40 protein-coding genes are annotated in these 40973 nt (G+C 70.5%); 18 read left to right on the forward strand and 22 right to left on the reverse strand.

The window, feature by feature from the left end:
* Positions 1-67: 67 nt before the first annotated feature.
* The 6 genes from ACI3KX_RS14850 to ACI3KX_RS14875 form a co-directional block, all read right to left on the reverse strand.
* A complete protein-coding gene (locus ACI3KX_RS14850) occupies positions 68-1150 on the reverse strand; it encodes a Gfo/Idh/MocA family protein (RefSeq protein WP_404910224.1) in 1083 nt (360 codons plus the stop codon).
* Complete coding sequence (locus ACI3KX_RS14855; RefSeq protein ID WP_349428604.1) at positions 1147-1920, reverse strand: ThuA domain-containing protein; 774 nt, start codon at positions 1918-1920, stop codon at positions 1147-1149. The genes ACI3KX_RS14850 and ACI3KX_RS14855 overlap by 4 nt, the downstream gene beginning before the upstream one ends.
* Entirely contained in the window at positions 1917-4235 is a 2319-nt protein-coding gene (locus ACI3KX_RS14860) for a beta-glucosidase (RefSeq protein WP_404910225.1), read from the reverse strand. The genes ACI3KX_RS14855 and ACI3KX_RS14860 overlap by 4 nt, the downstream gene beginning before the upstream one ends.
* Positions 4235-5143: a carbohydrate ABC transporter permease gene (locus ACI3KX_RS14865; RefSeq protein WP_404910226.1), complete on the reverse strand. Its 909-nt coding sequence runs from the start codon at positions 5141-5143 to the stop codon at positions 4235-4237. Before ACI3KX_RS14865 ends, ACI3KX_RS14860 begins: the two co-directional genes overlap by 1 nt.
* Positions 5143-6111 carry a carbohydrate ABC transporter permease gene (locus ACI3KX_RS14870; RefSeq protein WP_404910227.1) on the reverse strand — a complete coding sequence of 323 codons (969 nt, stop codon included), beginning with the start codon at positions 6109-6111 and terminating at the stop codon, positions 5143-5145. The genes ACI3KX_RS14865 and ACI3KX_RS14870 overlap by 1 nt, the downstream gene beginning before the upstream one ends.
* 63 nt (positions 6112-6174) lie before the next feature.
* Positions 6175-7449 (reverse strand): ABC transporter substrate-binding protein, encoded by a 1275-nt coding sequence (locus ACI3KX_RS14875; RefSeq protein ID WP_404910228.1) that lies wholly within the window; start codon positions 7447-7449, stop codon positions 6175-6177.
* 267 nt (positions 7450-7716) lie between these two features.
* Here ACI3KX_RS14875 and ACI3KX_RS14880 point away from each other — a divergent pair, with 267 nt between their 5' ends.
* From ACI3KX_RS14880 to ACI3KX_RS14895, 4 genes are all read left to right on the forward strand, one after another.
* Positions 7717-8718 (forward strand): LacI family DNA-binding transcriptional regulator, encoded by a 1002-nt coding sequence (locus ACI3KX_RS14880; RefSeq protein ID WP_404910229.1) that lies wholly within the window; start codon positions 7717-7719, stop codon positions 8716-8718.
* Between the two features lie 99 nt (positions 8719-8817).
* Positions 8818-10158 carry an aspartate--tRNA(Asn) ligase gene (gene aspS, locus ACI3KX_RS14885; protein WP_404910230.1) on the forward strand — a complete coding sequence of 447 codons (1341 nt, stop codon included), beginning with the start codon at positions 8818-8820 and terminating at the stop codon, positions 10156-10158.
* Between the two features lie 149 nt (positions 10159-10307).
* Positions 10308-11390 carry a ScyD/ScyE family protein gene (locus tag ACI3KX_RS14890; RefSeq protein ID WP_404910231.1) on the forward strand — a complete coding sequence of 361 codons (1083 nt, stop codon included), beginning with the start codon at positions 10308-10310 and terminating at the stop codon, positions 11388-11390.
* Positions 11391-11552: 162 nt separating this feature from the next.
* Positions 11553-12326 carry a tyrosine-protein phosphatase gene (locus ACI3KX_RS14895; RefSeq protein WP_404910232.1) on the forward strand — a complete coding sequence of 258 codons (774 nt, stop codon included), beginning with the start codon at positions 11553-11555 and terminating at the stop codon, positions 12324-12326.
* Between the two features lie 78 nt (positions 12327-12404).
* Here ACI3KX_RS14895 and ACI3KX_RS14900 read toward each other — a convergent pair whose 3' ends face one another.
* The 5 genes from ACI3KX_RS14900 to ACI3KX_RS14920 form a co-directional block, all read right to left on the reverse strand.
* Positions 12405-12656: a glutaredoxin family protein gene (locus ACI3KX_RS14900; RefSeq protein ID WP_363354304.1), complete on the reverse strand. Its 252-nt coding sequence runs from the start codon at positions 12654-12656 to the stop codon at positions 12405-12407.
* Positions 12657-12669: 13 nt separating this feature from the next.
* On the reverse strand, positions 12670-12963 hold the full coding sequence (locus ACI3KX_RS14905) for a rhodanese-like domain-containing protein (RefSeq protein ID WP_404910233.1): 294 nt from the start codon (positions 12961-12963) through the stop codon (positions 12670-12672).
* Between the two features lie 88 nt (positions 12964-13051).
* Positions 13052-13150, reverse strand: coding sequence for a 30S ribosomal protein bS22 (locus ACI3KX_RS14910; protein ID WP_003792170.1), 99 nt, complete (start codon positions 13148-13150; stop codon positions 13052-13054).
* An 83-nt stretch (positions 13151-13233) separates the two neighbouring features.
* Positions 13234-13425: a helix-turn-helix domain-containing protein gene (locus ACI3KX_RS14915; protein WP_404910234.1), complete on the reverse strand. Its 192-nt coding sequence runs from the start codon at positions 13423-13425 to the stop codon at positions 13234-13236.
* Positions 13426-13534: 109 nt separating this feature from the next.
* Positions 13535-14464, reverse strand: coding sequence for a TetR/AcrR family transcriptional regulator (locus ACI3KX_RS14920; protein WP_349428615.1), 930 nt, complete (start codon positions 14462-14464; stop codon positions 13535-13537).
* A gap of 105 nt (positions 14465-14569) precedes the next feature.
* Here ACI3KX_RS14920 and ACI3KX_RS14925 point away from each other — a divergent pair, with 105 nt between their 5' ends.
* Both ACI3KX_RS14925 and ACI3KX_RS14930 read left to right on the forward strand, forming a co-directional pair.
* Complete coding sequence (locus ACI3KX_RS14925; RefSeq protein ID WP_349428616.1) at positions 14570-15502, forward strand: ATP-binding cassette domain-containing protein; 933 nt, start codon at positions 14570-14572, stop codon at positions 15500-15502.
* Complete coding sequence (locus ACI3KX_RS14930; protein ID WP_404910235.1) at positions 15499-16305, forward strand: ABC transporter permease; 807 nt, start codon at positions 15499-15501, stop codon at positions 16303-16305. Before ACI3KX_RS14925 ends, ACI3KX_RS14930 begins: the two co-directional genes overlap by 4 nt.
* Positions 16306-16465: 160 nt before the next feature.
* On the opposite strand, the gene ACI3KX_RS14935 is transcribed toward ACI3KX_RS14930, so the two are convergent.
* The gene (locus ACI3KX_RS14935) at positions 16466-16876 is read right to left on the reverse strand and encodes a metalloregulator ArsR/SmtB family transcription factor (RefSeq protein WP_349428618.1); all 411 of its coding nucleotides are present in this window, start codon (positions 16874-16876) and stop codon (positions 16466-16468) included.
* 65 nt (positions 16877-16941) lie between these two features.
* On the opposite strand from ACI3KX_RS14935, the gene ACI3KX_RS14940 reads away from it, so the two are divergent.
* The 3 genes from ACI3KX_RS14940 to ACI3KX_RS14950 are packed head-to-tail and all read left to right on the forward strand — an operon-like array spanning position 16942 to position 19483.
* Positions 16942-18381 carry a TrkH family potassium uptake protein gene (locus tag ACI3KX_RS14940; RefSeq protein WP_404910236.1) on the forward strand — a complete coding sequence of 480 codons (1440 nt, stop codon included), beginning with the start codon at positions 16942-16944 and terminating at the stop codon, positions 18379-18381.
* 4 nt (positions 18382-18385) lie between these two features.
* Positions 18386-19045: a potassium channel family protein gene (locus ACI3KX_RS14945; RefSeq protein ID WP_404910237.1), complete on the forward strand. Its 660-nt coding sequence runs from the start codon at positions 18386-18388 to the stop codon at positions 19043-19045.
* 45 nt (positions 19046-19090) lie between these two features.
* Positions 19091-19483 (forward strand): YybH family protein, encoded by a 393-nt coding sequence (locus ACI3KX_RS14950; RefSeq protein ID WP_404910238.1) that lies wholly within the window; start codon positions 19091-19093, stop codon positions 19481-19483.
* A 49-nt stretch (positions 19484-19532) separates the two neighbouring features.
* Here ACI3KX_RS14950 and proC read toward each other — a convergent pair whose 3' ends face one another.
* On the reverse strand, positions 19533-20375 hold the full coding sequence (gene proC, locus ACI3KX_RS14955) for a pyrroline-5-carboxylate reductase (protein ID WP_404910239.1): 843 nt from the start codon (positions 20373-20375) through the stop codon (positions 19533-19535).
* Between the two features lie 82 nt (positions 20376-20457).
* On the opposite strand from proC, the gene ACI3KX_RS14960 reads away from it, so the two are divergent.
* The 5 genes from ACI3KX_RS14960 to ACI3KX_RS14980 all read left to right on the forward strand — a co-directional run bounded on the left by ACI3KX_RS14960 (position 20458) and on the right by ACI3KX_RS14980 (position 24843).
* Positions 20458-20850, forward strand: a complete 393-nt coding sequence (locus ACI3KX_RS14960; protein ID WP_363355736.1) for a metalloregulator ArsR/SmtB family transcription factor — start codon at positions 20458-20460, stop codon at positions 20848-20850.
* Position 20851: 1 nt separating this feature from the next.
* On the forward strand, positions 20852-21526 hold the full coding sequence (locus ACI3KX_RS14965; protein WP_404910240.1) for an SRPBCC domain-containing protein: 675 nt from the start codon (positions 20852-20854) through the stop codon (positions 21524-21526).
* 158 nt (positions 21527-21684) lie between these two features.
* Positions 21685-22797, forward strand: coding sequence for an alpha/beta fold hydrolase (locus ACI3KX_RS14970; RefSeq protein WP_363354318.1), 1113 nt, complete (start codon positions 21685-21687; stop codon positions 22795-22797).
* A gap of 60 nt (positions 22798-22857) precedes the next feature.
* On the forward strand, positions 22858-23829 hold the full coding sequence (locus ACI3KX_RS14975) for a cation diffusion facilitator family transporter (RefSeq protein ID WP_349428624.1): 972 nt from the start codon (positions 22858-22860) through the stop codon (positions 23827-23829).
* Positions 23830-23919: 90 nt separating this feature from the next.
* Positions 23920-24843 carry an LLM class F420-dependent oxidoreductase gene (locus ACI3KX_RS14980; protein ID WP_404910250.1) on the forward strand — a complete coding sequence of 308 codons (924 nt, stop codon included), beginning with the start codon at positions 23920-23922 and terminating at the stop codon, positions 24841-24843.
* 165 nt (positions 24844-25008) lie between these two features.
* On the opposite strand, the gene ACI3KX_RS14985 is transcribed toward ACI3KX_RS14980, so the two are convergent.
* A complete protein-coding gene (locus ACI3KX_RS14985; RefSeq protein ID WP_404910241.1) occupies positions 25009-25719 on the reverse strand; it encodes a DUF2306 domain-containing protein in 711 nt (236 codons plus the stop codon).
* 109 nt (positions 25720-25828) lie between these two features.
* Entirely contained in the window at positions 25829-26260 is a 432-nt protein-coding gene (locus tag ACI3KX_RS14990) for a nucleoside deaminase (RefSeq protein ID WP_404910251.1), read from the reverse strand.
* A 99-nt stretch (positions 26261-26359) separates the two neighbouring features.
* Here ACI3KX_RS14990 and upp point away from each other — a divergent pair, with 99 nt between their 5' ends.
* Positions 26360-26992: a uracil phosphoribosyltransferase gene (upp, locus tag ACI3KX_RS14995; protein ID WP_349428626.1), complete on the forward strand. Its 633-nt coding sequence runs from the start codon at positions 26360-26362 to the stop codon at positions 26990-26992.
* A gap of 17 nt (positions 26993-27009) precedes the next feature.
* Here upp and ACI3KX_RS15000 read toward each other — a convergent pair whose 3' ends face one another.
* From ACI3KX_RS15000 to ACI3KX_RS15015, 4 genes are all read right to left on the reverse strand, one after another.
* Positions 27010-28305, reverse strand: a complete 1296-nt coding sequence (locus tag ACI3KX_RS15000) for a type III PLP-dependent enzyme (protein ID WP_404910242.1) — start codon at positions 28303-28305, stop codon at positions 27010-27012.
* The gene (locus tag ACI3KX_RS15005) at positions 28302-28865 is read right to left on the reverse strand and encodes a hypothetical protein (RefSeq protein ID WP_404910243.1); all 564 of its coding nucleotides are present in this window, start codon (positions 28863-28865) and stop codon (positions 28302-28304) included. The genes ACI3KX_RS15000 and ACI3KX_RS15005 overlap by 4 nt, the downstream gene beginning before the upstream one ends.
* 270 nt (positions 28866-29135) lie before the next feature.
* Positions 29136-29456 carry a DUF3467 domain-containing protein gene (locus ACI3KX_RS15010; RefSeq protein WP_308869475.1) on the reverse strand — a complete coding sequence of 107 codons (321 nt, stop codon included), beginning with the start codon at positions 29454-29456 and terminating at the stop codon, positions 29136-29138.
* Between the two features lie 91 nt (positions 29457-29547).
* Positions 29548-33306, reverse strand: a complete 3759-nt coding sequence (locus tag ACI3KX_RS15015; RefSeq protein WP_404910244.1) for an AAA domain-containing protein — start codon at positions 33304-33306, stop codon at positions 29548-29550.
* A gap of 156 nt (positions 33307-33462) precedes the next feature.
* Between ACI3KX_RS15015 and ACI3KX_RS15020 the strand changes: the two genes are divergently transcribed.
* Positions 33463-35541, forward strand: a complete 2079-nt coding sequence (locus ACI3KX_RS15020) for an NAD(+) synthase (protein WP_404910245.1) — start codon at positions 33463-33465, stop codon at positions 35539-35541.
* Positions 35542-35587: 46 nt separating this feature from the next.
* On the opposite strand, the gene ACI3KX_RS15025 is transcribed toward ACI3KX_RS15020, so the two are convergent.
* Entirely contained in the window at positions 35588-36166 is a 579-nt protein-coding gene (locus ACI3KX_RS15025) for a hypothetical protein (protein WP_404910246.1), read from the reverse strand.
* A gap of 267 nt (positions 36167-36433) precedes the next feature.
* Here ACI3KX_RS15025 and ACI3KX_RS15030 point away from each other — a divergent pair, with 267 nt between their 5' ends.
* Positions 36434-37918: a lipase maturation factor family protein gene (locus tag ACI3KX_RS15030; RefSeq protein WP_404910247.1), complete on the forward strand. Its 1485-nt coding sequence runs from the start codon at positions 36434-36436 to the stop codon at positions 37916-37918.
* A gap of 159 nt (positions 37919-38077) precedes the next feature.
* Here ACI3KX_RS15030 and ACI3KX_RS15035 read toward each other — a convergent pair whose 3' ends face one another.
* A complete protein-coding gene (locus ACI3KX_RS15035; protein ID WP_404910248.1) occupies positions 38078-39616 on the reverse strand; it encodes an MFS transporter in 1539 nt (512 codons plus the stop codon).
* A 98-nt stretch (positions 39617-39714) separates the two neighbouring features.
* Here ACI3KX_RS15035 and ACI3KX_RS15040 point away from each other — a divergent pair, with 98 nt between their 5' ends.
* Positions 39715-40272 (forward strand): nucleoside phosphorylase, encoded by a 558-nt coding sequence (locus ACI3KX_RS15040; RefSeq protein ID WP_363354338.1) that lies wholly within the window; start codon positions 39715-39717, stop codon positions 40270-40272.
* A 21-nt stretch (positions 40273-40293) separates the two neighbouring features.
* Here the strand turns inward: ACI3KX_RS15040 and ACI3KX_RS15045 are convergent.
* A partial coding sequence (locus ACI3KX_RS15045; protein WP_404910249.1) for an SbcC/MukB-like Walker B domain-containing protein occupies positions 40294-40973 on the reverse strand: 680 nt, incomplete at its 5' end.

The raw sequence follows: 40973 nt of genomic DNA on the forward strand, positions 1-40973 counted from the left end.
CCGCCGTGGTGCCCCTGCAGGCGGCCGACTGGGGGTCACGGCGGCGGCGCGCACCGCCGAGCCGACGTCACCGCGGCGGGGCACCGCCCCACGACGCCACGAGGTCGGCGGTGTCGTCGTCACCGCTGCTGCGCGCCTCGGCCACGCACGCCGCCGCTGCCCGCGCGAACACCTCGTCGAGGAGCACCGGGGCGCCGGACCGCGCCGACGCGACGGCTGCCTCCACCATCGCAAGGCTCCAGATGTTCGCGCGGATCTCACCCGACGGCAGCGGCCCGCCGTCCAGCGCCTGCAGGAACTCGGCGAGGGCGGCATCGAGCCCTTCCGCCTGCTCGACAGGCTGCAGCGTCTGCGGGGCGTCGTGGGCGTCCTGCGCACGGACCGCCTGCTCGCCGTCCCACTCGACCGAGCCGCCGGCCGCGCTCGCGCGCCAGGCGCCGTTCCACGACGTGGTGAGGCCGTCGGCGCACCAGCTTCCGGAGTACGCGAACCTCGCCCCATCGGTGAAGCGGAAGACCGCCTGGGCAGCGGCACCCCCGCGATACCAGCTCCACGGCGGCGAGAACTCCTCGCAGTAGACGGACGCCGGCTCACTGCCGAGGACGTATCGCGCCTGATCGAACGTGTGGATCGCCATGTCGATGAGCAGCGGCGAGTCCATCTCATCGCGGAAGCCGCCGAAACGCGGGTTCTGGAAGAACGCGGCGTCGAGCTGGCCCGCGCCGCCGTACGCCGCCACGGCGTCGCGGAACGCGCGCAGACCCGCCAGGTGTCGCCGCGACTGGCTGGTCGCGAGGAGGACTCCCTGCTGTTCGCTCACGGCGGCGAGGGCGAGGGCGTCCGCGACCGTCGGGGTCACCGGCTTCTCGCTGAGCACCGGCACACCGGCGCGCAGCGCCGCTTCACTGACCGCCCGGTGGGCCTCGGGGATCGTGACGTTGAGCAGCATGCTCGGCGGCTCCACGGCGGCGAACGCCTCGGCGACCGTGGCGACGCACGGGACGTCCCAGCCCCGCTCGCGCGCCGCCGCCTGCGCGGCGGCGACCGAGACGTCCACCAACGCGCTCACGCGCAGATCAGGGCGTCGCTCGATCACGTCCATCCAGGCGCGGCCCATCCCTCCCGCACCGACGAGGACGACCTCTCTCATGTCAGCACCTCGCCGTTCCACTCGCGAGGCGTGTCGAACTCGCCCGTGCGGTGCATCGTCAGGTGCGGAAGGTCCCGCGGCCGGTCCTGGAACGCCCATCCGGCCGCGTTGGCGAGGACCCGCTGGATCTCCGGCTGGTGGTAGACGGGGTAATCCTGATCGCCCGGAGAGAAGTAGAAGATGCGCCCGCGTCCGCGGGAGAAGGTCATCCCGGACCGGAACACTTCTCCCCCGCTGAAGCTGGAGACGAACACGAGCTCGTCGGGGGCGGGCACGTCGAAGAACTCGCCGTACATCTCCTGGGCGGGAATGACGATCGGATGCGGCACGCCGGCGGCGATCGGATGGTTCGGCGATACCGTCCACACCAGTTCGCGGTCATCCCCCTGCCGCCATCGGAGGCTGCACGTCGTCCCCATCAGACGGATGAAGATCTTGGAGAAGTGCCCGGAGTGGAGCACCACCAGCCCCATGCCGCCGAGGACGGCGCGATGAACCCGCTCCACCACGGCGTCGTCGACGGCGTCGTGTCGAACGTGCCCCCACCAGAAGAGCACATCGGTCTGCTCCAGGCGCTCGGCGCTCAGGCCGTGCTCCGGATCGTCGAGCGTCGCCGTATCGACGACGCTGTCGGGGCCGAGGAGCGAGCGCAGTCCGGCGGCGATCGTCTCGTGCATGCTGTCTGGGTACAGGCGGCGTGGCACCTCATCGTGCTTCTCATGGTGGTTCTCGCCCCACACCAGGACCCGGATGCCCCGCGTCTGCGTCATGCTGTCTCCTTCGCTTCGGTCGCGTCTACATCCCATGCCGTCCGGCCGGCCCGCGCCAGCAGGACGCGCCGGGGCCCCGCCAGGCGCACGCGTGTCTCGATCGGACGCTCCGCCGCCGAAGGGCCGGCCGAGAGTACCGCGACGCCGGGCTCGACGGCGAGCCTGTTGTCAGTGCCCGTCGCCGCGAGCCGGGCGGCCTCGAGGGTGAACCGCACGGTGCGTCGCGCGCCGGCGGGGACCGGGATGCGCGCGAAGCCCACCAGCTGGACATCCGGGCGGACGATCGGACCGGAGGGGAAGGACGCATACAGCTGCACGACCTCGATGGCATCCGCACCGTCGTTGCGCACGACAACCGCCACCTCCGCGGCGCCGCCGGTCGGCAGCACTGCCGGCGTCTCGATGCTCTCGTAGACGATCCGGCCAGGCGTCATCCCGAAGCCGAACGGGAACAGCGGCGTGGGGTCGGCGACGGTGATGCCGCGGTTGTGGCGACCGAGAGGCGGCTGCAAGTACGTGCCGGTCGCCTCGGGAGAACGCGGGATCTGGACGGGGAGCCGCCCGCTGGGCGCGATGCGGCCGGAGAGCACGCCGGCGACGGCCGCCGCACCGTCCGCACCCGGGAAGAATGCCTGCACGATCGCTCCCGCCTCGGTGTAATCGCCGAGCGCGTACGGGCGCCCCGAGACGACGACGAGCACTGTCGGCGTCCCGGTCGCCAGCACCGCACGGACCAGGTCGTCCTGGCGGCCCGGCAGCCGCAGGTGGGGCGCGTCGCACCCCTCGCCGGATGTCCCGGCCCCGAACAGGCCGGCGACATCGCCGACGACGAGTACGGCGACGTCGCTGTCGCGGGCGAGCGCGACCGCTTCGTCGATCCGCACCTCCTCGTCGCCGACGATCTCGCAGCCACGCTCGGAGCGGACCCGGGCGTGGCCCCACTCAGCGCGCACGGCGTCCTCGATCGTCGGGATGTCGATGCCCGGGGCGTGGCCGGGGTACTTGGTGAGCACGTGATTGGGGAACGCGTAGCAGCCGAGCAGACTGCGGTACTCCGTCGCGGCGGGGCCGATCAGCGCGATCCGTCGCGCTTCGGCGAGCGGCAGCATCCCATTGTCCCTCAGCAGGATGATCGACTCCTCGGCGAGCGCCGCAGAGATGGCGCGGTTGCGCGGGGTGTCCAGCAGCACATCCTCCGCTCCGTCGGGCACGACGGGCCCGCGATCGAGCAGGCCGGCTTCGATCTTGTGGCGGAGGTGACGCACCGCTGCGCGGTCGATGTCGCTCTCGTCCACGACACCCTCGCGCACGAGGCGCGGCAGTGCGGCGTACGCGACGGTCGAGGGCAGTTCCACGTCGACGCCGGCGCGGAGCGCGAGAGCACCGGCCGCGGGGCCGTCCGCGGCGACCCGGTGCATCGACACGAGGAAGGGCACGGCCCAGTAGTCGGCGACGACGGTCCCGTCGAAACCCCACTCGGTGCGCAGCACACCGTCGAGCAGCTGCCGGTTCGCGGTGCTCGGGATACCGTCGACATCGGTGTACGAGGTCATCACGCTGCGCGCACCGCCCTGGCGCAGCGCCGTCTCGAACGGCGGCAGCACGGTGTCGGCGAACTCCCGCGGTCCCATGCTCACCGGTCCGTGATTGCGCGCGGCCCGCGACGCCGCGTATCCGGCGAAGTGCTTCAGGGTGGCGACGACGCCCGCGCCCTCCAGACCGGCGACGTACGCCGCACCCAGCTGCCCGACCACGTAGGGGTCTTCGCCCAGGGTCTCCTCGACCCGACCCCACCGGTAGTCGCGCACGACGTCCAGGACGGGGGCGAGGCCTTGATGCACGCCGATCGCGCGCATGTCGTCGCCGATCGCCCGGGCCATGTCGCGCACGAGCTCCTCGTCGAATGTCGCCGCCCACGCCAGTGGCGTCGGGAAGGCCGTGGCTCCGAACGCCGCGAGGCCAGTGAGGCACTCCTCGTGGACGAGGGCCGGGATGCCGAGCCGCTGGTTCGCCACGACGCGATACTGCAGCTCGCGCAGTCGTGTGACGCCCTCGCGCACGCTCACCGGCGCGGTGCCGAACACGCGCGTGAGCTGACCGAGCCCGTGGGCGAAGGGATCGGTGCCCTCGGTCGCTAGACCGCCCTCCAGGGTCGGGGCGAAGTCGTCGGCGGCATCCGTCAGCCAGACGGAACCGAGTTGGGCGACCTTCTCCTCGAGGGTCAGTTCGTCGACGAGTGCCTGCGCGCGCTCACGCGCGCTCAGCGTCGTGTCCCGCCATCGACCCTGATCGATGACGTCGGCGTGCGCGCTCATCAGCCCTTGAACGCCCCATCCATGATGCCGGCGACCATTCGCCGGCCGACGAAGAAGAAGACGATGAGCAGCGGCAGCGTCGCCATGAAGGAGCCGCCCATCGTCAGCGCCAGGTCGATGGTGCGGTTGGCCTGCAGCTGCTTCAGTGCGATCTGCACCGTGAACAGCTCCGGCGATTTGAGCACGATGAACGGCCACATGAAGTCGTTCCACACCGCGGTGAAGGTGATGAGGCCCAGCACGAACGCGGCCGGCCGCACCACGGGGAAGCCGATGCGCCAGAAGATCTGCCAGCTGTTCGCCCCGTCGATCCGCGCCGCCTGCATGAGTTCGTCGCTCAGCGTCGTGGCCATGTGCTGACGCATCCAGAAGATGCCGAACGCGCTGGCGAGCCCGGGGACGATGATCGCCTGCAGAGTGTCGACCCAGTCGAGCCACGAGATGATCAGGTACTGCGGAATGACGCTGAGCTGCGCCGGCACCGTCATCGTCAGCAGCACGATCAGGAACAGCGCGTTGCGGCCGGGGAAGTGCATCTTCGCGAACGCGAATCCGGCGAGCGCGCAGAGCAGCGAGGCGATCACCGCGATGGCCAGCGACACGATCACGCTGTTCAGCAGCGACTGGAAGAACGGGACCGTCTCGAACACCTTGGCGGCGATCTCGAAGAAGTTGAATCCCGGGTACAGCCGCGGCGGGATCGAGGTGACCGCGGAGGCTCCCACCGATGCGATCACGAACATGTAGTACAGCGGGAAGACGCTGATGACGACCGCGACGATGAGCATGGCGTACACGGGCCAGGGCACGCGGCCCAGGCGTCCGCCGCGACGCGACGGTGTCTTCTCGGGCTGCGCGAGCGCCTCTTCCGGCGTCTGCGGAATGGCCTGGTCGATGACATTGGACATCAGCGTGCCCTCCGGGTGCGGGTGGTCAGGAAGAAGTTGATGAGCGAGACCACGACGACGATCACGAACAGTGCGACGCCGATGGCGGAGCCGTAGCCGAACTCGAACTGTCCGAAGCCCTGCTCGTAAAGGAAGAGGGCGAGCGTCTGACACTGCCGCCCGCCGCCGCAGGTGAGACCCGACTCGGGGGCGACCAGCAGCGGTTCGGTGAAGATCTGCAGCCCGCCGATGGTCGACATGATGACCGTGAAGATGATGATCGGGCGCAGCGACGGGATCGTCAGGTGGATGAACTGCTGCCAGTTCGATGCCCCGTCCACCGAGGCCGCCTCGTACATCTCCCGCGGCAGCGCCTGGAGACCGGCGAGGTACAGGAGGGTGTTGTAGCCGAACCACCGCCACATCACCATCGACGAGATCACGATCCACGAGCCGACCTGCGAGGCGAGGAAGTTGACTTCGCCGATCCCGAACCACCCGAGCACCCAGTTGATCAGCCCGAAGTTCTTGTCGAAGATCTGCGCGAACACCAGCGCCGTCGCGGCGACCGAGGTGATGTAGGGCACCAGCAGCGCCATGCGGAAGAAGTTCGCGAACTTCAGCATCGCGTGGTTCAGCAGGTGCGCGAGGCCGAGCGCCAGGAGCAGCTGCGGAATCGTCGAGATGAGGAAGATGCCGAAGGTGTTGACGAACGCGTTCCAGAACCGGGGGTCCTGGACGAGCCGCTCGAAGTTCGCCAGCCCGACGAACGTCTGCTCGCCGATCGGGTTCCAGTCGAAGAGCGCGACATAGAACGTGAAGAGCAGCGGGAAGAGGCCGAAGATCGCGAACAGCACGAAGAACGGCGCGATGTAGACGTAGGGCGCGATCCGCTCCGCGAGCGGGTGCCGGATCTTCCGGGAGGGTGGCCGGTCTCCCCGGCGGATCTTCTGGACGGGGATGGCGGTGGCGGTGGCGGTGGCGGTCATCTTCCTGCCTCGGTCGGGGCGGTGGCCCGGCCCATGGCCGGGCCACCGCTGGTCGGGTGGGGCTCAGCCCCCGATGGCGGCCTTCGCGCTGGCCACGCCGGTCTCCCAGGCGTCGGCCGGGTCGACGTTGCCGGCCTGCATGTCGACGAGCGCGTTGAGCAGGGCTCCGCCGATCGCGCTGGTGTCGGGGCCGTTGTAGAACGAGTTGAACTGCAGCACGGACTCGCTGATGGTGGCGCCGATGGCCGAGTCGCCGAAGAACGGGTCCGTGTAGCCCTTCACCTCGTCGCTCTCGAGCGCCGCCTCAGCCGCAGGGAAGGTTCCGGTCTGCGCGAAGTGCTCCGTCTGACCTTCCGGCGACAGCATCGTCTCGATGTACTGCCACGCCGCCGCCTTGTTGTCGGCGCGGGCGGGGATGGCGATGACGCTGCCGCCCCAGTTGCCGCCGATACCCGGGATGGACGCGATCCGCCAGTCGCCTTCCGTGTCGGGGGCGTCGTTCTTGAGCCCGGAGAGGATCCATGAGGGCGCCGTGGTCACCGCGAAGGCGCCGTTGGCCTTGCCCGGTGCCCAGCCCGACGACCATGCCGGGATGTTGGCGCTGATGCCGGCGTCGTACGCGCGCACGGCGACGTCGAACGCCTCCTCGACCTGTGGGTTGGTGTCGAAGATGAGCTCGCCGTCCGGGGAGTAGTACTTCTCCGTGACCTGGTTGACGGTGGAGAAGAACACCGACGTCTCGACGTTGTCTACGAACGGCTGGCCCGTGGCAGCCGTGTACTGCTCGCCCATGGCGATGAAGTCGTCCCACGACGACCACATCTGCGCGACCTCTGCCGGATCCGTCGGCAGGCCGGCCGCTTCGAAGAGATCGGCACGGTAGGCGAAGCTCAGGCCGCCCACATCGGTGGGGATGCCGATCAGCGAGCCGTCATCGGCGGTGGCGGCGTCGACCGCCCAGTCCAGGTAGTCGTCGCCGACATCGTCGCCGCCGAGCGTGCGCAGGTCGACGAAGTTGCCCGGGTTCTCCACGAACTTGGGCAGATCGTCGTTCTGGATCATCACGAGGTCGGGGACGCGGCCACCGGCGAGGGCCGCGGTCAGCGCGGTGGCGGTCTCGGTCGTGCTGCCGACCTCCGACAGCTTCACCTTGGCGTCGGGCATCTCCTCGAGGTAGCGATCGACCGAGTCCTTCTGGCCGATGCCGGTGAACGACCAGAACTCGAATTCGGCGTCGGGATCGTCGGAGCCGGAGCCCGATCCTCCCGAGCATCCGGACAGCACCAGCGCGAGTGCACCGACTGCTGCGATGGGCAGGGCCAGTTTGCGACGATTCACAACAGCTCCTCTTCTTCGGGGACATGTGGCTGCGGGAGGTTTGGCTCCGGTGCTGAGAGATCGATCTCTCAGCGATGGCCACAGTAGCCGCCCTACCGGGCCGGCGGCAACCCTGGAACGAATTCCCAGTGGCGCCCTGGTCGCACTCAGCCTCCATATCGGGCTGGTATCCGCGCGTCCGACCCGCGGAACGGCCCCCACCCATGCAATGATGGAGACGGCGAGAGAACGATCTTCTCCGTCATGCCCACGCTCACGGGGGGAGCCATGGTCAGACCCACCATCGTCGACGTCGCGCAGGCCGCCGGGGTCTCCCGCGCGACGGCCGCCCGCGTGCTCGCCGGCGCGACGAATGTGGACACCGCGATGGCGGCGGCCGTCGAGCGCGAGGCCCGGCGTCTGGGCTACGAGACGAACTTCGCCGCGCGAGTGCTGCGGGGCGGACGCGCCGGGGCGATCGGCCTCGTGATCGCCTTCGACGAGCTCGGAAGCCTGAGCGGCACCTTCTTCACGGCCGTGCTGAAGGGCGCGGCCAAGGGACTGTCGGCGGGCGAGGTGCAGCCCGTCCTCCTGCCCGCCGACCATGAGGACCTCGACCGGATTCCCCGCTTCCTGCGCTCCGGCGCCCTCGACGGGGCGATCGTGATCCTGCAGCACGAGATCACGCACCTGGTCGAGCGGCTCGCCGACTCCCCCGTGCCCATCGCGTGGGTGGGTCGCCCTCACGCCGACATCGGCCCGGATCCGATCGTCATCGATTCCGACAACTACGGCGGCGGCGTGCTGGCAGCGCGCGCTCTCGTCGAGGCGGGCCGCCGCTCGATCGGCATCATCACAGGCCCCCTCGATCTGGAGCAGGCACGCGAGCGCACGCGCGGATGGACCGACGAGCTCGCGCGGCACGGCCTGACGCCCGGGCCCATCGTGCATGGCGATTTCACGCTCGACAGCGGCACGGCCGCCATGGCGCGGCTGCTGCAGCGGGCACCCGATCTCGATGGGATCTTCGCCTCATCCGACCTGATGGCCGCCGGTGCCATCCGGGTGCTCCAGGCCGCGGGACGCCGCGTGCCGACCGACGTCTCGGTGGTCGGATTCGACGACGTCCTCATCGCGAGCACATCCGATCCGCCGCTGACCACCGTGCGCCAGCCGCTCGAGGAGATGGGGCGGGCTGCGGCCGACACGCTGATCGCCACCATCCGGGGCCTGCCCGCAGAGAAGGTCCAGGTGCTGCCGACGTCGATCGTGCGCCGGGAGTCGCTCTGAGCGTGATGCTCACCCGCACCACTGTGCATCTGCCACGCCGTCGATGCTTCGGACGGCACCGACAGGCGGGGTGCGCAGCCCCACGTACACTTGTCCCTCGTGACTGAACGCGTTCTCGTCAACCAGCTCAAGGGCCTCGCCGACGGCCCCGTCTCCGTCTCCGGATGGGTCGAGACCGTCCGCGACCAGAAGAAGGTGCAGTTCGTCATCCTTCGCGACGAGACCGGGGCGGTGCAGCTGGTCAATCCGGCGACCCGGCCCGCCGAGGACGGTTCGGCACAGGATGCCGGTGCACTGGCCCTCACTGACCTCATCTCGAACCTCGCCACGGGCACCTTCCTGACGGTCACGGGTGAGCTCAAGCACGACGAGCGCGTCAAGCTCGGCGGCGTCGAGATCAAGATCGGCGCGCTGGACGTCGCTGCCGCCGCCCTCCCCGAGACGCCCATCGCCGCCGACAGCGGCATGGACAAGCGCATGGACTGGCGATTCCTCGACCTCCGCCAGCGGCGCAACAACCTCATCTTCCGGGTGCAGACCACGCTCGAGCACGCTTTCCGCTCGTACTGGATCGAGCGCGACTACATCGAGGTGCACTCGCCGAAGCTGATGGCCTCGGCATCCGAGTCGAACGCGGAGCTGTTCTCGCTGGAGTACTTCGGCGACCAGACCGCCTACCTCGCGCAGTCGCCGCAGTTCTTCAAGCAGATGGCGCAGGTCGCCGGCTTCGGCAAGATCTTCGAGATCGCCCCCGCGTTCCGCGCCGACCCCTCGTTCACCTCGCGCCATGCGACCGAGTTCACGTCGATCGACGCCGAGATCAGCTGGATCGACTCGCACGAAGACGTCGCCCGCATGCAGGAGGAGCTTCTGCAGACGGCGTTCCAGGTGGTCAAGGACAAGCACGGCGCCGAGATCGAGGAGCTGTTCGGCCTCGAGGTGCAGGTGCCCGCCATCCCATTCCCGCGCATCCCGCTCGCCGAGGCGCGCGAGATCGTGAAGAGCCGGGGCTACGAGATCCCCCGCACCGACGGCGACCTCGACCCCGAGGGCGAGCGCCAGATCTCGGCGTACGTCGAGGAGACCTACGGCCACCAGTTCGTCTTCATCACCGACTACCACCCCGAGATCCGCGCGTTCTACCACATGCGCGACGAGGAGACCGGGCTCACCAAATCGTACGACCTGCTCTTCAAGGGCGTCGAGATCACCACGGGCGCGCAGCGCGAGCACCGTGTCGATGTGCTGATCGAGCAGGCGAAGGAGAAGGGTCTCGAGCCCGAGCACCTCGACTTCTACTTCGACTTCTTCCGCTACGGCGCCCCGCCCCACGGCGGGTTCGGCATGGGTCTTGCCCGCGTCATGATGCTGCTGCTCGGCGAGTCGTCGATCCGCGAGGTCACGTACCTGTTCCGCGGCCCGACGCGCCTCGCCCCGTAACAGATTTGGGGATCCCTTCGGGGATTTCCCCCTTGTGGCAGGCCTCCCAGCCGAGGATGCTGTGCGCGGTGACGGCTCATCGTCACCTCGCCGATCCATCTGCTGGGAGTCCTTGCATGCTTATTTCGAGTTCTCGACAGAAGCGAGCCGTGCTCGCCCTCGTCACCGCCACGGCGGCCGCCATCGCGGTCGTCTCCGCCGGGGCGCCCGCCGTCGCGGCCGGTCAGTCGTCGGTGGTCGCCACCGGCCTCGACAACCCCCGGCAGCTGTCCATCGGCGCCGGGGGCACCGTCTACGTCGCCGAGGCCGGCACGGGCGGAGACGGTGCCTGCCTTCCTAATCCGGAGGATCCGGAAGCGACGGTGTGCCTCGGCGACACGGGCGCTGTCACCGAGATCCGGCGAGGCACTCAGACGCGCGTCGTCACCGGCCTCCCGTCGCTCGCCGGGGCCGACGGCTCCGCTGCGTCGGGTCCCTCCGCAGTGAGCGTCCGCGGCAGCAACATCTCGGTGCTCATGGGCCTCGGCGGCAACCTCGAGACGCGCGCACTGCTCGGACCCGCCGGAGCTGAGCTCGGCACGATGCTCACCGGTCGCATCGGACAGGACCTGACCGTCGCCGAGGACGTCACCGCCTACGAAGCCGCCGTGAATCCCGACGGCGGGCTGGTCGACTCCAATCCCAACGGCTTCACCGACGTGAACAGCAAGCGCTGGACGATCGCCGACGCGGGCGCGAACGCGATCGTGACGATGGGCGGGAACCTCCCCGACCAGACGGTCGCCGTCCTCCCGCCGGCGATGGGAGTCCCGCCGTGGGGCGGCGACCCGATTCCCGCCGAATCGGTTCCGACGAACGTCGTCACCGGCCCCGACGGCGCGTACTACGTGTCGGAGCTTCTCGGCTTCCCCTTCCCCGTCGGCGAGTCCCGGATCTGGCGCGTCGTCCCCGGTCAGGCGCCGACCATCTACGCGACGGGCCTGAGCAACGTCACGAGCCTTGCGTGGCAGCACCAGACCCTCTACGCCGTGCAGCTGAGCGACAGCAGCTTCCTCGAGGGGAACCCGATCGGCTCGCTCCGCCAGGTGGTGCCGGGGTCGGAGCAGCACCCGGCGGTGCTGGACGGCCTGTTCGCCCCGTACGGCGTGGCGATCCACGGCACGACGGCGTATGTCAGCACCGGCTCCATCGCGGCCGGCGCCGGCGAGGTGCTGGCGGTCGACCTGCGCTGAGGTCCCCTTACAGCTGAGGACCAGCGCCCGGTTCGGGACCCCGTCTCGGGCCGGGCGCCGCGCGTGCGCAGCAGACGGCTGCCCGTGCACGATGGAACGCGCGCTCACGCGCCCTTCGCCCGATGCGGATGACTCCGTCGCGGCGCGGCTAGGGTGAAGCTCATGGGGATCGAGGGACTGCTCAACTTCCGCGACACGGGCGGGATGCCTCTGACCTCAGGCGGTGTCAGCCGCAGCGGCGTGCTCTACCGGTCGGCTGCTCTCAACGCGCTCACCGACGACGGGCTCGCGCAGCTCGCAGACTCGGCGGTCGGGGTGATCGCCGACTTCCGAACACCGATGGAGCAGCAGATGGCGCCCGACCGACTGCCCGTGTCGCGCTCCTTCCGGGTCGAATCGCTGGCCCTCCTGGAGGGCGCGCTCCCCCAGCCCGGCGTCGGCCACGAGGCGACGGCGACGCCGGAGTCGTTCGCGACCGTGCTGGCTCAGCTTCCCACGCTCGGCGAGCTGTACCTGTCGATGCTCGCCCAGGGCGCCGAGACGTTCGCGGGACTCGCGCGCCTCGTCGGCGCATCCACCGACGACGAGCCGACCGCGGTGCTCGTGCACTGCACCGCGGGCAAGGACCGCACCGGAGTCGCGGTCGCGCTCATGCTCGATGCCGCGGGCGCAGAGCGGGACGCCATCGTCGCCGACTACGCGTCCTCTCAGGCGAACCTGGCCGGACCGTGGGCCGAAAGCATGCTCGGCACCATCACCGCCATGGGCGTGCCAATCACCGACTCCCTGCGCACTCTGGTGACGGCGACTCCTCCCGCAGCGATCGAACAGGCGCTGACGTGGGTCGACGGCGAGGGCGGCGCCGCCGCTTACCTCCAGTCGGGTGGCCTCTCCGACGCGGAGCTCGACACGCTCCGCGCGCGGCTGACCGCGTGACCGCTCTCGTCGAGTATGCCGAGCGGGTTCGGATGACGCCGTGGGCGTCGCGCGGGGCGCCGGAGCGGAGAATCGAGATCAGCGCGCGGTGCTGAGCGCGGCACGCAGGCGGTCGGGCGACACACGCCAGTGGCCGTGCAGCTCTCCGTCGATGAGCACCACCGGGATCTTCTCCCACCACTGCGCGTAGAGCGCGGGGTCTTCGGCGATCGAGAGCTCCTCGACGTCGACGGCGTCCTCGGGCAGCTCGGCCACGACCGTCTCGACGACCTCGCGGGCGACGTCGCACAGGTGGCAGTCCGGCTTGCCGATGAGGGTGATCGTGGTCACGCGGGCTCTGCCGTCACGCCTCGACCGGGTAGCCGGCGGCGATCCACTCGTTTGTGCCGCCGTCGACGTTGGTGGCGTCGTAGCCACGCGCCTCGAGGGCCTCGACAACGCGGCCCGAACGGCCTCCGATCGCGCAGATGACGTCGAACGCGCCGTCGGGCAGTTCGTCGAGCCGGCCGCCGATCGCGGACATCGGGATGTTGACCGCCCCGGGCACGTGCCCGGCGGCGAACTCGTCGACCTCGCGCACGTCGATGAGCGGGGTGTCGGCGCGCTCACGCCGCTGCTGAACGGTGATGGACTTCATGTCGGCCTCTCGGGTCGCGGACTCCGCCGGGCGGAGCAGGCATACACGAAGCGCCCGTCCGAAGACAGGCGCTTGGTGCGGATGCCGCTTACTTCTTGTTGCGGCGCTGGTGGCGAGTCTTGCGAAGCAGCTTGCGGTGCTTCTTCTTCGCCATGCGCTTGCGGCGCTTCTTGATGACAGAACCCACGGAAAACCTCACTATGTCGGGGTCTGGGCGCGGCGTGTGCGGCGCCCGGGAACGGGCAGTTACGGAAAATGCCTCGGATCAGTCTAGCCGACGTCGGCGATCGGCCGTTGCAGGGCCGCGGTGACGGCGGACTCGGGGACCCGGTAGCTGCGTCCGAAGCGGACAGCGGGCAGCTCGCCGGAGTGCACCAGGCGGTACACCGTCATCTTCGACACGCGCATGAGCTCGGCGACCTCGGCGACCGTGAGGAAGCGCACATCGGACAGTTCAGCCATGTCGATTCCTTCCCCAGGAGTGCTGCACACACTCTAGAACGCGCGGGACCGGCGTGTAAACACGGTGCCTGTGTGAACGGCTGTGACTTCTGTGGCGGATGAGGCCGGTTCACGCATCGGCGCGCTGGCGCGCCTTGCGGTCGTGCGCTTCGCGCGCGGCCAGACGTTCGAGCTTGCGCGCGTCGCGCAGCGCCTTCTCGGCCTGCCGCACCGCCTTCTGCGCCTCGCGGAACTTCTTGTCGTCGGCGATGTCGGCATCGTCGAGCGTGACCCACTGCTTGCGCTCGCCCCGCCGGCCTTCGGCTGCGGCGGCGATGTAGGCGGCGACCCCGTCGAGGCCGCGCTCCAGCGCGAAGGAGAACGGGTCCGAGTCGTCCAGGAACGCACCCGCCTCGATCGCGGCCCGCAGTGAGGGGTACGCCTCGGCGGTGATGAGCGCCCGGAACATCGCATCCTCGTTGCGGGCGATCGTGTCGCTGCCGACACCCTGCTCGCGTTCCACGCGCGCATACCCGGCGAGCACCGTGCCCGCCCAGTGCGCCGTGCCCGTGACCAGGAGCATCACGGCCAACCGCTCCTCGTAGGTCAGCGGCGTCTCGTCGAGCGCGCTGATCCCGGCATCCATCCACGCTGCGCTGTTGGGAGTGGCCGGAACGCCCGAGATCGGGATGTCGAGGACCCAGGGGTGCCGCAGGTAATGCTGCAGCTGCTCGCCGAACAGCGCCTCCAGGCGCTCACGCCAGCCGCCCGCCTCCCGCGTCGCCTCCGAAGGCGACCCGGTGGCCTCCTCCTGCATGAGCAGCACGAGGTCTTCCTTCGCGGTGACGTACCGGTACAGCGACATGGGCGTGAACCCGAGTTTCGCCGCGACCGCCGCCATCGACACGGCGCCCAGGCCCTCGGCATCCGCGATCTCCATCGCCGCCTCGACGATGCGCTCGACGCTCATCTCGCGCTTGGGACCCCGCTGCGGACTGGCGGCGACGCCCCATGCGAGGGCGATGCCCCGCGGAAGCTCGGGCTCGACGGCGTCGGTCATCCCGTCAGTCTAAGACTGTTTATGAGGTAAACAGTGTGTTACCGTCATAAACAGTTAATGCTGTACACAGTTTCGCCCATACACAGATCTCTGAGAGGAAGTCCCATGCCCGACCGCACCGCTCCGCCGGTCATCGTCGTCGAGGGCCTGCGAAAGACGTTCGGCCGCCAGCACGTGCTCGACGGTCTCGACCTCCACGTCGCCCGTGGCGAGGTCTTCGCGCTCCTGGGCCCGAACGGCGCCGGCAAGACCACGACCATCAACATCCTCACGACGCTCGTCCACCCCGACGCCGGCACCGCCACGGTCGCGGGCGTCGATGTGGCGCGTGCTCCCGAGCAGGTCAAGCGCCGCATCAGCCTGACCGGCCAGGCCGCCGCCGTGGACGACGTCCTCACCGGCACCGAGAACGTCGTCATGATGGGCCGCCTGTCGGGGCTCTCCCGGCGCTCGGCCCGCAGACGCGCCGCGGAGCTGCTCGAGCGCTTCGGACTGACGGATGCCGCATCCCGCCGCGTCGGCACCTACTCGGGGGGCATGCGCCGACGGCTCGACCTGGCGCTCAGCTTCGTCGTCACGCCCGAGGTGCTGTTCCTCGACGAGCCGACGACGGGGCTCGACACTCGCAGCCGCCGTGAACTGTGGGACGTCATCCGCTCGCTCGCCGACGCGGGGACCACGGTCTTCCTCACCACGCAGTATCTCGAGGAGGCAGACCAGCTGGCCGACCGCATCGCCGTGCTCGACGGCGGCCGCGTGGTCGCCACCGGAACCGCCGCGCAGCTGAAGTCCCGCATCGGCGGCGACACGGTCGAGCTGCACGACGCGCACGGCGAGCTCGTCCGCGAAGTCGCCACCGACGGCTCGGTGACCGGTCTGCGCCGGGCGCTCGACGTGCTCGACGAGTCGGGCGCCGAGGGCGTCGTCACGCTGCGGCGACCGAGCCTCGACGACGTGTTCCTCGCACTCACCACCCCCGACGGCCGCGGCGAGCGCGCCGACGCCCGCCGGGCCGACACCATGAAGGAGATCGCATGACCACCGTGACCGCCTCGCCGACCCTCCCCGCGCTGCGTCCGCGGGTGACCGGCCTCACCGCCGAGGGTGTCTTCGTCGGGCGCAGCCTTCTACACTCGCTGCGCGACGGCGAATCGCTGCTGATGGCGATCCTGCTGCCGGTGATGCTCATGCTGATGTTCACGTGGGTCTTCGGCGGGGCGATCGACCCCACCGGCGACTACGTCAACTACGTCGTGCCGGGCGTGATACTCACGTGCGCCGGCTTCGGCGCCGCCTCCACCGCCGTTTACGTCGCAGGCGATATGAAGGCCGGCATCATCGACCGGTTCCGGACGATGCCCGTGCGCGCGAGCGCCGTGCTCACCGGACACGTCGTGGCGAGTCTGCTGCGCAACCTGTTCGCGACAGCGATCGTGATCGGCGTCGCACTGCTCGTGGGGTTCCGTCCGACGGCGGGCTTGTGGGGCTGGCTCGGCGCGGTCGCGGTGATCGCGCTCTGGATCCTCGCGATCACGTACCTGTTCGCGGCGATCGGGCTCGCCTCCGGCAGCCCCGAGGGCGCCAACGGCTACGGGTTCATCATCCTGTTCCTGCCGTATCTCTCGAGCGCGTACGTGCCGGTCGACACGATGCCCGAGTGGCTCCAGGGCGTCGCGGAGTACCAGCCGGTGACTCCGATCATCGAGACGATCCGCGGCCTCCTGATGGGAGCGCCCGTCGACGACACCGTCGGGTGGGCGATCGCCTGGTGCCTCGGGATCCTCGTCGTCTCGTTCGTCTGGGGTGCCTGGCTGTTCCGCCGCAAGGCCGGGCGCCGGTAGAGCCCGTCCCGCTGCGCGGGGTCATCCTCCCCCGGGTCCGGTCGTTGAGCGAGCTTGCGAGTCGAAACGCAGATGACGAAACGCCCGAGCAGACGACAGAGGTCGACTCGGCGCGTTTCGTCTCGTCGCTGCGCTCCTCGCTCAACGACCGGACGACGACTCAGCGGCCGGGGAGGCGCTTGAAGGCGTTCTCGAGAGCGTGCTTGGCCGAGGCGGCGGCTCGTCCGACGACTTCGGCCGCATGGGCGGCCGAGTCGGGCAGCGCCACGGCCACCCCTTCGCCGGCCTCGCCGCCGTCGCCGTCGAGGAACGGCACGAGCCAGTCGTCGACCTCGTCCAGCGGTGCGGCCGAGAGGCTGTAGTAGCGATGCTGCCCCTCCTCGCGCACCGAGACCAGGTGCGCCTCGCGCAGCACCTTGAGGTGCTTCGAGACCGTCGGCTGGCTGGCGCCGAGCTCTGTGACGATGTGCGACACGCTGGTGCCGCGCTCTCCGGCGGATGATCGATCGAGCAGCAGTCGCAGGATGTCGCGACGTGTTCCGTCCGCGATCACGTCGAAGATGTCCGCCATGTGCTCAGATTAGTCGGGAGCCCCGCGGAGTACCATGACTGGGGTCTTGGAGAAGGGGGCGACGCATGACGACGGACCCGGCCGGGTCGCTCGTGCGGCGCATCCCGTCGATGCTGCGACGGCTGTGGGATCAGCTGCGCAATCTGACCACCACCTCGCCCGCGCGATTCGCGGTGCTGGTGTTCGTGTCGCTGATCCTGGTCTTCACGGCGCTGCTGTCTCTGCCCGCCGCGTCCGCGGACGGCCGCCGGCTGCCGCTCGCCGACGCGGTGTTCACCGCGGTCTCGACCATCTGCGTCACCGGCCTGTCCACGGTCGACATCGCATCCACGTTCTCGCCACTGGGCAAGGTCATCATCTTCATCGGCGTGAACATCGGCGGGATGGGCGTCCTCACCCTGGCGTCGATCCTCGGCCTCGTGATCTCGAAGCGCCTCGGGCTGCGGGCGAAGCTCATCGCCGCGAGCGACACCAATCCCATGCGCGCCCACGCCGGACCCGTCAACGAGAGCCAGACGGTCCGCCTCGGCGAGGTCGGCCAGCTGCTGCGCACGGTCGCACTCTCGACCCTCCTCATCGAGGCGCTCGTCGCGATCGCCCTGTATCCGTCGCTCCTGCTCGCCGGCATCCGGCCGCTGGAGGCCCTCTGGGAGGCCCCGTTCTACGCGGCGATGGCGTTCACCAACACGGGCTTCACGCCCAATCCGGGCGGACTGGAGCCGTTCGCCGACGACTACTTCCTGCTGACGGTGCTGATGGTCGGCGTGTTCCTCGGCAGCATCGGCTTCCCCGTAATCTACGCCCTGTGGAAGCACGTGTGGGACGTCCGCCGCTGGCCGCTGCACACGAAGCTCACGATGATCACCACGGTGCTCTTGTTCTTCGCCGGCGCGGCGGCCTTCCTCGCGCTCGAGTACAACAACCCGAAGACCTTCGGGTCGATGGATGCCTGGGACACCACGTTCCAGGCATTCTTCCTGTCGGCGATGACCAGGTCCGGCGGCTTCGCCGTCGTCGACATCGGCGAGCTCCACGGCTCGTCACTCATCGTCGGCTGCATGCTCATGTTCGTCGGCGGCGGCTCGGCTTCGACGGCGGGCGGCATCAAGGTGACGACGCTCGCCGTGCTCGCACTGGCCGTGTTCTCCGAGGCCAAGGGTCGCCCGTCGGTTCAGGCGTTCGGCCGGCGCATCCCGAGCGACGTGCAGCGCGTCGCCCTCTCCGTGGTCGCGTGGGGGGCGACGATCGTCGCACTCTCCACGATCGTGATCTCCCAGATCTCGCAGGAGCAGGTGTCGGACGTCCTGTTCGACGTCATCTCGGCCTTCGGGACCGTGGGCCTCTCCACCGGCCTGACGGCCGAGCTGTCGGATCCGGCCGTCTATGTGATGGCCCTGACGATCTTCATGGGCCGCATTGGTACAGTGACTCTCGCCGCGGCCGTGGCCGCGACATCCCGTTCGCAGCTCTACTCGCTGCCCGTGGAAAGGCCCATCGTTGGTTGAGCGGATGAGGGGCGACGCGCCCGTTCTCGTGATCGGACTGGGGCGCTTCGGCGCCGCGTGCGCGGGTGAGCTCGATCGGCTCGATCGCGAGGTGCTCGCGATCGACGACAGTCTCGATCTCGTGCAGAAGTGGTCGGAGCGCGTCACGCACACGGTGCAGGCCGACGCCCGCAACATCGACGCGCTCAAGCAGATCGGTGCGCAGGACTTCCAGGTCGCCGTCGTCGCCGTCGGCTCGTCGATCGAGGCGTCGGTGCTCATCACCGCGAACCTGGTCGACCTCAAGGTGCCGCAGATCTGGGCGAAGGCGGTTTCGCAGTCGCACGGCAAGATCCTCGCCCGCGTCGGGGCGAACCACGTCATCTACCCCGAGCGCGAGGCCGGTGAGCGCGTCGCCCATCTGGTCAGCGGCCGCATGCTCGACTTCATCCGCTTCGACGACGACTTCGCCCTCGCCAAGCTGTACCCGCCGAAGTTCATCCGCGGCGTCGGCCTCAACGAGTCCGGCGTGCGCACCAAGTACAACGTCACCGTGGTGGGCGTGAAGAGCCCGGGCAAGCCCTTCCGCTACGCCGAGGCGAACACCGTGGTCACCAACCACGACCTGATCATCGTCTCGGGCACCAACTCCGACATCGAGCGCTTCGCCTCGCTCGAGCGCTGACGCGGCCCTCTGTCGGATGTCCCCGCCCCGCGGCATACTCGCGGCATGACAGAGCGGAACACGACGGATGCCGCCGCCCGGCGATGGGTCGACGCGTACGAGAACGCATGGAAGACGAATGAGCCCGCCGACATCCGGGGCCTCTTCACCGACGATGCCGTGTACTTCACCCAGCCCTGGGGTGAACCGTGGGCCGGGGCCGACGCCATCGTCGCCGGCTGGCTCGAGGCGCGCGACGAGCCCGGCACGTACGAGTTCGAGTGGGAGATCGCGGGCGTCGACGGCGACCGCGTGTTCGTGGACGGCCGCACGGTCTACGCCCCTGACGACGAGCTGCCCGACGGCCGCGTCTACCGCAACCTGTGGGTGATCGACCTCGACGAGGAAGGGCGGGCCCGCGCGTTCACCGAGTGGTACATGAAGCAGCCTCGAGACTGACCCGCCGCGGATCGCGTGCCCGCCGCGGATCGCGTGCCCGCGTGCACGCTCAACCGCCCTGGGCGAGCTCCTTCGCGCGCGCGAGCGCCGCGTCCGTCGCCCGGGCGAACACCTCGTCGAGCTTCGCGTCCTGCAGCACGGCGACGGCCCGCTCCGTGGTGCCCTTCGGGCTCGTGACGCGTCGGCGGAGCGCCGCCGGGTCGTCTTCGGAGGCCTCGAGCAGCGCGGCGGCGCCGATGAACGTCTGCTCCGCCAGCAGCTGCGACTCCGCCGGCGAGAAACCCTTGCCGACGGCGGCCTTGGTGAACTCCTCCACGAGGAGGAAGAAGTAGGCGGGACCCGAACCCGAGATCGTCGACAGCGCGTCGATCTGCGCCTCGGGCACCTCGACGACGGCGCCGACGGTCTCGAAGAGCCGCCGGACCGTGGCGACCGCATCGGCGTCTGCCTGCGACCCTGCCGCGAGCCCGGTGACGCCGCGCCCCACGAGGGCGGGCGTGTTCGGCATCGAGCGCAGCACTGCGACGCCGCCGAGGAGCTGCTCGAACGTCGCGATCGTGACCCCCGCGGCGAGGCTCACGACGATGGCGCCGGGCCGCAGCGACGGGGCGATCTCCCGCAGCAGATCGGGGACCATCGGGGGCTTCACTCCCACGAGCACGACGTCGGCGGCGGCTGCGGCATCCGTGTTCGCGGTCGGGTTCGCCTCCAGCGCGACGCTGGTCACGCCGTCGAGCCCGTCGAGCTCGGCGGCCTTCGCGCGCGAACGGTTCGTGGTCGTCACTCCCCCGCCGGCGAGGCCGGAGCGAGAGAGGCCGCGCGCGATCGCGCCGCCCATCGAGCCGGCGCCGAGGATCGCGATGGGCGGAAGGGCGGTGAGGTCAGCAGGCATGGCGTCATCCTACGAGCGCTGAGCACAGCGCTCTCGGACTTAACACTTGACTTATATAAGCGCACGAGCAAGTATGGACATCGTGCACGCACTCGACATCCTCGGCGATCCGGTTCGCCGGCGCATCCTCGAACTCCTGGCGGAGGGCGAGCGCAGCGCCGGCGAGATCGGCGAGGACGTGCAGCGCGAGTTCGGCATCTCGCAGCCCGCCGTCTCGCAGCACCTGCGCGTGCTGCGGGAGTCGGGATTCGCGACGGTGCGTCCCGACGGCGTGCGGAGGCTGTACGCCATCGCTCCCGAGCCGCTCGAGAACGCCGCCGCGTGGTTCGACCCGTTCCGGCGCTTCTGGCAGCCGCACCTCGACGCCCTCGGCACCGAGCTCGCCCGAGGACGCCGCCAGCGCCGGCTCGCCGCCGAGCAGGAACCGGATGCCGCGAGCGACGAATCCGACACGACCGACCCCCAGGAGGAATGACATGGTCGACGTACAGAACCAGCTCGACGCGGTGACCCGCGAGATCGCGAGCGCAGAGATCGACGGCTACCCGGCGCGCGTCCAGACGCTCGCGCAGACGTATCCGTCCCCCATCGACGATGTGTGGGACGCCGTCACCAGCGCGGCGCGGATCGCGCGATGGTTCCAGCCGATCACGGGCGATCTCCGGCTCGGCGGCCGGTATCAGATCGAGGGCAACGCCGGCGGCGAGATCCAGGAGTGCGCGCCTCCTGCGGACGGCTCGGCCCGTTTCACGGCGACCTGGGAGTACGGCGGCGGCGTGACCTGGCTCACCGTGCGGTTGACGGCCGAGGGCGACGCCGAGACAAGGTTCGAACTCGAGCACGTCGCCCGCACCGACGATGTGCCCGCGGAGTTCTGGGACGTCTACGGCCCCGGTGCGACGGGCGTCGGCTGGGACGGCGGCCTGCTGGGCCTCGGCCTGCACCTGAGCGCAGGCGACGGCCCCTCGCCCGGAGAAGCCGAGGCATGGGCGTTCACCGACGAGGGCAGGGCGTTCTACCGCGGCGCCGCAGACGCCTGGGGAGCCGCTCACGCAGCCGACGGCGCCGACCCCGCGGTCGCCGCACGGGCCGCCGACAACACGTACGCGTTCTACACCGGGGAGCCGACCACCGCCGCAGCCGAGGAGTGAGCGCCGAGCGTCATCCGTACGCCGGGAGGCGGACGGATGCCGCCGCCGCTGCCTCCGCCGTCCGCGACGCGAGAGTCCGTTCACGGCGTCTCGGGCCGGTCTATCCTCGGAAGTGCGGGGACGCAGGAGCCCCCCGCACGACGTGGGAGGCTTCCGACATGACGCTCTTCGACGGCATCACCGCGCGCAGCGTGGAGACGCCCGGACTCACCGTCAACGTGCTCGAGCGCGAGGGCGACGATCCCGCCACGCCGCCGGAGCGCACCGTGGTGCTGATCCACGGCAACCTCTCGTCGGCACTGTTCTGGCAGGAGCTGATGCTCGATCTCCCCACCGACCTGCGGGTGATCGCGATCGACCTGCGGGGGTTCGGCGGCACGGAGCACGCGCCGATCGACGCGACGCGCGGGGTGCGCGACTTCAGCGACGATGTGGCCGCGACGCTGAGTGCGCTCGGCATCCCTACCGCCCATCTCGTCGGCTGGTCCATGGGCGCCGGCGTCATCATGCAGTACGCGCTCGAGCACCCCGTGCTGAGCCTCACCCTGGAAGCTCCGATCTCGCCATACGGCTTCGGAGGAACCCGTCGCGATGGGACGCGTCTCACCGACGACGACGCGGGCTGCGGTGGAGGGACGGTGAACCCCGACTTCGTGCAGCGCCTGATCGACCACGACACGACGGACGACGCAGCGACCTCGCCGCGCAGCGTCTTCCGATCCGGCTTCGTCGCGGCGGGGTACGAGAGCCCACATGAGGACGTGTGGGTCGATTCGATGCTCACGACGTCGACCGCCACAGGCAACTACCCGGGCGATTCCGTGACGAGCCCCAGCTGGCCGGGCTTCGCCGCGGGCGGTATCGGCGTGGTCAACACGATGACGCCGGGGCATTTCGATGTGTCGGCCATCGTCGACATGCCTGTGAAGCCGGCGATCCTGTGGATCCACGGCGTGCTCGACCCGATCATCTCGGACGCCTCGCTCTACGACTACAACAACCTCGGCAAGCTCGGCATCGTGCCGGACTGGCCCGGCGACGAGGTCGCTCCGCCGCAGCCGATGGTCTCGCAGACGCGCGACGTGCTCACGCGGTACGCGGATGCCGGCGGCCAGGTGACCGAGCGAAATCTCGAGGGCGTCGGCCACACGCCCCACCTCGAGCAGCTGGCGGAGTTCCGTCACGCACTGCTCGAGATCATCGGCTACGTCGGACACCGTCACGATCCCGCGCCCCCGACCGAGGCCATCATCCTGCGCTCGTCCGACTGACCGCGCCGGACGCGCGTCCGGCGCGCGAGCCGCGGGCCCGGCATCCGTAGACTCGTCGGCATGAGTGCTTCCGGCGGCGGCAAGGCGATCCTCGCGGCGTTCCTGGCGAACATGGGCATCGCCCTGGCGAAGTTCATCGCCTGGTTCCTTTCGGGCTCGGCCTCGATGCTCGCCGAGGCGATCCACTCGGTCGCCGACTCGGGCAACCAGCTGCTGCTGATGCTCGGCGGGCGCAAGGCCAAGAAGATGGCCGACCGCGATCACCCCTTCGGCTACGGACGCGAGCGATACGTCTACGCGTTCGTCGTGTCGATCATCCTGTTCTCGGTCGGCGGTCTGTTCGCGATCTACGAGGGCGTCGAGAAGCTCACCCACCCGCACGGGCTGGACGAGCAGTGGTGGTGGCTGCCCATCGTCGTGCTGGTCGTCGCGATCGGCCTCGAGTCGTTCTCGCTGCGCACCGCCGTCCGCGAGAGCAACCACGTGCGCGGCCGCGGTCAGTCGTGGGTGTCGTTCGTCCGCCACGCGAAGGCGCCGGAGCTCCCCGTCGTCCTGCTCGAAGACGTCGGCGCGCTCATCGGGCTGGTGTTCGCGCTCTTCGGCGTCGGCCTCACCGTGATCACCGGCAACCCGGTCTTCGACGCCCTCGGCACGCTCATGATCGGCACGCTGCTCATCGTGATCGCGATCGTCCTCGGCATCGAGACGAAGAGCCTGCTCGTCGGCGAGGGCGCCACGGAGGCCGATCACCAGCGCATCGTCGCCGCCATCACCGCCGGACCCGAGGTCGAGAAGCTCATCCACCTCAAGACGCTCTACCTCGGCCCCGACGAGCTCCTCGTCGCCGCGAAGATCGGGTTCGCCGCCGACGCGCCGCTCGCGCACGTCGCCGCCGACATCGACCGCGTCGAGGTGCGTGTGCGCGCCGCCGTGCCCGCGGCGCGGGTGATCTACGTGGAGCCCGACATCTATCGCCCCGGCGAGGACCCCGCGCCGCCGACATCCGAGTTCGTCATCAAGTCGGCCGACTGAGTCTCCGGCGCTCCTTCAGCCTCAGCCCCCAGAGGTCGTCGGACCGCGTCGACCTGACGTGCGACCGCGAGACACACACAGGGAACGATCATCGAATACTGCATCTTCACCGAGCCCCACCTCGGTGCCACCTACGACGACGAGCTCGCCTACGCCCAGACCGCCGAGCGCCTCGGCTTCACCGGATACTTCCGGTCGGACCACTACCTGAGCGGGATGGGCGACGGCCTGCCGGGACCGACCGACGCCTGGACGACGCTGGCGGGGCTGTCCCGCGAGACGTCCCGGATCCGCATCGGCACCCTGGTCTCCCCCGTCACTTTCCGTCACCCCGGCTCACTGGCGATCCAGGTCGCCCAGGTCGACGCGATGTCGGGCGGACGCGTCGAGCTCGGACTCGGAGCCGGGTGGTTCGAGCGCGAGCACCGGGCCTACGGCATCCCGTTCCCGGCCAAGCGGTTCGACCTCCTCGAGGAGCAGCTCGAGATCGTGACCGGCCTGTGGGCCACGCGCGACGGCGAGACCTACAGCTTCAGCGGGACGAACTACCAGCTGGTCGAAGCACCCGGTCTGCCGAAACCGCTGCAGCAGTCCGTCCCCGTGATCATCGGCGGCGGCGGTCCGCGGCGCACCCCCGACCTCGTCGCCCGCTTCGCACGCGAGTACAACATCGGCTTCCCGGAAGACCACCAGATCCAGGAGCGCATCGACAACCTGCGCGCCGCCTGCGACCGGATCGGCCGCGACCCTGCGACCGTGCGGCTCTCGATCGCGATGTCGACCTTCGCCGGGCGCGACGATGCCGAGGTCGCCCGCCGCGCCGGGCGGATCGGAAAGACGGTCGCCGACGTGCGGGACGGCACGAACATCGTGGGCGACGCCGCCGAGATCGGCGAGCGCATCGCGTTCTACCGGTCGTTCGGCATCGAGCGTGTGTACTTCCAGCTGCTGGATCTGCAGGACGTCTCGCACGTCGAGTATCTGGGCGAGATACTGCCCGATCTGCCCCGCTGACCCTCTGCGCCTCACCAACGACGTCACGCGCGCTCCGCCGCCGTGCTGAATCGGTTCACTTGCGCTGTTCGTACACGCGAACCGCCTTTTCACGTACGTATAGCGCAAGTGAACGAGATGGATCGGCGACGGATGCCAGCGGCCCGGGCGGGGCACTTCGCAGCCTCAGACGGGCAGGCGGTACGACGGCAGCCCACGGCGGCGGATGAGCCACTCCGCGACGAGGAGATTCGGAAGCCAGGCGATGAACGGCACTGCGGCGTAGGCGTTCTCGAAGTCGGGCGTCTGCCCGAACAGCAGCGGGGCGAACACCAGCAGCGGCAGCCAGATCCGCAGCGTCACGGCAGAGTACGTCAGGGCGTAGTTGCGGATCATCCACGCCCGGTGAGTGGGCACATCGCCGCGCCGGATCGCGCGGTACGCCCGCCACCCGGTGACGAGCCACAGCACGGCCAGCGTGGTGAAGCCGAAGAACCCGACGAAGCCGGCGCTGCTCGTCGGGGCGATCACGAGACCGCCGAGACTGCCGACGGCGACGCCGACGAGGTAGACGCGCCCGATCCACCGGTGCACGCGTGGCGCACGGGCACGCAGACCGCGCCAGAACTGCAGCGCCCCCAGTGCGAGCGCCGTCGCGCCGCCGGCGATGTGCACGTAGAGCGCCGCCTGGATGAGCGGCGGCTTCCCGACGTAGTCCGCGGCGAGCCCGGGGCTCTCGGCGAGCGCCTCGAGCGAGGCGGTGAAGTACGGCACAGCGGCATAGGCGACGATCGCGATCGCTGTCAGCAGGACGAACGTCCAGCCGATCCGGGAACGGATGCCGCCCGGCCGCGCGATGGCGGTACCGGTGCGGACGGGTTCGATGAGGCGGGTCACGTGCGTCACGCTAGGCCCGGGCGGGAGAGCCGCAGCAGGGTGCTGTCCCCCCGATCCACGGGGGCTGACCCCCCAGTTCTCTGATGCGCGGAAGGGTCCCGAGGACGACTCAGCGGCGCACGTCGAAGAAGGCCCGCAGGAGAGCGGATGCCGCATCCTCGCGCACCCCGGCGACGACCTCGGCACGATACGGCAGACGCCGGTCGCGGACGACGTCGTACACCGAGCCCGCGGCGCCGGCCTTCGCGTCCCACGCGCCGAAGACCAGTCGCGAGATGCGCGACTGCAGCACGGCGCCCGCGCACATCACGCAGGGCTCCAGGGTGACCACGAGCGTGCAGCCCTCGAGGTTCCACGAGCCGCGCGCCGCAGCCGCCGCGCGCAGCGCCACCACCTCGGCGTGCGCGGTCGGATCGTGGTCGAGCTCGCGGAGATTGCGGCCCTCGGCGATCACTCTGCCCTCGGTATCCGTCACCACCGCGCCGACGGGCACGTCACCCGCTTCGCCTGCCGCGGCGGCGAGCGCGAGCGCGCGATCCATCGCTGCGAGGTCGGCGGAAGCGGGCTGCACAGCACGAGCGTAGCCGTCCGCATCGAACCGGCCCCGGGTTCGAGGGCGGCGACGCACTAACCTGTCTCTATGCGCCTGCACGTCGCCGACCACCCGCTCATCACCCACAAGCTCACGGTGCTGCGCGACCAGCGCACCTCGTCCCCCGTGTTCCGTCAGCTCACCGAGGAGCTCGTCACCCTCCTCGCGTACGAGGCGACGCGTAACGTCCGCGTGGCGCCCATCGAGATCCAGACGCCCGTCACCACGACGACCGGCGTCCGCATCGACGAGCCGCGACCCCTCGTCGTGCCCATCCTGCGCGCCGGCCTCGGCATGCTCGAGGGCATGGTCAAGCTCATCCCGACCGCCGAGGTGGGCTTCCTCGGCATGGTCCGCGACCACGAGACCCTCGAGCCGTCGACCTACGCCGAGCGACTGCCCGACGACCTGAGCGACCGCCAGTGCTTCGTGCTCGATCCCATGCTGGCGACCGGCGGCTCGCTCGGCGCCGCGATCGAGTTCCTGTTCCAGCGCGGCGCGCAGGACGTGACGGCGATCTGCATCCTCGGGGCTCCCGAGGGCGTCGCCGCCATCGAGAAGCAGGTCGAAGGACGCGACGTCACCCTCGTGCTCGGCGCGCTCGACGAGCGCCTCAACGAGAAGGGCTACATCGTGCCCGGACTCGGCGACGCCGGCGATCGGCTGTACGGCACGGTCTGAGCCGCGAGTCCGTCGCGTCAGACGATCGGCACGCGGCGGAGGTCGGCGGTCTCGCCGGCCTCGACTCTCGGCGCACCCCTGCCCATCACGGCCACCGGAGTGAAGGGGCGGCCGTTGAAGCGCGTCGCCGTCACGGTGGTGTACGCCCCCATGGTGGGGCTCACGAGCAGATCACCGACGCGCAGCTCGGGCAGCAGGACCTCTCGTGCGATGACGTCCGAAGAGTCGCAGGTGGGTCCGGCCAGCGTCGCCCAGCGGTGGTCACCGGCGCTCGCGCCGGCGGAGAGCCGGCCGCTCCAGGGGTCGGTCGCCGTGAGGTCGCGTGCGGCGAACACCAGCGGATGCACGTCCTCCGTCAGCACGTTCGAGTACGACCCGTACACGCCGTCGTCCAGGTAGTACCACCGCCCGTCGCCGCGCTCGGCGATGCCGACGACGCTCGTCACGAGGGTCATCGCATCGGCGACCATCACGCGGCCGGGCTCCGCGATGATGTCGAGTCGGCGTGCGTACGGGGCGAGCACCGGTCGCAGCTGCGCCGCGATGTCGTCGATCGCTGCCGACTCGGAGTCGTACGAGGCCGGGAACCCACCGCCGATGTCGAGCGTGTCGAACTGCACGTTGCAGCGCCGCTCCAGGATGCCCATGAGCTCGATCGTGTCGGCAGCGGCGGACGCGAACCGAGCGGGATCGTCGAGCTGGCTGCCGACGTGATAGCTGAAGCCGGCGACCGTGACCCCGGCGGCGAGGGCGCTCTCGACGAGATGGGCGGCCTCGAACGGTCCGACGCCGAACTTGCTGGACAGGTCGCTCTTGGCATGCGGGCTGCGGTACGCCAGCCGCACGAGCAGCCGTGTGTCCGCCGGCGCGCCCCGGAACTTGCCGATCTCGACCTCGTTGTCGACCACGAACGTGCGCACCCCCGCGGCCAGGGCGCAGGCGATCTCGGCGGGCTTCTTGATCGGATGCGTGTGGATCATCCGCGAGGCGTCGATGCCGCGGCGCGTGAGCATCGCGAGCTCCTCGCCGGTGGCGATGTCGAATCCGCAGCCCGCGTCGTCGAGCACGTCGAGCACTGCGTCATGCGCGAGCGCCTTGACCGCGTAGTGGAAGCCGACGAACGGGAGCGCGGCGCGAAGTCGGCGATACTGCGTGCGGACGCGCTGCGGATCCAGCAGCAGCAGCGGGGTCCCGTGCAGGGCGATGGCGGCCCGCGCCGCCACCGACGACATCACGGCGGATGCCTCCGCGCGCCGCCGGTCGGCGAAGGCGGGAGCCGTCCGCGGCTCCCGGCGCAGCGCGTCGAGGTTCATGTCGCCGCCCCTTCCGTGCGCCGATTCCGGCCCCCGTCGCGCAGTCCGGTGCGGGCGGTGACGGTGAACGCGCCCGCGGCGACCGCATAGAAGACGATGTCGGCGGCGACCTTGCCGGCCAGCATGCCCCACAGCGGATCGGGGAAGAGCCAGACGCCCAGCAGGAGTGCCGCCGGTCGCACGAGCAGGGTGTCGAGCACCTCGGCCGCGCCGAACTCGGCGATCAGGAGCACGCCGGTCTTGCCGAGGGCCTTGCGGCGCGTCCCGGTGACCGGCACGAGCTCGAGGTAGATCGTGGCCGCGAGCACCGCATAGAAGCCGGCGATCTCGCCCAGAAGGGCGGCCAAGGCGATGACCGGGGCCGCATCGGTCCACTGCGTGGCGAGCAGGCCCGCGATCGCCATCACCGCCGTGCCTGTGATCTCGGCGGGCAGGTAGCGGACGATCCAGAACAGGAGCCCGCGACGGGGCTGCGGCGCGCCGGCTGCCGTTGCCGGATCGGTCGCCGTGCGCGCAGGTGCGATCGCCGCCGTCGCGGCCGGCCGGTCGATCGTGGTCATGGCGTCCCCCTCCGTCTGACAGAGGAGGAAGCGTCGGCGATGATACGGGCCGGGCGGTCGCGAGGGCGCCGCACGTGGAGACGGCGCGACACCCGCCCCTCGCCGAACGGATGTCGCGCCTGCACGCCTTCTGGCGCCTGGCAAGGCTACGTGGGGTCGGATTCAGACCCCAAAGGGGTTGACATGCCGCGTGCTGCGGACTACTCGCGCCCGAGACCGCCGCCGACCCGGGCCCGGGCCCGGGCCCGGAATCGGACTCGGACTCGGACCTCAGTCTCCCAGCGGCGGGTCCTGCGGATTGCGGCGTCCGGTCTCGCGCTCCCAGAACTCCAGCTGCTGGGTGAGGGCCTTCGCCAGCTCGAACACCTGGTCCGGCGGGATGCGGATGCGGCTCACCACGCGTGCCGGCACGACGGTGTGGCGCTGGCCGGTCTCGGCGTCCACCTGCTCGCGCGGGGGCTGCGCGAGGGTGAGGAAGTCCATCACGAACACCGTCGGCGTATGCCAGACGTTGGCGAAGTCGGCGTACGCGCCGCCGATGAGCTCGGGCGGGAGGTCGATCTCGAACTGCTGCGATGCGTCGTCGGCCATGCGGGCTCCTGTTCGGGCGGCGTCTCGCGCGGTCGCCCGCGTGAGAGTCTCGGGCTGTCGTGTGCGACGTGTGCGCGAGTCTACGCGGCGCTCAGCCGCGACCGACGAGCCGCGCGAACCCGCTGAGCCTGGCCACCCCCTCCGGGGTGTACGGCAGGTCATCCAGGAGCCCGGGCGAGTACACCAGGAACGCGGTGTGCATCGCCCGTGAGATCGCGACGTTCAGGCGGTTGCGCAGCAGCAGGAACTCGAGCCCGCGCGGCGCGTCGCGGCCGCTCGACGCCGCGAGGGAGACGATGGCGACAGCTGCCTCCTTGCCCTGGAACTTGTCCACCGTGCCGACAGGCACGTCGGGGAACCCCGCGGCGGCGAGGGCCGCCTCGACGGCCACCTGCTGGGCGTTGTAGGGGGTGACGACGATGAGATCGCCCTGTTCCAGCGGTCGCGGCGGCAGCGGCGCTGATGTGCCGTCGCTGTCGTCGGTGGCGGCATCCGTCCACTCCCGCCCGATGAGGTCCGTCACCAGCCGGGCGACCTCGGCGGCCTCTTCGAGGGACTGCGTCGCGTTGCCGTGATGGCGCAGTGGGATCGGCACCAGCCCGGGACGGATGCCGTCGATCCGGCGCAGCGCCGTCGACGGATGCGCCGCGAGCTCGCCACGGTACGACAGCGTCGAGACCGGCGCGGCGACCTCCGGTCGCATGCGCCGGGTCTCTGCGAGGAAGTAGCCGTACTCGGTCGGGATGACGTCGGCGCCGTCCATGACCCACCCGAGCGCCGACGTGTCGACGGGTGCGGGGTGGGTGCCCTGACTCACCTGCGGCAGCTGCTGCGGGTCGCCCAGCAGCAGCAGTCGCGGCGCCGCGAGCGACACGGCGATCGTCGACGCGAGCGAGAACTGCCCGGCCTCGTCGACGACGAGCAGGTCGAGGCTGCCGCGCGGAACACGGCCCTCGTGACTGAAGTCCCACGCCGTGCCGCCGATGACGAACCCCGATGCCTCGTGCTCGGCCGTGAACGCGGCGACGCCGTTCTTCGGCAGCACGGTGAAGCCGTGCGCGGCAGCCGGATCCTTCGGGGCCTTGCCCACCTGCGCGGCCGGCACACCGGCAGCGATCACGCGCTCGAGCAGGTGCTCGATCGTCGCGTGCCCCTGCGCGACGACGCCGACCTTGTAGCCGTGGTCCCGCACGAGCCGTGCGATGACGTGGGATCCGACGTAGGTCTTGCCGGTGCCGGGAGGGCCCTGCACGGCGAGGTAGCTGCGGTCGAGCGCGCGCACCGCGCGGGCGATCGCGTCGACGGCGTCCTCGCCCGCGACGGGGAGCGGGCTCCCCTCTGGTCGCGGTGCGACCCCGGCTCCGAGCAGCGGCTGCAGCATGCGCGGCGGGCGGCGACACAGGATGTCGGTCGCAGGATCGGCCGGGAGCTCGGGCGCGGCGTCGATGACGGCATCCGCCCACGCGTCTATGGCGGCCTGCTGGTTGCCCGCCGCGGGCGGCGCCTGAGGTGTGAGCGCGAGAGGCAGCTCGTTCCAGGTCACGCCGTCGACCGCCGTCTCCTCGATCACGGCACCGTCGTCGAGGACCTCGAGGACGGTGACCGAACGGTAGGAGTGGATCCACCGCGGCGAGGCGTCGAACGGGTACGGCGCGGGCAGCTCGTACAGGGCGAACGGGTTCGTCCCCTCGCTGAGGCGGGTGCCCGGGGCAAGGGCGCCGCGCAGCTCGACGCCGCGCCGCTCCCCGCCTCGGCCGCTCTCGAGGAAATGCCAGTCCTCGCGCACGCGACTGCGCGCGGGGTCGATCGCGACCACATCGCGGGTCTCGTCCCACAACGACACCGGCTCGCGCATACGCAGGAAGTGCGTCGCCCAGAACGACTTCGCCTCGCGCGGGTAGTAGTCGATCGCGGCCGCGGCCAGGCGCAGCGTGCGGCCCGCGACGGAGTCCTCGGCGTGCTCCCGCGCGAGTGCGTCGAGCACGGTAGCCCGGGCCGACGGCTCGTACGCGCGCTCGTCCGGCTCGGGGTTGGGCGACGGCACGAGAGCGGCCTCGCGCGCGCGGTCGACGAGCCAGTCGCGCAGGCGCCGCGTCGACACGCAGTCGTAGCGGTTGTAGTCGGCGAGGTCGTCGAAGACGAGGGCGGCTTCGGCCGCTGCGCCGTCAGCCTGCAGCGCACGGGCCTCGACGTAGCGGACGATGGAGTCGTCGCCCTTCTGCACGTCGCTCGTGCGCACCTCGTCGCCCATGTAGAGCGGTTCGAGCTTCTTGATCGAGTACGACCGCGATCCGACGCGCAACGAGCGGCGCACGATCGGGTAGAGGTCGACGAAGACGCCGTCGCGCAGCAGCCGGTCGACGTCGGCCTCGCGCACGCCGTGCCGTGCGGCCATGGCCAGCAGGTGCGTCGGCTCGTACGGCGCGTAGTGGTAGATGTGCATGCCCGGGAACTGCTGCCGCCGCAGGTTCACGATGTCGAGGAACGTCTCGAGCGCGCGCTTCTCGTCGGCGAAGGAGTGCGCCCACAGCGCGGTGTACTGCTCGCGGGTGTCGACCCAGCCGAACAGGTAGTCGATTCCCCACTGGGTGGGCTCCCCCGGCATCGGCGGCTCGGTGTGCAGCGGGTCGCCCTCGAAGTCGAAGAAGAGGTCGCCGTGGTCGGGACGCGGCAGCGCGCCCAGCGCCTGCGGCGCCACCACCTCGAAGACCGGGATCGGCGGCGCCTCGACCGGAAGCGGGGCCTCACGGACGCCGGGCTCTTCGAGGAGAGTCGCGACCGTGACCTGCGCCACCGCATCGTGGACCGCCGCGCCGTGCGCGGTCGTCGCGGCGTCGCCCACGGTCGCGGCGTCGACCACCGTCACGGCCTCGACCACCGTCACATCGCGCCGCGAGACGTGGGCCTTCGGCGCCACGAGCGGCGGCGTGCCCGCCGGGCTCTCGAGCTGCAGGCGCGCCTGGGTGCGCAGCGACGCGAACACGTCGGGATTCATCCCCGTCGGCCCCGCCGGCGCCCCGGCGAGCTGCTCGATCGTGTGGATGCCGGCGGCGCGCAGCCGTTCGCGCTGCACCGGCCGCATGCCGGCGACGAGGAGCAGGTCACGGGATGCCACGACCTCGGCGTCGCACGTCGCGCAGCGTCCGCAGGCGACGACGCCGAGCTCGCCGCGCGGGTCGCCCCACGCGATCGGCTCCCCCGCCGCCCCGAGCTCGAGGCGCCGGTCGGCGATCAAAGCGGCCAGGCGCTCGCGGCGCAGTGCGAAGACGGGGAGAAGGTCGTCGACCTCGTGCTCGCTGACGCTGCCGTCGCCGAGCAGCAGCTGCACACGGCCGGACCGGGGCACGTCGAGGCGGTCGAGCTGGTCGACGTAGGCCGCGAGCTGCATCAGTGCGGTGACGCGGGCGTGCCGCGCGAGCTTCGTGTCCTGCACGATCCATGGCCGGCCGGATCCGCTGCCGGCAGCGTCGTCGCGCACTAGGAAGTCGGCGAACCCCACGAACGAATCGGTGGCGAACGCCGCCTGGTAGACGACCTCGGCATCAGAGGCCAGCGCCGCGTTCGTGCGGGCGACTGCATCGGCCAGGGCCTCGGCATCCGACGATCTCGTCTCGGGGATCACGGCCACCCGGTCGCCGTACCGCGCGACGTACTCGTCGAGCACACGGCGCTCGTGCACGGTGCCGAGACGCCCTGCGCGCTCGAGAGTGAGGTCTTCGGGCTCTTCGACCGCCGCGACGCGTCCGAGCCGCGCGTCGATCGCGCGCAGCCAGGCGAACTCGCATTCGGCGGCCGCCTTCAGATCACTCGCACTCCAGACGATCCGGCCTTCGTCCTCGATGTATCGCATGCCCCGCCCTTCTCACACGACCCTAGCCGCGGCATCCGACACCTCCCGCTCCGCTGTCGCGAATGGCGGCCCGACCCCACCGATCGTGACAGGCGAGCCGCATACCACCCCGCTGGTTCTCGGGCCATCGGGCGGCCACCTGCCAGACTGGAACGCATGAGCCTGCCCTTCGAGAGCGCGTACCGACACGGGTTCGCCCGCGTCGCGGCCTGCACGATCCCGGTCTCGATCGCCGATCCCGCGGCCAATGCCGACGCGGTCCTCGAGACAGCACGCGAGTGCGACGCGGACGCCGTCGCCGTCGCGGTCTTCCCGGAGCTCTGCCTCACCGGCTATGCCATCGACGACCTGGTGATGCAGGACCCGGTGATCGACGCCGTGGTCGCCGCGATCGAGCGGCTGGTCGAGGCATCCGCGGATCTGCTCCCCGTGCTCGTCGTGGGTGCACCGCTGCGCCACCGCAACCGCCTCTACAACTGCGCCGTCGTCATCCACCGCGGCGAGCTGCTGGGCGTCGCGCCGAAGTCGTACCTGCCCACCTACCGCGAGTTCTACGAGCGGCGCTGGTACGCGCCGGGCGACGACCAGGGCGATCAGGACATCCGCGTCGGCGCGCTCGAGGCCCCGTTCGGACCCGACCTGCTGTTCGAGGCACTCGACGTCCCCGGGCTCATCGTGCACGCCGAGGTGTGCGAAGACGTCTGGGTGCCGATCCCGCCGTCGTCGAGCGCCGCGCTGGCCGGCGCGACCGTGCTGCTCAACCTCAGCGGCAGCCCGATCACCATCGCCCGCGCCGAGGACCGCAAGGACCTCGTGCAGTCGCAGTCCCTGCGCTGCCTGGCCGCCTACGCATACGCGGCCGCCGGAAGCGGCGAATCGACGAACGACGTCTCGTGGGACGGCCAGACGATGATCTACGAGGGCGGCAACCTGCTCGTCGAGACGGAGCGCTTCCCCGACGGGCCGCGCCGCTCGGTGGCCGACGTCGACCTCGACCGGCTGCGCCAGGACCGCCTGCGCCAGGGCACGTTCGACGACAACCGCCGGGCGACGCAGGCGGATGCCGCCTTCCGCACCGTGCACTTCCAGCTCGACCCGCCGCAGACCGACGTCGGGCTGCGCCGCACCCTCGACCGGTTCCCGTTCGTGCCCGACGACCCCGCGCGACTCGCGCAGGACTGCTACGAGGCGTTCAACATCCAGGTCTCGGGCCTCGTCCAGCGCATGCGGGCCATCGGCGGGCCGAAGCCCGTGATCGGCGTCAGCGGCGGGCTCGACTCCACCCACGCCCTGCTCGTGGTGGCGCGGGCCATGGACCTCATGGGCCGCCCGCGCGGCGACATCCTCGCCTACACGATGCCGGGGTTCGCGACGAGCGACCACACCAAGTCGAACGCCATCGCCCTCGCGGAGTCGGTCGGCGCGTCGATCGAGACCATCGACATCCGCCCGCTCGCGATCGAGATGCTCGAGCGCCTGGACCACCCGTTCGCCGACGGCGAGCCGGTGCACGACATCACGTTCGAGAACGTGCAGGCAGGCCTGCGCACCGACTACCTCTTCCGCCTCGCGAACCATCACGGCGGCATGGTCATCGGCACGTCCGACCTGTCGGAGCTCTCGCTCGGCTGGGCGACGTACGGCGTCGGCGACCACATGAGCCACTACGCCGTCAACACCGGCGTGCCGAAGACGCTGATCCAGCACATCATCCGCTGGGTGATCTCGCACCGAGGCGACGAGGGCGGCTCCACCGAGCTGAGCGACCGCGCCCGGGAGGTGCTGCAGTCGGTTCTCGACACCGAGATCTCGCCCGAGCTCGTCCCCGCGGGCCAGGACGGCAAGATGCAGTCGACCGAGGACCGGATCGGCCCCTACGCGCTGCACGACTTCACGCTGTACCACGTGCTGCGATTCGGCTTCCGGCCGTCGAAGATCGCGTACCTCGCCGCGCACGCGTGGGGCGACAAGGATGCCGGCGCCTGGCCTCCCGGCTTCCCCGACGAAGACCGCTACGCGTACGACCTGCCCACGGTCGCGAAGTGGCTTCAGGTGTTCCTCCAGCGCTACTTCGCGTTCGCGCAGTTCAAGCGCTCCGCGATCCCCAACGGTCCGAAGGTGTCGCCGGCGGGCTCGCTGTCGCCCCGCGGCGACTGGCGTGCACCGTCGGACGGCAACGCCCGCGTGTGGCTCGCCGAGCTCAGGGCGGCTCTCCCCGAGCTCGTCGAGGACTGACCGCGCGGCATCTCCGACCGCGACGGCGCGATCCGCCGTCGTGCGCTCAGGCGGGTGGCTGCGCGTAGGCGAGCGTGATGATCCAGCTGTCGCGCGAGAGATCCGCCAGCCGGTAGAAGACCTTCCGGTCGGGGATCCAGCCCTTCGTCAGCGGGCTGTCGAGCCGCACGTGGTCGGCGGCGACGCGCGCGCCGCGGCCGTCGGCATCTCGAACTGCCTGCACGCGCGTCCAGTGCGCGATCAGCTTGCCCATGTCGTTCTCGTCGAGCAGGTGGGAGTGGCGCTTCATCAGGTGCATCTCGGCGTCGTCCGGATGCGCGTCGCGCAGGTCCAGCCCCAGTGACACCTCGGGGTCGGTGACGGCGACGACCGTGGCGGCGCGGAAGTTGACGTTGCGGATCTTCAGCGGCAGCTCCGTCCCGCCGACCTCGGCGAACAGCTGGGTGTGGAACCCGAACGTGCGGGGCGCTTCGCGCTCGACGCGCACGTCCTTCGGATCGACCCCGAGCCGGGCGGCGACGATCTCCTTGGCGAGAAGGCGCTTGCGGTCGTGGTCGGGCAGCTTCGGATCCCAGCCGAGCCGAGCCGTGATACCCGCCGGAGTCTCGAGAAGCACCGATTGCATGATCCACCTCATTCTCCGCGGACCGTCCGCACCTCCATCCTGTCCCCGTCGCGCGCGACGAGGAAGATCGCCACGCGCCCAGCGCTGCTCTCCGTGCGAAAAGCTCCGAACGGCCGTCAAGCCCCTGTCGATCCCAGCGGCCGGCGGAAAGGATGAGGCCATGGCCCGGCGCACGGTGGTGGTCGACAGCGGTCCCGACGGACCTCCCGCCGCCGTGCCCGGTCCCGCAGGTTGCGGGTACGTCGTCGAGCGAGGTGAGCCGGCGTCGTGAACGGCTTCGCCGCGGTCGACTTCGAGTTCGCGCGCCAGGTGCTGCAGCGGGGAGTCGCCGCGCTGTTCGTCGTGGCATTCGTGTCGACGCTGAACCAGTTCCGCCCGCTGCTGGGCGAGCACGGGCTGCTGCCCGCGCCCGAGCTCCTCGACTGGGCGCGTTCGTCGACGCGCGGACGGCGACTGCTGCGTCCGACGCTGTTCCGCTGGCTGAGCTACAGCGACCGACGGCTCGTCGCGCTGTGCGTGACGGGCGTCGTCGTCGCGGCCGCTCTGGTGATCGGCATCCCGCAGCTCGGTCCCCCGTGGGTGCCGATGCTCTGCTTCCTCGGTCTGTGGTTCGGCTACATGTCGATCACGAGCATCGGTCAGACCTTCTACGGCTTCGGGTGGGAGATGCTGCTCCTCGAGGCCGGGTTCCTCGCGGCCTTCCTCGGGTCGGATCGGCAGCCGCCGCCCACCGTGGTCATCGTCCTGTTCTGGTGGCTGGTGTTCCGGCTCGAGTTCGGCGCGGGCATGATCAAGATCCGCGGCGGCCGCGAGTGGCGCGACCTCACGGCCCTGATGTACCACCACGAGACCCAGCCGATGCCCGGCCCGCTGAGCCGCCAGGCGCACCTGCTCCCGGCCTGGTTCCATCGTGGCGAGGTGCTCGGCAACCACTTCTCGCAGCTCGTCGTGCCGTGGTTCCTGTTCGCACCGCTCCTCGGGCTGTTCGTCCCCGGCCCCGTCCCCGCGATGATCGGCGCGGTGGCCGCTGCCGTCGTGATCGCGACGCAGACATGGCTCGTCCTGACCGGCAACTTCGCCTGGCTCAACTGGATGACGATCGTGCTCGCCTTCTCGGCGATCGGGCTGCCGGGCATCGGCGCCGAGCACGCGCCTGCGGCATCCGATCCCCCGTGGACCCTCGACGGGCTCCCGGTGTACTGGCTCGTCGTCACGTGCGCCGTCGGCGTGCTGTATCTCGTGCTCAGCTGGTCGCCGCTGCAGAACCTGTTCGCCCACCGGCAGCTCATGAACTCCTCGTTCAACCGCTGGCAGCTCGCCAACGCGTACGGCGCCTTCGGCACGGTGACGAAGCAGCGCATCGAGATCGTCGTCGAGGGGACGACCGATGAGGATCCGGATGCCGCGACCTGGCGCGAGTACGCCTTCAAGGGCAAGCCGGGCGACGTGCGCCGCATCCCCCGCCAGTTCGCGCCGTACCATCTGCGCCTGGACTGGCTGATGTGGTTCCTGCCGCTCGGTCGCTCGCTCGAGGACTGGTTCACCACGTTCCTGGTGCGGCTGCTGGAAGCGGATGCCGCGACCCTGCGCCTGCTCGCGCACGACCCGTTCGCGGGCGAGCGCCCGCGGTGGGTGCGGGCGGTGTCGTATCGTTACCGGTTCACGACGCGCGAGGAGTTCCGCCGGACGCACGCCCGGTGGGTGCGCGACCGCCGGCGGCCGGTGATGGGACCGGTGTCGCTCCGCCGTTGAGCGCGGCGTTCGGGGGTCACGACACGCGGCATCGCGCGCGACGTGACCGCGTGTCGCGCCACCTGAAGTGACGCAACGATCCCCACTTACGCGTTCGGGGGTCACGACACGCGGCATCGCGCGCGACGTGACCGCGTGTCGCGCCACCTGAAGTGACGGTCAGGGCACCGGGGCGTCGGTGGCCGACGACCGAGAGCCGACTTTGCGGCGCGCCGTCAGGTCGACGATCGACACGATGAACGCGAGTGCGAGGAAGAGCGCGACGGACAGCATCCCGAACGCGTACGCGTCGTGGTAGACGACCAGCTCGTCGTGCGTGCCGGACTCGCGATAGATGGCCGCGTAGAACAGCGACAGTGCGACCGCGGTGCCCACGGCCGCGCCGATGCGCTGGCCGAGCTGGCCGACTGAGCCGGCGACGCCGCCTTGCTTGACCGGGATCTCGGCGAGCGTGAGGGTCTGGTTCGGGGCGATCACGAGGCCGCCGCCGGCGCCGCCGACGGTCATGATCGCGGCCATGATGTAGGGGGTCCACGCGGGCGGGGCATACAGCGCCGTGAGCATGAGGCCGCCGACGCAGGCGAGCATGGCGACGAGTCCCCACACCACCACGACGCGGCCGTGGCTGCTCACCAGGTTGCCGCCGACCCACGAGGTCACGGCGCTCGCGAGCGCGAAGCCGATGGAGACCATTCCCGCGTAGACGGGTTCGAGCCCCAGACCGATCTGCAGGAACAGGGTCGTCACGAGGAACATCGCCGGCGCCGCGGTGAAGTACGCCGTCTGCAGCAGCGTGCCGTTGCGATACGACGCGATGCGGAACAGCTTGAGCGGGATGAGCGGATTGCGGCCGCGCGCCGCATAGTGACGCTCCCAGGCGATGAACGCCGAGACGAACAGGGCGAACGCCACGAGCAGCCACCAGCGCGCCGGATTGTCGGTCGGTGCGCCCGTCGTGAAGAGGAACGGCCACATCAGCGAGACGACGCTCGCGCCGAACAGGAGGACGCCGACGGGATCGAGCTGCACGCGGCGGTGCGATCTCGTACGCGTGTCGGGCAGCAGCCACAGCGCGAGCGCGATGGCGGCCAGGCAGAGCGGGACGTTCATCCAGAAGATGAGCCGCCAGCCGTCGGTCGGCCCGCCCAGCGCGATGAGCAGCCCGCCGAGCGTCGGGCCGAACGCCGTCGCGACGCCGATCGTCGCGCCGAACAGCCCGAAGGCCCGAGCGCGCTCCCTGCCCTGGAACAGCTCCTGCGCCATTCCCAGGACCTGGGGCATCTGGATGCCGGCGGCCACGCCCTGCAGCAGCCGCCCGACGAGCAGCACCTCCGCGGTCGGCGCGAGCGCGCACATCACGCTCGTGACCGTGTACAGCGAGAGCCCGACGATGAACAGCGTGCGGCGCGAGCGCTGGTCGCCGAGGCGGCCCATCGGGACCAGCACCAGGCCGAACGTGAGCACGAACCCCGACACGATCAGCTGCAGCTGCGTCGAGGTGGCACCGAGGACCTCGCCGATCGACGGCAGCGCCACGTTCACCTTCGTCATGTCGAGGATCGTGATCGCCGCCACCGAGACGCACACCCAGAACGCGCGCCAGCGGGCGGCGGGCGAGAGCGGGATGACGGCGGTGGTGGGCGGCACGGCGCGGGCCGTGCTCGTGGTCTTCGTGGTTCTCGACTCGGACTCAGGCATCGTGCCCAGGCTAGCCCCGCTCCCGTTCCCGGCGGGTGGAGCGGGGCATCCGTGTCCCGCTGGATCCGGCTCCCGCGAAAGCGGGACATGATGGGGGTGTGAGACTCCTCGTCGCCGCCCTCGCCTCCGAGCTCGTCGCCTTTCCCGACGACCTTCCCGGCTTCGACCGCCTCGTCACCGGCCCCGGCAAGCTCCAGGCCACCTACGCCCTCACCCGGGCGCTCGACGCCACCGTGTACGACGAGATCGTGGTCGTCGGCACCGCCGGGGCGATCGACGCGCGGCTCGACGCAGCCGTCTACGAGATCAGCGCGGCACTGCAGCACGACGTCACCGACATCGACGGCATCGTCGGACAGCACGTGTCGCTGCCGCCGCTCGTCGAACTCGAGACGGAGGGCGTCACCATCGCCACGGGCGACCACTTCGTCGACGACGCCGAGGCGGTCGCGGTGATCCGGCCGCTCGGCGCCGGTCTGGTCGACATGGAGACGTACGCGTACATCTGGGTCGCGCAGCAGTTCGGGGTGCCGATCCGCGTGCTCAAGGCGGTGTCGGATCGCGCGCAGGACGGTGCGATCACCGACTGGCATGCCGCGGTCGCCGCGTGCAGCCACCAGCTGCGCGATCGCATCCGCGCCGATTACGAGGTCTGATCCCGCTCCCCCTGGAAGGGATCAGACGCGGGCGACGTCGTCCTGCCTGATGACGCTCGGGCCGTGGGGCGTCGCCTCGACGGCGAGCTGTGCGGGCAGCTGCTCCTTCATCGCCGCGACGTGGCTGATGACCCCGACCATGCGGCCGCCCTGCCGCAGCTCGTCCAGGGTGCGCATAGCCAGGTCGAGGGTCTCCTCGTCGAGCGAGCCGAACCCCTCGTCGACGAACAGCGTGTCGAGTCGCACCCCGCCGGCGCGGGCTGTGACGACCTCGGCGAGGCCGAGCGCCAGGGCGAGCGACGCGAGGAACGTCTCGCCGCCCGACAGCGACTGGGCCGGACGCGCCTGACCGGTGAAGGCGTCCATGATCTCGAGGCCGAGCCCCGACGCGGCGCCGCGCGCAGCGCGGGCGTCGGTGTGCTGCAGGCGATACCGGCCCGACGACATGTCACTCAGCCGCAGGTTCGCCGCGGCGACGATCTCTTCGAGCTCGGCGGCGAGCACGAAGGTCTCGAGGTCCATCTTCATCGTGTTGGGCGCCCGCCCCGCCACGGTGTCCGCGAGCCGGGCGATCGCGGCGGCGTCGGCGGCGCGGGCGGCCACACCGGCATACGCGTCGTCGATCTGCAGCGCCAGGTCGCGCAGGCGTTCGACGGCGGTGTGCGCATCGCGCTCGGCGCGGAGCGCCGCGGTGCGTGCGG

Source organism: Microbacterium sp. ZW CA_36, assembly GCF_044987475.1.
Taxonomy (GTDB): domain Bacteria; phylum Actinomycetota; class Actinomycetes; order Actinomycetales; family Microbacteriaceae; genus Microbacterium.

Bases quoted from the DNA above. Each gene is read 5' to 3' on its own strand.
- ACI3KX_RS14940 (WP_404910236.1), top strand. From the start codon at position 16,942: ATGACGACGGACCCGGCCGGGTCGCTCGTGCGGCGCATCCCGTCGATG.
- ACI3KX_RS15005 (WP_404910243.1), bottom strand. From the start codon at position 28,865: ATGACCACGATCGACCGGCCGGCCGCGACGGCGGCGATCGCACCTGCG.
- ACI3KX_RS15000 (WP_404910242.1), bottom strand. From the start codon at position 28,305: ATGAACCTCGACGCGCTGCGCCGGGAGCCGCGGACGGCTCCCGCCTTC.
- ACI3KX_RS14965 (WP_404910240.1), top strand. From the start codon at position 20,852: ATGGTCGACGTACAGAACCAGCTCGACGCGGTGACCCGCGAGATCGCG.
- ACI3KX_RS14860 (WP_404910225.1), bottom strand. From the start codon at position 4,235: ATGAGCGCGCACGCCGACGTCATCGATCAGGGTCGATGGCGGGACACG.
- ACI3KX_RS14930 (WP_404910235.1), top strand. From the start codon at position 15,499: ATGACCACCGTGACCGCCTCGCCGACCCTCCCCGCGCTGCGTCCGCGG.
- ACI3KX_RS15035 (WP_404910248.1), bottom strand. From the start codon at position 39,616: ATGCCTGAGTCCGAGTCGAGAACCACGAAGACCACGAGCACGGCCCGC.
- ACI3KX_RS14990 (WP_404910251.1), bottom strand. From the start codon at position 26,260: ATGGATCGCGCGCTCGCGCTCGCCGCCGCGGCAGGCGAAGCGGGTGAC.
- ACI3KX_RS14925 (WP_349428616.1), top strand. From the start codon at position 14,570: ATGCCCGACCGCACCGCTCCGCCGGTCATCGTCGTCGAGGGCCTGCGA.
- ACI3KX_RS14870 (WP_404910227.1), bottom strand. From the start codon at position 6,111: ATGACCGCCACCGCCACCGCCACCGCCATCCCCGTCCAGAAGATCCGC.
- ACI3KX_RS15025 (WP_404910246.1), bottom strand. From the start codon at position 36,166: ATGCAATCGGTGCTTCTCGAGACTCCGGCGGGTATCACGGCTCGGCTC.
- ACI3KX_RS15010 (WP_308869475.1), bottom strand. From the start codon at position 29,456: ATGGCCGACGACGCATCGCAGCAGTTCGAGATCGACCTCCCGCCCGAG.
- ACI3KX_RS14905 (WP_404910233.1), bottom strand. From the start codon at position 12,963: ATGAAGTCCATCACCGTTCAGCAGCGGCGTGAGCGCGCCGACACCCCG.
- ACI3KX_RS14950 (WP_404910238.1), top strand. From the start codon at position 19,091: ATGACAGAGCGGAACACGACGGATGCCGCCGCCCGGCGATGGGTCGAC.
- ACI3KX_RS14945 (WP_404910237.1), top strand. From the start codon at position 18,386: ATGAGGGGCGACGCGCCCGTTCTCGTGATCGGACTGGGGCGCTTCGGC.
- ACI3KX_RS14920 (WP_349428615.1), bottom strand. From the start codon at position 14,464: ATGACCGACGCCGTCGAGCCCGAGCTTCCGCGGGGCATCGCCCTCGCA.
- proC (WP_404910239.1), bottom strand. From the start codon at position 20,375: ATGCCTGCTGACCTCACCGCCCTTCCGCCCATCGCGATCCTCGGCGCC.
- ACI3KX_RS15015 (WP_404910244.1), bottom strand. From the start codon at position 33,306: ATGCGATACATCGAGGACGAAGGCCGGATCGTCTGGAGTGCGAGTGAT.
- ACI3KX_RS14865 (WP_404910226.1), bottom strand. From the start codon at position 5,143: ATGTCCAATGTCATCGACCAGGCCATTCCGCAGACGCCGGAAGAGGCG.
- ACI3KX_RS14975 (WP_349428624.1), top strand. From the start codon at position 22,858: ATGAGTGCTTCCGGCGGCGGCAAGGCGATCCTCGCGGCGTTCCTGGCG.
- ACI3KX_RS14970 (WP_363354318.1), top strand. From the start codon at position 21,685: ATGACGCTCTTCGACGGCATCACCGCGCGCAGCGTGGAGACGCCCGGA.
- ACI3KX_RS14880 (WP_404910229.1), top strand. From the start codon at position 7,717: ATGGTCAGACCCACCATCGTCGACGTCGCGCAGGCCGCCGGGGTCTCC.
- ACI3KX_RS14855 (WP_349428604.1), bottom strand. From the start codon at position 1,920: ATGACGCAGACGCGGGGCATCCGGGTCCTGGTGTGGGGCGAGAACCAC.
- ACI3KX_RS14895 (WP_404910232.1), top strand. From the start codon at position 11,553: ATGGGGATCGAGGGACTGCTCAACTTCCGCGACACGGGCGGGATGCCT.
- ACI3KX_RS14850 (WP_404910224.1), bottom strand. From the start codon at position 1,150: ATGAGAGAGGTCGTCCTCGTCGGTGCGGGAGGGATGGGCCGCGCCTGG.
- upp (WP_349428626.1), top strand. From the start codon at position 26,360: ATGCGCCTGCACGTCGCCGACCACCCGCTCATCACCCACAAGCTCACG.
- ACI3KX_RS14935 (WP_349428618.1), bottom strand. From the start codon at position 16,876: ATGGCGGACATCTTCGACGTGATCGCGGACGGAACACGTCGCGACATC.
- ACI3KX_RS14915 (WP_404910234.1), bottom strand. From the start codon at position 13,425: ATGGCTGAACTGTCCGATGTGCGCTTCCTCACGGTCGCCGAGGTCGCC.
- ACI3KX_RS15020 (WP_404910245.1), top strand. From the start codon at position 33,463: ATGAGCCTGCCCTTCGAGAGCGCGTACCGACACGGGTTCGCCCGCGTC.